A 57671-nucleotide genomic window follows, 5' to 3' on the forward strand; every position below is an offset into this window, starting at 1 on the left:
GCACCAGAAATCGATATTTATACCAATGTCCTGCATGAATATCCTAAAGTGTAGGATGCCCTTTAAGGGAGATGCCCTGCGGCAAGTTTGACGCGGTGCGTAGGATATCCGACGGATAGAGTATTACGCAAATTGGAGGGCGATAGAATCGCCGCGCCGGTCGTTGTAGGATGTCCAGGCGGAGCGGGGGCAGCGATGGCATACGATCAGGATAATCCAGATGACCGCCGTAGGGTCGTCAGGGGGGCTATTGCCAGCCAGCGTCTCGCAGGACTGCGCCTCTCTGATCAGGACGCCGGAGATTTTGACCGGTTCGCTTCCGGAGAGATCGATCTCCGGGAGCTCCGCTGTCGGATCACCAGGTCAGGCGAGGGGAGAACGGCAATGGAGGCCGCTCTACATGTCTTGAACGGTGTCGTCCCAGACGTGCCACCGGACGACGGAGATGAACTGCGAAAAGGATAAAGCCCCGCCGGAATGGCGGGGCTCTCAGTCGGTTGTCTCAGTCGTCGATCAGGCTGCCTGACGGTCCGGCCATGCCTCGATGCCCAGCCCGAAATGCTTGCAGATCAGGGTCCGCCACCGCAGCGTGTCCTGCTCATCGAGCAGCCCGGCATGTGCGAGCCTCTCGATCTCGGCCGGGTCGTCCTGGCCGCTCCCGGCCTCGCGACGTTCGGCGGCGATTGCCGCAGCGGCGCTTGCCCAAGCAAGGGGCAGCTCGTCGATGTCAACCTGCGTCACGCTGTTCTTTGTCATTGGGTGGCTCCTATTGATGGTGGATAATGTCGCCTTTTTGGCGCGCATCGCAGCGTGTCGATCGACCGAATACTCCCGCAGGCGTTCCTCGATCCTCGACACGAGGTATTCCGCAGCCGGATCCTGGGCGACATAGGACATCGTCCGCATTGCGCCGAATTCCCCTCTGCGGGGCTTGTGGGCCTTGCTCAGGAAATTCATCTCCTGCTCGAGGCGTGCCGCCAGTCTCCGCAGCTCCTCCGTCGCAGGATGACCTGCGGCAGAGGGGAGCATTTCGGACAGTTCCAGGGCGACATAGAGAGCGCATGCCTGGCAAAGCACCTCGCGGACGCTCCCGGCGGCGTTGCTGCTGGCGGGAGCGGCCGGGGTGGAGTTCATCGCAGTCATTTCAGGCCCTCCACGAACGTCTCGATCAACTCACCGTGCTCCTGGCTCAGCATCTCCGACGCCTGCAGCTGTGTCACGAATGCGGCTGCGATCCTGATCCTCCGCTCTGCGAGGATGTCGTCGGGGTGCCAGCTGTAAAACTCGTCGTTTGCACGGCGGTCGAAAATTTCACCACGCTCGGCGTCGTGATCTGCCTCCGCGCCGTCCAAATCGGACTGGACACCTGCCGGCAGCAGGCCCGCGGCTGCGTAGTCGCTCATGATGATGGGCGCGACGACCTGCAGCGTGACATGCATTTTCGCATCGCCGATGCACATGCTAGGGTCAGGACCCATTAATCGGCTTGCGGTCGCCTTGGCTGCGTGATTCACGCTCCCGAACTGATGGGGGCAATGATGAGCAATCTTTTCTGGCTGACCGACGAGCAGATGGAGCGTTTGAAGCCGTTCTTTCCGAGGAGTCATGGCAAGCCGCGGGTTGATGATCGTCGGGTCTTGAGCGGCATAATCTTCATCAATCGTAATGGGTTGAGATGGTGCGATGCGCCGCGTGAATATGGACCTCCGAAGACGCTCTACAACCGATGGAAGCGGTGGGGCGACATGGGAGTCTTCGCCAGGATGATGGAAGGACTGGCCTCCGAGGGTGCCGAGCAGAAGACCATCATGATCGATGCGACCTACCTGAAAGCGCACCGCACGGCTTCGAGCCTGCGGGCGAAAAAGGGGGCCCGACGACCAGCGCGGACGTTTGATTGGCAGAACGAAGGGCGGGCTCAATACCAAGCTACATGCCGTTACCGACGCCAAGGGACGGCCCCTGAAGTTCTTCATGACCGCGGGCCAAGTGAGTGACTACACCGGAGCCGCCGCCCTGCTGGGCAGCTTGCCCGCTGCCGAGTGGATGATCGCGGATCGCGGTTACGACGCCGACTGGTTCCGGGAAGCGTTGAAAGACAAGGGGATACGCCCTTGCATCCCGGGGCGGAAGTCGCGCGGCAAGGCGGTCCGCTACGACAAGCGGCGCTATCGCCGCCGCAACCGCATCGAGATCATGTTCGGTCGCCTGAAAGACTGGCGCAGGGTCGCAACCCGCTATGACAGATGCGCCAAGACCTTCCTGTCCGCTGTCGCACTCGCGGCAACCGTCATGTTCTGGCTTTGAAGATCAATGAGTCTGGACCCTAGGGTCAGGACTCACAACCAGAACATGACGGTTGCGGCGATGCAGATGGCGGAGAGGAAGAGCTCGCCGCATCTGTCATAGCGGGTCGCGATGCGGCGCCAGTCCTTGAGACGGGCAAAGAGGTTCTCGATCCGGTGGCGCTGCCTGTAGAGCTTGCGGTCGTGGCTGGCAGGGTTTCGGCGCCCACGCCGGGCCGGGATGCAAGCTGCGATCCCCCTGTCCTCAAGCGCCTGACGGAACCAGTCGGCGTCATAGCCTTTGTCGGCCAACAGCGTCCTGGCGGGAGGCAGATCACGCAGCAGGGCCAGCGCACCTTTGGCGTCGCTCATCTGTCCGGGTGACAGGAAGAAGGTCAGCGGCCGCCCCAGCCCGTCGCAGATCATATGCAGCTTCGAGTTCAGGCCGCCTTTGGTCCGCCCGATGGCCCGCGGCCGAGTCCCCCTTTTGAGAGGCTTGCCGCCGTCCGGTGAGCCTTGAGGTGCGTGCTGTCGATCATGATGACATCGCCATCCGGCCCCGGGCGTGCAAGCTCGACAAAGATCCGGGCAAACACACCCAGGCGCGACCAGCGTACGAACCGGTTGTAGAGCGTCTTCGGCGGCCCGTAGACGCCAGGAGCGTCCTTCCACTGCAGCCCATTCTTCTTGACGTAGATGATGCCGCTCAACACCCGCCGGTCATCCACGCGCGGCTTGCCTCGGGATCTCGGAAAGAACGGCCGCAACCGATCCATCTGCGCCTCGGTCAGCCAGAAGTGCTCGCTCATCTCATGCCCCCATCTTTGGGAGCTTGAATCATGTAGCCCGCGCAACCTCAAACAGGTTTATGGGTCCTGACCCTAGAACAAACCCTAAACAATCGTACATGGGAATCGGGGGTCCGGATGGAGATCGAGAAGTCGTATTTCACTCTGCCGGAGATCCTCGAGCGCTGGTCCATGTCCGAGGCGGACCTCATCTACCTGGCTGAGAACGACCAGCTGCGGCTGTCGATTCGGGTATTCAACCTGGCCGTCGAACGCGGCGACTATGATGAGACGCCGGAAAGGGAGCGATTCTCGGTGCCCTTCGAGATCGGCCCGTTCAACGGGCTCCTCGATCTCCACGCCCATGACGTCTTTCAGCTATTCCGGCATGGCGAGGTGAAGCTCAGCCGCTTTCGGTCGCACAAGGCGGACTATGCCTGCCTGACCGGGGCGCCGGAGCACATCAGCGTGCGCCAGCGCGATCTCTACGTTCGGCGTGAAGAGCGCGATCGCTTTGAAGCAGAAACGGGATTCGCTGGCGCGGCTGCCGGCCCGCGGCCCGGCGCCTTCCATGCCTCGGCCGACTACCAGGACGTCCGCTGCAACGGGCAGCACTTCCGACTGGGTGCGATCCAGGCGCAGGTCGTGCGCGCGCTGCACGAGGCAGCCGGGCGCGGCGAGCCCTGGCAGAGCGGCAAGGCGATCCTTGCTGCCGCGGGCTCGCGCAGCCTCAAGATGTCCGACGTCTTCAAGTCGAAGAAGAACTGGCGACTGCTGATCGAGTCGGACGGCCGCGGAGCCTATCGCCTGCGCGGCCTCTGAGCCCGCGTCATCCCTCCCGTCCGCGCGCGCTCTCGATCCCCCGGTGGGATGCGCTGGGGGATGAGAGGGGGATGGTGACCCCCCTCGGGGCCGTTCTCCCTTGGATTGAAAGGCTCCTGACGATCCCCCTCCGCATCCCACACCAATCCTGACGACATCCCCTCGTGGGATTTCGCATCGTGCTCCCGACAACCGACACCGGGAGAACACGATGCAGCAGAAGACCTGCCTCACGCAGAAAGAGCTCGCGCGGCGCTGGACGATCTCGCACCGCACGCTCGAGCGCTGGCGATGGGCCGGGGAAGGCCCCGCCTACATGAAACTCGGCGGCCGGGTGGTCTACCGGCTCGAGGACATCCTCGCCTTCGAGAAGGACCAGCTCACGCACACCGCCGACAGCGCGCGGGGGGCGGCATGATGGAGAGCCGGTCCGCCATCCACGGCAGCCGGGTGGTGTCGATCTTCGGCGCCGCCGGTCCCGCGCTCGACGAGGTAGGGCTGTCCGCCTGGATCGCGCAGGCCGACCCGGGCGAGGCGCTGGTCTATCACCGCGGGTTCCTTGCCGTCGACGCCACCGGGGCCGTCTCGAACCTCACGCCCGAGCGCCAGCGCACCCTGCGCGGTGTCGCGGCCGCCGCCTTGCGCGCCGCCGAGCAGCGGCTCGTCCACCTCGTGCAGGCGCGTCTCGGCCCCGACCACTTCGCCTACATCGCCGTCGCCCGGCCCAAGCCCGGTCCCGCCGGCGCCGCCCTCTCGATGCGCCTCCTCGAGGCCGCCTGACCCCATCCCCCATCACGGAGAAACCCATGCCGTTCCCTGAGAACACTCCCTCCATCGACGAGCTGATCAACTTGCCCGCAGGCGAGATCGCCCAGCTTCCTGTCGAGCTCCTGGCCGCGATGCAGCGCGAGATCGACGCCGCCGCAAAGCAGATGAAGGCTGTCACCGCGCGCTTTTCCACCGCGCTCGAGGTCCGCTACGCCACCCGCGCCGCCGAGGCCCGCCGCGCCTGCGGCAAGGACACCGGCACCGTCCGCCTCGCCGATGGCGATTTCACCGTGGTCGCCGATCTGCCGAAGCGCGTCGAATGGGACCAGGCCCAGCTCGCCGCCATGGTCGAGCGCATCCGCGCTGCCGGCGAAGATCCATCCGAATAGGTCGAGATCACTTTCAAGGTGCCCGAGCGCGCCTATGTCGCCTGGCCCGAGGCGATCCGCCAGGGCTTCGAGCCCGCCCGCACCGTGAAGACCGGTGCGCTGAAGATCGCGATCCTGCCGCAGGAGGACCGCGCGTGAGCCTCCCCATCATCACCGCCGATCAGCGGCTGGCCGAGACGCGGGGCGTCAAGGGCGTGATCTTCGGCCCGTCCGGGATCGGCAAGACCAGCCTGCTCTGGACGCTCGAAGCCTCGACCACGCTGTTCTTCGACCTCGAGGCGGGCGATCTCGCCATCGAGGGGCTCCATATCGACGTGGTTCGGCCGCGCACCTGGAAGGAGTGTCGCGATTTCGCGGTCTTCATCGGAGGCCCGAACCCGGCGCTCCGGCCCGAACAGCCCTACAGCCAGGCGCATTTCGACGAGGTGTGCGGTCGGTTCGGCGATCCGCGCGTCCTCGCGAAATACGACACCGTCTTCATCGACTCGATCACCGTGGCGGGGCGGCTCTGCTTCCAGTGGTGCCGGGGGCAGCCGGAGGCGCATTCGGAGAAGACCGGCAAGCCCGACGTGCGCGGCGCCTACGGGCTGCACGGGCGCGAGATGATCGGCTGGCTGACCCATCTCCAGCACACGCGCGGCAAGAACGTCTGGTTCGTCGGGATCCTCGACGAGAAGCTCGACGACTTCAATCGCAAGGTCTTCGTCCCGCAGATCGACGGCTCGAAGACCGGGCTCGAGCTGCCCGGCATCGTCGATCAGGTCATCACCATGGCCAGCATGCCGGACGAGCAGAACCGGCCGCAGCGCGCCTTCGTCTGCCAGACTCTGAACCCGTGGGGCTACCCGGCAAAGGACCGCTCCGGCCGCCTCGACCTGGTCGAAGAGCCCCATCTCGGCCGGCTGATGGAGAAGATCCGCGGGCCACTGATCCCGGCCGAACGGCGGCTGACCTATGCGCCGCCGCAGCTGCCCGCGCCGCCTGGCGCGCCAGCGCCCGACACCCAATCCGCTCCCACCAACTGAAAGGATCCGAGCCATGTCAGGCCTCTGGAACGACTTCAACGACGCGCAGTCCAACACCAACCTCATCCCGAAGGGAACACTCGCCAAGGTGCGGCTGACCATCCGCCCCGGCGGTTTCGACGACCCGTCGCAGGGCTGGACCGGTGGCTATGCCACCCGCGGCTCCACTGGCGCCGTCTATCTCAACGGCGAATTCACCGTGACCGAGGGCCAGTACGCCCGGCGCAAGATTTTCACGCTGATCGGGCTTTACAGCCCCAAGGGACCGGACTGGGCCAACATGGGCCGCAGCCTGATCCGCGGGATGCTGAACTCGGCGCGCGGGATCTCGGACAAGGACCAGTCCCCGCAGGCGCAGGCAGCGCGGCGGATCGGGGGCTTCGCCGATCTCGACGGGATCGAGTTCGTCGCCCGCATCGACGTCGGCAGCGACGCCATGGGCGAGGAAAAGAACGAGATCCGCGCCGCGGTCACGCCCGACCATCGCGACTACGCGCAGGTGATGGGGCTGGCGGCGCAGCACGGCTAGGCGACGACAGGCAGCCCCTGCAGGACGGCGCGCACCTCGCTGCGCTTCCAGCGGATCGTGCCGGCTGCGATGCGGCGCGGCTGCGGAGAGCTCGGATCGCTGCGCAGCCACCGGTCCACCGAGGCTTCGCTGACAGAAAGCATCTCGCAAAGCTCCGTCTTCTTCAGCAGCTGCAAGTCAGGCGGCGCGGCCGATGCCGCGCCGTCGGGGCTGTGGGTCATGGTATGGTCCTCTCGTATCCGTTGACATTGCTGACCAGCCGGCGCAGAGAGGACGTGTTCAGGATCCCTCGCGTGGCCGCCGCCTGGTAGCCGCGCGATTTCCCTGCGGCCAAGCATCAAGTTATACGCACCCCACGCAGGGCGCCATGCTGGGGGCGCCGAGTTGCCGCACGAACCTGTGGATAGCGGAACTCGGGCACGCTCACCGCCACCTCTCCCGATGCTGTCATCTCCCGCTCGAGACTTTCTGGGTTTGCGGCACGCACTAGGTTCTTTTTTTGCAAGCCCTTTCCACGCGCGGGATAAACAGGTCATGGTGCGCGCGCTGCCGGTTGGCGGGATAACGGGCGTCCCTCTTTGGCATGACATCGAAGCCCCGCCCTGGCATCCGCACGTCGTGCCTCAGCGCCGCCTCACCCTTGACCGGAGCGTCAGCCATCGTGCGGCCTCCGCTGCCTGATCCCAGGCGACACCTCCCGCTCAGGGAAAGCGCTCCACCTTGGCCAGCCACTGCGCCAGGTCGTCCCCTTCCATCAGGCCGACCTCCACCAGGGCGTCGGCCATGGCATCAAGGAGCACCCTGTCGCGGGCAAGGATGGTCCTCGCGCGTTCCTCAGCCGCCTCCAGTCGCTTCCGGACGCGGAGGGCATGGGTGGGGTTGGCGAGATACAGAGCGGGATCGGCGGCATGCCAAAGGGGTCCCTCCGCCCCCAGGCCCATCCGGGTGTCGATCTGCACGGCCAAGGGCACGATCGTCTGGCAGGAGCGCCACGAGGTCCGGGTTGTCGGCCGAGGCGGAATGAGTGACCCCCAGGAGGACGGAGAGGATGTCCCTGTCGAGGGGCGGCAGGACCCGAGCCTGCCGCAGGATCCGCTTCAGGTCGTCAGGCAGATCGTGGGGATGGGGCACCAGGATCAGCACGGCTCGGCTCTGGCCAAGCAGGGTCGTGATGCTGCCGTCCCGAACTGCGCGTCGTGCCATTCCCTGCCTCATGTCCGTCAGTTTGCCATCATCTCACTGTGCCCGCGCCACCTCGTTCAGGCCAGCAGCAGCGGCCTGCAATTTTATCTGCTCAAGCGGGTCTCCAGGCTTCGCCCGTTTTCAGCATGGCCTAGATCGCCCGCGCTATGCGATTGGCCAATGTGGCACATTGCTATGCCGGGAGCGGGAGCCATCCACTCCATCAATGGCGTTCACACGCTCCATCGTAAAAACGCTGAAGGCCGAACCAGTCTCGCGGCCCAACCGACGGCATCGGGCCGGAGATCACCCCCAGCCTTCGAACAGAGGGCCGCCCAACATGAGCGCCTGACCGGAATAGAACCGGGGCAGGTCAAGCCTGGCGATAACCCGACGCGATTCATGTCGACATCTTCATGAAGCTGCTGTTCGGGCATTGCGGCAGGTCCAGCCATGGAGGTGCCAGTGGTCCGAATGACGTTTGCGAGGCGGGTTGGTCGGGAGCCGACTTCGCCTGGTCGGCCTTGGTCGTCACCATCCCGGATCGGGTCCGGCCTTCTTGTCTCGCCCTCTTCAACAAAGCTCTTGTCGGGGGCGCTGACCTGCCCGAAACAGCCGGACGCCTTGCACCGCCCATCTCGCCATCGATTGCTGAGAGGAAGGGTGAGAGGTTGGACCACGACCCAAGCGGGGCTCGCTACGGCTGCTTCCTTCCGGACCTGACCGGGTTGGCGAGGCGCCTGCCCGCGCCAACCTCTCGCGGTCTAGATAGTCGGACCCCGCGCGCGATGCAACCGTCAAAGATGCAGGCGCAGCAACGCGAAATCCTCGTCGGTCGGACCCACATGCTCTAGCCGGAAGCCGCAGCGCAAGGCCACGTCCGGCAGCATCGACAGCCCACAAGGGCCGGTCGCGAACAGGGCGGACGTGCTGGGCATCGGCCGGAAACGCCATATCGGCCGCGCGCCGATCGAAAGCCGCCCGCGTTGCCGCAGGTAATCGCGGATCACGTCGCGGGTCTGCGGGCCGGGCGGCAGGACCAGGGGCTTGCCCGCCGTCAGCGGGGCGAACAGGCCGCAGGCGGCCAGGCGATAGGAGTTCGTGGCCAGAACGAAGCGGTCGCCGTCCTGGACCGGGCGGCCGCGCCAGAACAGCTCGCCGATGCGGCTGCCGCCGGCCGGGCCGCCATCGGGGCAATAAGCGGGGGGCGGGACAGGTCGATGGTCCATTGCACGTCCTGGATCACGTCGAACTGATAGGCCGGAAAGCCGGGATCGGTCAGCGGCTGGTCCGCCTCGCCCGGCCTGAGCCATTGGAACAGGCTTGCCGACCTCTCCAGCCAGTCGCGCAGGTCGGCACCCGTCACGGCCAGGGCGCAGATGCGGTTGGGGAAGGAATAGATGTCGGTCAGATGGCTCAGCCGCAGGCGTCCGGCTGCCACATCCGTGTAATGGCCGGGTCCGGCGCGTCCGCCCGCCCGGAAGGGCGCGGCGGCGGACAGGACCGGCCATGCGCCAAAGCGCGTCCGCTCCAGCGCCTTTCGCACGAACCAGCGCTGCGCCAGGTTCACCAGGCTCAGCGCCGGATCGTACCCTAGCAGGGCGAAATAGCTGCTGATCCGTTCGTTGCTGTGGCCGATGCGTCGGCGCAGATGCGACAGCGTCAGCCGATGGGCGGGCACCACCGTGCGCAGGACAGCCGGGGCGGCAGGCAGGTCGGGCCCGACCGCCTCGCACCGCGCGGCAAAGCTGCGAATCTGCCACCCGGTGTCGGGGTGCCGGACCAGCGACAGATCGATCACCCCCAGATGCGATCCGCAGAAACCGGGCATCACCGCCGGCTTGCCCGCCAATGTGCCGCCTGCCGCGTCGGCGCCGCCGCGGCTGGTTCCGGGCCCGGTTCCGGCAGCGGAGGGAAAGACCTCGTGCGTGTGGCCCGCGACCACCACATCGATGCCCCTCAGCGCCGCCAGGTCGCGGGCGACGTTTTCGGCGCCGGGGCCGGCGGCGCGGTCCGAGATGCCGCTATGGGCAAGGGCGATGACCAGATCGGCGCCGGCCGCGCGGATCCGGGGCACGATCCGGCGCGCGGTATCCAGAATGTCGTCGCAGGCCATCTGCCGCGACAGGTCGCCGTCCCAGGCGGTAGTCTGGGGGGCAGGAAACCCACCACGCCGATCCGCAGCGGCACCAGGCGCCCCGACTGGGCCTGGACGGTCCGTTCCAGGATGACGAAGCCCGGGAAGTCCGCCCGCCCTTTCAGCCGCAGATTGGCCGCCAGGAACGGGAACCGGGCCTGGCGCGCCGCCGATTGCAGCACCTCCAGCCCGAAGGCGAAGTCATGGTTGCCGATGGCCGCGGCGTCATAGCCCATCAGGTTCATCGCCGCGATCGCCGGATGAGGGCCTGTTCCGCCCCGTGCCGCCTGTTCGCCCAGGGGCGTCCCCTGCAGGAAATCGCCGTTGTCCAGCAGCAGCGTGTTCTGCACCGCCGCCCGGTGCCGGTCCACCAGCGAGGCGATCTGCGCCAGGCTGCCCCGGTCGCAGGATCTGCCCGCCAGATAGTCGTGAGGCAGCAGCTTCATGTGCATGTCGGTCGTGGCCAGGATGCGCAGGGCGAGGATCTCGGCCAGTCCGGCGGGCGGATCGCGCTGTCCGATCTCTTGCGGTGCGTCGCGCATCCCCGACCCTCAACCCCGGGCCGACGGCATCCGTGCCGGCCCCTCTGCGTGTCGCGTGATCGCAGCGTTTCAACCGCAGATTGTCAAGTGCAGAAGATGAATTGCCTTCACGCGACGTGCTGATAGTTGATAACCCGGAGGCCGAACCATCGGCCGGGGATCCCGTTCCCCATCGGCTGACAAGGCAAAGGATGCTTTTCGAATGGCTGAACAGAATGCCGCCCCTGGATCCCTCGCTGGGCGGGTCGCATCCCTGGCGGGGCGGGTCCGGCCGGCATGAAGTTCTCGACCAGGGTGGATACAGACAGATCGTCCGAGGATCTGTTCGCGGTGATCGGCGACTTTCCCCGTATCGAACGGGCCCTGATGGCGCGCGGGATTGCAGCGCAGCGCCTGGATCCCCTGCAGCAGCCCGGCCCCGGCGCGGGCTGGACGCTGGACTTCATGTGGCGGGACAGCCCGCGCCAGGTGTGGCTGGAGGTCACGCGCTTCGACCGGCCGTCGCACATCGTTCTGGAGGGTCATTCCGACCTGTTCAACCTGTCGATCGCCATGACGCTGGTCCCCCTCAGTCGGGCCAGGACCCGCCTTCTGTTCGAGACCGAGATCCGTCCCCGCACCATGCGTGCGCGCCTGCTGCTGCAGACGGCCCGGCTGGGCAAGGCGCAACTGGACCGCAAATACGATCAGCGGATCGCGGATTTCCTGAGCCATCTGCGCGCCGCCGCGTGACCCCGGACGGCACGCCGCGGCGGGCCCCGTGGCGCGTCAGGCCCGGCTTCGCTGCGCCTCGCGCAGGGGGTCGGCGGGATAGACGCCCAGGATGTTCAGCGACGAGGTGAAGTAGCGCAATTCGTCAAGCGCGCGCTGAAGGGCCGGATCCTCGGGGTGGCCTTCGACATCGGCATAGAACTGCGTCGCGGTGAAGACGCCATCGACCATGTAGCTTTCCAGCTTGGTCATGTTGACGCCGTTCGTCGCAGAATCCCCCCATCGCCTTGTAGAGCGCGGCGGGAATGTTGCGGACCCGGAAGACGAAGGTGGTCAGCATCCGGTCCGACCGGCGGCTGTGATCGGGCTGCCGCCCCATGATGAGGAAGCGCGTGGTGTTGTGGTGGTGATCCTCGATGTCCCGGGCCAGCACCTCGAGCCCGTGCAGTTCGGCCGCCAGTTCGCTGGCCAGAACGCCCTCGCCCGGCGTGCGCTCTTGCGCCAGTTCGGCGGCGGCACCGGCGCTGTCGGCGGCCGCCGAGGCGGTGATCCCATGCCGCGTCAGGAAGCCCCGCGCCTGCGGGATCAGCACCAGATGCGCGCGGACATGGCGCACGTCCTGCAACCGGCTGCCCGGCGGCGCCATCAGCGCGATGCGGACCCGCACGAAGGCCTCGTCGATGATGTGCAGGCCGGATTCGGGCAGCAGGTGGTGGATGTCGGCCACCCGGCCATAGGTCGAGTTTTCCACCGGCAGCATCGCCAGGTCGGCCTGGTGGCTGCGCACGGCCTCGATCACGTCCTCGAAGGTGCGGCAGGGAAGGGCCTCCATCCCGGGCCGCGCCGTGCGGCAGGCTTCGTGGCTGTAGGCGCCGGGTTCGCCCTGGAAGGCGATGCGGTTGGTCGTGGTCGTCATGGCCCGCTGTCCGAATTTTGAATGATCGTGGCGTCAACTATACCTTGATCCTTCAAAGCGAAAGCGGATACATACCCGTCGAATTGACGAGCTTACCAATGCGGGGATCGCACGCGATGTTCAACACCATGACCGTGACCAAGGCCGCCGGCGCGCTGATCGGCGCGCTGCTGTTCCTGATGCTGGCCAACTGGGCGGCGAGTTCGCTGTACCATGTCGGCTCTGCCAATTACGGCGAGGGTGAGGAAGTCGCGCAGGCTTACACCATCCCGGTCGAGGAAGCCGCGGGCGGCGAAGAAGCGGCCGAGGAGGAAATCGACTTTGCGGCGCTGCTGGCATCGGCCGACGTGGCCGCGGGCGAAAAGGACTTTGGCAAGTGCAAGGCCTGCCACAAGCTTGACGGCACCGATGGCGTTGGTCCCCATCTGAACGGCGTCGTGGGCCGCGACGTGGCGGCGGTCGCGGGCTTCAACTATTCCCCCGCCATGATCGAACATGCCGCCGAGGCACCGCAGTGGACGCCCGAGGCGTTGCAGGAATTCCTGGCCAATCCCAAAGGCGTCGTGCCCGGCACCAAGATGTCCTTTGCCGGCCTGAAGGATCCGCAGGACCGCGCCGACATCATCGCCTATCTGCAAACCCAGCAGTAACGGCCTTCGTCTTCGACCGAACCGGGGCGCATCGCGGAATGCGCCCTTTTTCGTGTGCGCCTGCTGCCTCGCCCTCACGAAATCGCGGCTTGATCGTGTCCCGCGCGCTGCCTAGCGTATGTCACAGATCCCCGACCGGAGTTTGCCGATGCGCCGCCTTGCCCTGATCGCCATGCTTGCCCTTGCCCCGGCATCCGCCGCCCTGTCGCAAGAGGCACCAGGGGCCGAGGGGGGCGAGAAAGTCATCAAGACCCACGCCATCGCCCTGTTCGGCGAACCCGCGCTGCCCGCCGATTTCCCGCATTACCGCTATGTGAACCCCGATGCGCCGAAGGGCGGGGAAATCTCGTTCGGCGCGGTCGGCGGGTTCGACAGCTTCAACCCTTTCACGCATCGCGGCCGGGCCATCGCGCTGTCGGTGATCCAGCTGGAACGGCTGATGGACAGCCCGGCGGACGAGCTGGGCGTCGATTACTGCCTGTTGTGCGAAACGCTGGAATATCCCGAAAGCAAGGACTGGGTGATCTTCAACCTGCGCCCCGAGGCGAAGTTCAGCGACGGCACGCCGCTGACCGCCCATGACGTTCTGTTCAGCTTTGAAACCTTGCGCGACAAGGGCTTGTCGTCCTTCCGCATGGCGATGCAGCAGATGGTCGCCAAGGCCGAGGTTCTGGACGACCACCGCATCAAGTTCACCTTTGCCGAGGGCTATCCCCGGCGCGACGTGATCTCGCAGATGGGCAGCCAGATCGTCTTTTCGAAGAAGGACTTCGAGGACAACGACCGCGACCTGGAGCAAAGCACGACCATCCCCTATGTCGGGTCCGGCCCCTACATGTTCGACCGGGCCGAGATGGGTCGCACGCTGGTCGTGAAGCGCGACCCCGACTATTGGGGCAAGGACCTGCCGATCAACCGGGGCCGCTTCAACTTCGACCGGATCCGCTACGAGATGTTCGGCGATTTCGACAGCGCCTTCGAGGCCTTCAAGGCCGGCGAATACACCTTCCGCAACGAGACATCCTCGATGCACTGGGCCACGCGCTACGACTTCCCGGCGCTGGCCTCCGGGGCGGTGGTCCGCGAGACCCTGCCGGACGGCCAGATCGCCAGCGGCGATGCCTGGGTCTTCAACCTGCGGCGCGAGAAGTTCCAGGACATCCGCGTGCGCGAGGCCATCGGGCTGATGTTCAACTTCGAATGGACCAACCAGACGCTGCTCTACGGGCTGGAGACGCGCGTCAATTCCTTCTGGGACAACAGCGAGTTCCGCGCCGACGGCCCGCCCACCCCCGAGGAGGTCGCGCTGCTGGAACCCGTCGCGGGCGATCTTCCCCCCGGCATCCTGACCGAGCCCGCCGTGGTCCAGCCCGTGTCCGGCGAACGCCAGCTTGACCGGCAGAACATGCGCCGCGCCGTGGCCCTGCTGGACGAGGCGGGCTGGACGGTGGGCAGCGACGGGATGCGCCGCAACGCGGACGGCGATGTTCTGACGATCGAGATCCTGAACGACGACGTGGGCAACGACCGCATCATCAACCCCTACATCCAGAACCTGCGCGCCATCGGCATCGACGCGGTGAACCGCCGCGTCGACAATGCCGAGATGCAGCTTCGCACCCGGTCCAAGGATTTCGACATCGTCGAGGATTCGCTGGGCCAGTCCTATGCCATCGGCGGCTATGCCGGCCAGGTCTTCGGATCCGAGGATGCGGACGACGTGTTCAACCCGATGGGCCTGGCGAACCCCGCCATCGACAGGCTGCTCGAACTGGGCCAGCAGGCCGAGACGCCCGAGGACAACATCGTGGCGATCCACGCGCTGGACCGCGCCCTGCGCAGCCTGCGCTTCTGGGTGCCGAAATGGTTCAAGGCCGAATACACGCTGGCCTATTACGACATGTACCGCCACCCCGAACAGATGCCGCCCTATGCGCTGGGCACGCTGGACTTCTGGTGGGCCGACACCGCCCGCGAGGCCGAGTTGAAGGCGGCCGGCGCGATCCGCTGAGGGCAGGGTTGATTTCCCGTCGATCCCGCCCGACAAGGGCGGGACAAGCAAAAGCGGGCCCCGCGAAGGCCCGGAAGGGGCAAGGGCAATCCGATGGGCGCCTATATCCTGCGGCGGCTGCTGCTGATCATCCCCACCCTGATCGGGATCATGGTGGTGAACTTCACCCTGACCCAGTTCGTGCCCGGCGGTCCCATCGAACAGATCGCGGCGCAGGTGCAGGGCTCGGGCGACGCCTTCAGCAACATATCCGGTGCGGGGGCCGGCGCCGACACCGGCGTGGTCGAGGGCTACGAGGGCGCGCGCGGCCTGCCGCCCGAATTCATCGCCCAGCTGGAAAAGGAGTTCGGCTTCGACAAGCCGCCCGTGGAACGCTTCCTGACGATGATGGGCAATTACCTGACCTTCGATTTCGGGACGTCCTGGTTCCGGTCGATCAGCGTCATCGACCTGGTGGTGGAAAAGATGCCGGTGTCGATCACGCTGGGCCTGTGGTCCACGCTGCTGGCCTATCTCATCTCGATCCCGCTGGGCATCCGCAAGGCCACGCGGGACGGGACGCGCTTCGACACCTGGACCTCGGCCGTCATCATCATGGCCTATGCGATCCCCGCCTTCCTGTTCGCGGTGCTGCTGATGGTGCTGTTCGCGGGCGGCAGCTACTGGCAGATCTTCCCGCTGCGCGGCCTGACCAGCGACAACTTCGCGGACCTGTCGCTGTGGGGCAAGATCAAGGACTATGCCTGGCACGCCACGCTGCCCGTGATCGCCTCGACCATTTCCAGCTTCGCCACGCTGACGCTGCTGACCAAGAACAGCTTCCTGGACGAGATCAACAAGCAATACGTGATGACCGCCCGCGCCAAGGGGCTGACGGAACGCCGGGTGCTTTACGGCCACGTCTTCCGCAACGCCATGCTGATCGTCATCGCGGGCTTTCCCGCCGTCTTCCTGGGCGTGTTCTTCGGCGCCTCCATCCTGATCGAGACGGTGTTTTCGCTGGACGGCCTTGGCCGGCTTGGCTTCGAGGCCGCGGTGCAGCGCGACTATCCGGTGATCTTCGGCACGCTTTATGTCTTTGGCCTGCTGAGCCTGGTCGTGGGGATCCTGTCGGACATGATGTATGTCTTCGTCGATCCCCGCATCGACTTCGAATCGAGGGCCGGCTGATGGCGCTGTCGGAACTCAACCGCCGCCGCTGGCGCAGTTTTCGCCGCAACGGCCGGGCCTTCTGGTCGCTGGTGATCTTCTCGGTCCTGTTCGTGACCGCGATGTTCGCCGAGATCGTGGCCAACGACAAACCCATCGTCGCCAGCTATCGCGGCGAACTTTATTTCCCCGCCTACAACTTCTATCCCGAAACCGCCTTCGGCGGCGACTTCGGGACCGAGGCGATCTATACCGATCCCGCCGTGCAATGCCTGATCGTCACCGGCGGCCGGCAGGAATGCTGGGACACGCCCGAGGACCTGATCGCCGCCGTGGACGCCGGCACCAGCGACATCCCCGAAAACGAGCAGGGCTGGATGATCTGGCCGCCGATCCCGTTTCACTATTCGACCATCAACAACGTCGGCAGCGCCCCCAGCCCGCCGGACGGCACGCACTGGCTTGGCACCGACGACACCGCCCGCGACGTGCTGGCGCGGGTGATCTATGGGTTCCGCATCTCGATCCTGTTCACGCTGATCGTGACGGTGGTGGCCTCGGTCGTTGGCATCGCGGCGGGGGCGATCCAGGGCTATTTCGGCGGGCGGACCGACCTGGTCTTTCAGCGCGTGCTGGAGATCTGGGCCTCCACGCCGTCGCTTTACGTCATCATCATCCTGTTCGCGATCCTGGGGCGCAGCTTCTGGCTGCTGGTCTTCGTCACCATCCTGTTCGGCTGGCCGGCGCTGGTCGGCGTGGTGCGGGCCGAATTCCTGCGGGCGCGGAACTTCGAATACGTCCGCGCCGCCCGCGCCCTTGGCGTGTCCGACCGCACCATCATGTTCCGCCACATCCTGCCCAACGCGATGGTCGCCACCCTGACCATGCTGCCCTTCGTCGTCACAGGCACCATCAGCGGCCTGGCGGCGCTGGACTATCTGGGCTACGGGCTGCCCGCCTCGGCGCCGTCGCTGGGGGAGCTGGCGCTGCAGGCCAAGCAGAACCTGCAGGCGCCCTGGCTGGCCTTCACCGCGTTCTTCACCTTCGCCATCATGCTGTCGCTTCTGGTCTTCGTCTTCGAAGGCGTGCGCGATGCCTTCGACCCCGAAAGACCTTCAAATGACCGAGCCCGTTCTGGCGGTCCAGGACCTGCGCATCAGCTTCCGCCAGGAGGGCCGGGTGGTGCCCGCCGTCAAGGGCGTCAGCTTCCAGATCGGCAGGGGCGAAACCGTGGCGCTGGTGGGCGAGATCGGGGTCGGGCAAGTCGGTCACGGCGCTGTCCACCGTGCGTCTGCTGGGCGAATCGGCGATCATCGAGGGGTCAGTGAAATATGCCGGACGCGAGATGGTCGATGCGCCCGAAAAGGTGCTGCGCGACATCCGGGGCGACGACATCAGCTTCATCTTCCAGGAACCGATGACCTCGCTGAACCCGCTGCACACGCTGGAAAAGCAGCTGGGCGAAAGCCTGGCGCTGCACCAGGGGCTGACGGGGGCCCGCGCCCGGGCGCGCATCGTCGAGCTGCTGACGCGCGTCGGGATCCGCGACCCCGAGAGCCGTCTGGCGGATTATCCGCACCAGTTGTCGGGCGGGCAGCGCCAGCGGGTGATGATCGCGATGGCGCTAGCCAACGGGCCAGAGCTTCTGATCGCGGACGAGCCGACGACGGCCCTGGACGTGACGATCCAGGCGCAGATCCTGGACCTGCTGGCGGAACTGAAGGCTGCCGAGGGCCTGTCGCTGCTGTTCATCAGCCACGACCTTGGCATCGTGCGCCGCATCGCCGACCGGGTCTGCGTGATGAAGGACGGCGAGATCGTCGAGCAGGGGCCCGTGGCCGACCTGTTCGCCAACCCCCGCCACGACTATACCCGCAAGCTGCTGGCGGCCGAACCCCGGGGTCTGGCCGATCCGGTGGCCGCCGATGCCCCGGTCATGGTCGAGACGCGGGATCTGAAGGTCTGGTTTCCGGTCCAGCGGGGCCTGCTGCGCCGGACGGTCGGCTACGTCAAGGCCGTGAACGGCGCCAGCCTGACCGTCAGGGCAGGCGAGACGCTGGGCGTCGTGGGCGAATCCGGCTCGGGCAAGACGACGCTGGCACTGGCGATCATGCGGCTGATCGGCAGCGACGGGCCGATCCTGTTTCTGGGCCAGGACATCGCGGCCTGGCAGTCGCGCCAGTTGCGCCGGTTGCGCCGCGACATGCAGATCGTGTTCCAGGATCCCTTCGGCAGCCTGTCCCCGCGCATGACGGTGGAACAGATCATCGCCGAGGGCCTGGGCGTCCACGGGGTCGAGAAGGGCGCCGACCGCCGCCGGATGGTGGCCGAGATCATGGCCGAGGTCGGCCTGAACCCCGACACCATGCACCGCTATCCGCACGAGTTCTCGGGCGGGCAGCGCCAGCGCATCGCCATCGCCCGCGCGATGATCCTGCGGCCCAAGGTGGTGGTGCTGGACGAACCGACCAGCGCGCTGGACATGACGGTGCAGGTGCAGATCGTCCAGCTTCTGCGCGGCCTGCAGCGGAAATACGGTCTCGCCTTCCTGTTCATCAGCCACGACTTGCGGGTGGTGCGCGCAATGTCGCACAAGATCATGGTCATGCGCGCGGGCGAGGTGGTGGAACAGGGCAGCACCGCCGAGATCTTCGACAACCCCCGGCAGGACTACACCCGCGCGCTGCTGGCGGCGGCGTTCCGCGACCACCACCGATGAAGATCCTGTTCGTCCACCAGAACTTTCCCGGCCAGTTCCTTCATCTTGCCCCGGCGCTTGCGGCGCGGGGCCATCAGGTGCTGGCCCTGACGGACGAGAAGAACCAGCGGCCCAGCCCGGTCCCGACCGTCCGCTACAAGACGCCCGATCCCGTCCAAGCGCAGGGCCTTGGCCGCAGCTACGCGGGCCATGCGGAACGCGGCTATCTGGCGGCGCGGGGCGCGCGCGCGCTGCGGGACCGCCACGGCTTTGTCCCCGACGTCGTCATCGGCCATTCCGGCTGGGGCGAGACGCTGTTCCTGCGCGAGATCTGGCCGCAGGCAAGGCTGCTGGTCTATGCCGAACTGATGTATCGCACCCGCGGCCACGACGTGGGCTTCGATCCCGAACTGCAGCAGGACAGCGACGAATCGCGGATCATGACCGTGGCGCGCAGCGCCCACCTGATCCAGGGCATCGTCCAGGCCGATGCCGCCATCGCCCCCACCCGCTATCAGGCGGACAGCTTCCCGCCCGAACTGCGCCCCAAGATCGCCGTCGTCCACGACGGCATCGACACCGACCGCGTCCGTCCCGACGCGGGCGCGACGCTGGCGCTGCCGGACGGACCCGGCCTGCGCGCGGGGGACGAGGTCCTGTCCTATGTCAGCCGCTCGCTGGAACCCTATCGCGGCTTCCACATCTTCATGCGTGCCCTGCCTGCGGTTCTGGCCGCCCGTCCCCAGGCGCAGGTCGTCATCGTCGGCGCCGAGGGCACGAGCTATGGCAACGCCCCCCGCGACGGCGGCACCTGGAAGGCCCGGATGCTGGCCGAACTGGGCGACCGCCTGGACCTGTCGCGCCTGCATTTCCCGGGCCGGCTTGCCTATGAGGACTACCTGTCGCTGATCCGGGTCGCGCGGGTCCATTGCTATCTGACCTATCCCTTCGTGCTGTCCTGGTCCCTGACCGAGGCGATGGCGGCGGGCGGCTATGTCGTCGCCTCGGACACCGAACCCGTGCGCGAACTGATCCGCGACGGCGAAAACGGCCGGCTGGTGCCGTTCTTCGACGTGCCGGCCCTGTCGGACGCGCTGATCCGCGGCCTGGCGGGCGATCCCGATGCGGACCGGCTGCGCAGAGCGGCGCGGCAGACCATCCTCGACGGCTATGACCTGCACCGCCACAGCCTGCCCCGGCAGATCGCCTGGGTGGAAAGCCACGCCCCGATGGGCTAGATCCGGCCGACAGATCCAACGAGGCGCCCATGGTCGAGATCCGGCTGACGAACACCCGCACCCGCAGGAAAGAGGTTTTCCAGCCCCTGGACCGCCGCAACCTGCGCCTCTACCTATGCGGACCGACCGTCTATGACCGCGCGCATCTGGGCAATTCCCGGCCGGTGCTGGTCTTCGACGTGCTGGTGCGGCTGCTGCGCCACGTCTATGGCGCCGATCACGTCACCTATGTGCGCAACTTCACCGACGTGGACGACAAGATCAACGCCCGCGCCGCCGCCACCGGCCGCAGCATCCGCGAGATCACCGACGAGACCATCGCCTGGTATCACGACGACATGGACGCCCTGGGCGCGGCCCGTCCCGACCATGAACCGCGCGCCACAAAATACATACCGCAGATGGTGGCGATGATCGAAACGCTGGTGGCGCGCGGCCATGCCTATGCGGCCGAAGGGCATGTGCTGTTCGACGTGCGGTCCTTTCCGGCCTATGGCCGCCTGTCGGGCCGGTCGGTCGATGACATGATCGCCGGCGCGCGGGTCGAGGTGGCGCCCTTCAAGCGCGACGCGATGGATTTCGTGCTGTGGAAGCCCTCGGCCGCCGACCAGCCCGGTTGGGACAGCCCCTGGGGCCGGGGCCGCCCCGGCTGGCACATCGAATGTTCCGCCATGTCCGAGGCGCTGCTGGGCCCCAGCTTCGACATCCATGGCGGCGGCATCGACCTGCAGTTCCCCCACCACGAGAACGAGATCGCGCAAAGCTGCTGCGCCCACCCCGAGGCATCCTTCGCCAATATCTGGCTGCACAACGAGATGCTGCAGGTCGAGGGCAGGAAGATGTCCAAGTCCCTGGGCAATTTCTTCACCGTCCGCGATCTGCTGGACCAGGGCGTGCCCGGAGAGGTGATCCGCTTCGTGATGCTGTCCACGCACTACCGCAAGCCGATGGACTGGACGCAAGCCAAGGCGAAAGAAGCCGAGCGTCATCTTGAAGACTGGTTCTTCGCTCTGGTTCAAGCCGGTTACAGCAGAAGCATGGTACAGACGCTGAAGAACGGGGGTGCTTGGCGACCTCTTGATGCTGTTGTCGATGCCCTTGCGAACGATCTGAACACGCCGGGGGCGATTGCTGCCTTGCATGATTTCAGGCTTGGCGGGTCGGCTGTTCAGAGCGCCCAATTCGCGGCGTCGTTGGAGATGCTGGGACTTGTGCCCGATTGGAACGAGATTGGCAGCTTTGCCAGGGTGGGGGTCGGTTCTGTTGGTGAACACCCTGCACGGGACCGGGTGGCTGCGTTGCTGCTGGATCGGCAAGAGGCGAAGCGGCGAAAGGATTTCCGGACAGCCGATGAAATCAGGAACCTTCTCGTGAAGGCAGGAGTAGAAATCAGGGACACACCCGGAGGCGGGTCAGATTTCAATCTTCTGCCTAACTTCAATGAGGCGATGTTGAATGACTTTGGGCGCCACTGACTTCCCCAAGGGCGGTAGGGGTGCATGACCCTTGACGCCTGCACCGCGCTGGTCCGGTCGGAAGATCCCGACCGCTTCGGTGCGGTCCTGGTCGCCGAACCGCGGGACCGGCCCGCGCTGATGACGCTTTACGCGCTGAACCTCGAGATCGCCCGGGCGCCCTTCCAGTCGAGCGAACCTCTGCTGGCCGAGATGCGGCTGCAATGGTGGGTGGATCGACTGGCCGACATGGGCGCCGGCAAGCCCCTCCGCTGCACGACGTGCTGACGCCGCTGTGGGACGCCTGGGGCAGCGGGGCCGGGGCTTTGGCGCCCTTGGCCGAGGCGCGTCGCCGCGACTGCTTCCGCGAGCCCTTTGCGACGCCCGAGGAGGTGGCGGACTATGTCGCCGGGACCAGCGGGCGGCTGATGACGCTGGCCGCCGCGCGCCTGGGCGCGGACGCGCGGGGGCAGGCGGTCGCTGCGGACCAGGGCCTTGGCGCCGGGCTGGTTGCCTGGCTGCGCGCGCTGCCCCTGCTGCAGCCCCTGGGCCTTGGTCTGGCCGGGTCCGATCCCGCCAAGGCCGCCCGGCTTGCGCGGCTGGCGCAAGAGGCGTTCGGACGTGCCGCGGCCTCGCGCAGGCTGCTGCCCAAACGGGCTGCGGCGGCGCTCTATCCCGGGGCGGGCGTGGGGCCGCTGCTGGATGCGGTCCTGAGAAGCAAGGCGAACATCTTCCAGGAAGCCATTGTTGCAACGCCATTTCAGCGGCGGGCGTCCTTGGCGCGCCTGGCGCTGACCGGGCGGTGGTGGCGATAAGGCCGGTTGCGAGGGCAGCCGCATAAACCCTCTTTTCACCCTTTCCCCGATATGAAAGGAATTGAGACGACGGCGCGGCGGGAAGGATCGGATGGCCAAGGGACTGGATGCACAGGCCAAGCAGGGCTATGCCCTGATCGCGCCGCCGTTCCTCTATGCGCTGCTGGTCCTGGCCGCGCCGCTGCTGACCATCCTCGCCTACAGCTTCCTGACTGACGGCTACCTGACGGTCGTGCGCGAATTCACCTGGGGCAACTATGTCCAGGTCTGGACCGACCCGATCGTGCGCACGGTGATGCTGCGGTCGCTGGCCGTGTCGGCGCTGGTGACGCTGGTCACGGTGCTGCTGGCCTTTCCGGTGGCCTATTACGTCAGCTTCATGGTCCGCCCGGAACGGAAATCGCTGTGGCTGTTCCTCATCACCATTCCGTTCTGGACCAGCTATCTGATCCGGGTGTTCCTGTGGAAGGTGATCCTGGGCTATAACGGCGTCATCAATTCCAGCCTGACCGGGCTTGGCATCATCGACGAGCCGCTGACCTTCATCCTCTACAACGTCAATTCCATCGTCATCACCCTGGCCCATGCCTATGCGCCCTTCGCGATCCTGCCGATCTTCGTGGCGTTGGAAAAGATCGACCGGTCGCTGCTGGAAGCCGGGCGGGATCTGGGCGAAAGCCGGGCGATGACCTTCTGGCGGGTGACGCTGCCGCTGGCGATGCCGGGCGTGCTGGCGGCCGTGCTGATCGTCTTCATCCCGACCATCGGCGATTACGTCACGCCCGAACTGATCGGCGGCGGCAAGATCCCGATGATCGCCAACCTGATCCAGGTGCAGATGCTGGCGCTGGACAACCGGCCGCTGGGATCGGCACTGGCGGTGTCGGCGATGGCCATCGTCGCCCTGGTCAGCGTGGTCTTCCTGCTCATCAACCGCCGCTTCCTCGGGGGGCGGTCGTGAGGGGGCAGGGGCGCGGCCTGCAGGCCTATGCGCTGCTTTATCTGCTGTTTCTGTACGCGCCGATCATCCTGCTGCCGCTGTTCGCCTTCAATTCCGGCACGATCATCGCCTTCCCCTTGCAGGGCTTCACCACCGAATGGTTCGCGCAGATGTGGGCCAATGCCACGCTGCGCACGGCGCTGACCAATTCGCTGATCATCGCCGTGTCGGCTTCGATCCTGGCGACCTGCCTGGGGATTTTCGCGGCCCGCGCCTCGACCCGCTTCGCGTTTCCGGGCAAGGGCGGCATGATGGGCTTCATCCTGCTGCCGATGGTGCTGCCCGAAATCATCGTCGCGATGTCGCTGCTGGTGGTGCTGCTGGGATCGGGGGTAGAACTGTCGATCCTGACGGTGATCCTGGGCCATGTGCTGATCTGCATGCCCTATGCCATCGCGATCCTGTCCACGGCCTTTTCCAGCCTGGACCGCTCGCTCGAGGAAGCCGCCTACGACCTGGGCGAGACGCGGTGGAGCGCGTTCCGCCTGGTCACGCTGCCCCTGGTGATGCCGGGCATCATCAGTTCGCTGCTGATTTCCTTCACCATCAGCCTGGACGAATTCATCATCGCCTTCTTCCTGGCCGGCAACCAGCCGACGCTGCCCACCTATATCTTCAGCCAGCTTCGCTTTCCCAAGCAGATCCCGATGATCATGGCGCTGGGCACCGTCCTTGTGGCGCTGTCGATCGTGCTTCTGACGCTGGGCGAATACTTCCGCCGCCGCGGCAACGCCCGGCTGGGCGGCAATCCGACCGGAGGGTTCCTGTGACCGACGACCGCAAGCCGATGATCGAATGTCGCGGCGTCCACAAGCATTACGGCGATTATCACGCGCTGCGCGGCATCGACCTGACCATCCGCGCGGGCGAGTTCTTCTCGCTTTTGGGACCGTCAGGCTGCGGCAAGACGACGCTGCTGCGCACCATCGCCGGGTTCGAGGATATCTCCGAAGGGGCCATCCTGATCGACCAGAAGCGCATGGACGAGGTTCCGGCCAACAAGCGCCCCACCAACATGGTGTTCCAGTCCTATGCCATCTTCCCGCATCTGACGGTCGCGCAGAACGTGGCCTTCGGGCTGCGCCGCGACCCGCGCGGCAAGGCGGAAAAGGCCGCCCTGGTCGAGGATGCCCTTGCGATGGTGGGCCTGCGCGGCTTCGGCAACCGCGCCGCCCACGCCCTGTCGGGCGGCCAGCGGCAGCGGGTGGCGCTGGCCCGGGCGCTGATCCTCAAGCCCAAGGTGCTGCTGCTGGACGAGCCGCTGTCCGCGCTGGACCGCAAGATGCGCGAGCAGATGCAGGTCGAGCTGATCAAGCTGCAGCGCCAGGTCGGCATCACCTTCGTCCTGGTGACGCACGACCAGGAAGAGGCCCTGGTCATGTCCGACCGCATCGCCGTCATGTTCGAGGGCGAGATCGCCCAGCTTGACGGGCCCGAGGCGCTCTATGCCCGGCCCGCCAACCGCCGCGTCGCGGATTTCATCGGCGTGATGAACTTCCTGCCTGCCCGCATCCTGGGCGAGGCGGGCGGCACGGTGACGGTCGAGGCTCCGGGCCTGGGGGTGGTCGAACTGCCCCCCGCGCAGGTCAGCCGGGCCGAGCCGGACGACGAGGGGCCGACCATCGGCTTCCGGCCCGAAACCATGACCCTGGTGGGGCCGAACCAGACCCACAGCCAGCCGCGAGAGACCGACGCCACCATCGACGAGGTCGTGTATTACGGCGACATGACCTATTACGACCTGCGGCTGGACGGGCCGGGGGCGGCGGACGGCAAGGCGCGGCCGGTGCGGATTTCCATGCGCAACGTCTTCGGCCGCGACGTGCAGGAGGTCGGGACGCGCACGCGGCTGGCCTGGTCTCCCGGATCGCTGGTCCTGTTCCGCTGACGCTTGCGAAACCCCGGCCGCTTGCCTAGAAGGCGCGCTGACTTGGCACAAAGGGGCGCGGCATGGGCTTTCGCATGGGAATCGTCGGCTTGCCGAACGTGGGCAAATCGACGCTGTTCAACGCGCTGACACGGACCGCCGCCGCCCAGGCCGCGAACTTCCCCTTCTGCACGATCGAGCCGAACGTCGGCGACGTGGCGGTGCCCGATCCGCGCCTGGACACCCTGGCCGCGATCGCCGGCAGCAAGCAGATCATCCCGACCCGCATCACCTTCGTGGACATCGCCGGCCTGGTGAAGGGCGCCAGCAAGGGCGAAGGCCTGGGCAACCAGTTCCTGGCCAACATCCGCGAGGTGGACGCCATCGCCCATGTCCTGCGCTGCTTCGAGGATGGCGACGTGACCCATGTCGAGGGCCGCGTCGATCCCATCGCCGATGCCGAGATCATCGAGACCGAGCTGATGATCGCCGACCTGGAATCGGTCGAGCGCCGGCTGGCCAACATCGCCCGCAAGCTGAAGGGTGGCGACAAGGATGCCCAGGCCCAGGAAAGGCTGCTGAAAGCCGCGCAGGCCGCGCTGGAAGCCGGCCGGCCCGCCCGCACCGTGCAGGTGGCCGAGGAGGATCGCAAGGCCTGGGCCATGCTGCAACTGCTGACCGCCAAGCCGGTGCTGTTCGTCTGCAACGTCGAGGAGGACAAGGCCGCCACCGGCAACGCGCAGTCCGACCGCGTGGCGCAGATGGCGGCCGAACAGGGCGCGGGCCATGTCGTCATCTCGGCCCGGATCGAGGAGGAGATCAGCCAGCTTCCCGCCGACGAGGCCGCCATGTTTTTGGAGGAAATGGGCCTGCACGAGGCCGGGCTGGACCGCCTGATCCGCGAGGCCTACAAGCTGCTGGGCCTGGACACCTATTTCACCGTCGGCCCCAAGGAGGCGCGGGCCTGGACCATCCACCGCGGCACGCTGGCCCCGCAGGCGGCGGGCGTCATCCACGGCGACTTCGAACGCGGCTTCATCCGCGCCGAGACCATCTCTTATCATGACTATGTCGCCTGCAAGGGCGAGGCGGGCGCCCGCGAGGCGGGCAAGTTCCGGGTCGAGGGCAAGACCTATCAGGTCAAGGATGGCGACGTGCTGCACTTCCTGTTCAACGCCTGAGGCCATCAGCCCGGCCAGACAAGGAACGCTGCCGCCACCGCCAGCAGGATGGCGATGATCCCGAGGGGCCGGCGCCACCGCGGGGGCCGCTCCAGGGGATCGACCGACAGGGGCGCCACCCCGTGCCCCAGTCGTTCGCGGATGCGTTGGCGGGCACGGGCCGGGGCCATGACCGGCGTGAGGTCATCGGCCAGGCGGGCAAGCCGTTCCTGCCATTGCGCAAGCTGCGCCGGATCGGCGTCCGTCCCGGGCCGCAGTCCCAGCGCCTGTTCGGCTGCCGCAAGGCCGCCGGCGTTCCGGGCCTCATCGCCCGCCAGCCGTTCCAGCCCCGCCTGCAGGACCCGGCGCGCCTCCTCGGCTGACAGGCCGTGGCGCCGGCCGAGCCCGTCGTAATCCAGCCCTTCCAGATAGGCGCCTTGCAGCAGATCCGTCCCCTGCGCCCCGGCCCCTTCGGCCGGAACGGGGTTCGCCAGCCGGGCACGCCGTTCCATTGCCCGCTCCCGCGCCTGGGTGATGATCCAGGCCATCGGCGACAGCCCGCTTCCGGGCTGGCTTTTGGCGTCGTTCCAGATGGCGATATAGGCCTGCTCCAACGCCTCCTCGGCCTCGTGGCGGTCCTTCAGGATGGACAGGCACAGCGCGTTCAGCCGCGCCGAACTGGTCTCGTACAGCGCGTCGAACGCAGGACGGTCGCCCTGGATGATCCTGGCGATCAGGCTGTCGGGCAGGGCGCGGCGCGCATCCGGCAAGCGTTTTCCCTTGATGGTTGCACGGCCAGCTTAGCAGCAGTGCCGTCTCCGTCAACGCAAGGCCGGCTTGCACGCGGCGGACTTATGCGCGATCAAGGCGGGCGATGCGAGGAAAGGGCCTGTCATGCTGGACACGAACATCAAACCCACCGAAGAGATCGACCTGCGCGAGGTGTTCGGTCTGGACAGCGACATGAAGGTGAAGGGTTTTGCCGAACGGACCGACCGAGTGCCCGACATCGACAGCACCTACAAGTTCGACCCCGACACCACATTGGCGATTCTGGCGGGCTTCGCCTATAACCGGCGGGTGATGATCCAGGGCTATCACGGCACCGGCAAGTCCACCCACATCGAACAGGTGGCGGCGCGCCTGAACTGGCCCTGCGTGCGGGTGAACCTGGACAGCCATGTCAGCCGCATCGACCTGATCGGCAAGGACGCGATCAAGCTGGTCGAGGGCAAGCAGGTCACGGTGTTTCACGAAGGCATCCTGCCCTGGGCCTTGCGCAACCCCACGGCCATCGTCTTCGACGAATACGACGCGGGCCGGGCGGACGTGATGTTCGTGATCCAGCGGGTGCTGGAAACCGACGGCAAGCTGACGCTTCTGGACCAGAACGAGGTCATCACCCCCCATCCCTGCTTCCGGCTGTTCGCGACGGCCAACACGGTGGGCCTGGGCGACACGACGGGGCTGTATCACGGCACCCAGCAGATCAACCAAGGCCAGATGGACCGCTGGTCGCTGGTCGCGACGCTGAACTATCTGTCCCACGACGCGGAAACGGCGATCGTGCTGGCCAAGAACCCCACCTACAACACCGAGAAGGGCCGCAGGATCATCAGCCAGATGGTGACTCTGGCCGACCTGACGCGCACCGCCTTCATGCAGGGCGACCTGTCCACCGTCATGTCACCGCGCACCGTCATCGCCTGGGCGCAGAACGCGCGCATCTTCGGCAACAACATCGGCTACGCCTTCCGGCTGACCTTCCTCAACAAGTGCGACGAGCTGGAGCGTCAGACCGTAGCCGAGTTCTATCAGCGCCTGTTCGACGAGGAACTGCCCGAAAGCGCCGCAGCGCGCGCCAGGTAATCGCGGCGCCCGGAAGTAAGGAAGGCGGGCCGCTGACCGCGGCCCGCCCGTCTGTCACGCGCCGACTTCCTCGGCGACCGGATAATCGACATAGCCCCCGGGCCCACCGCCGTAGAAGGTCGAGGGATCGGGCTGGTTCAGCGGCAGGTTCCGGGCAAGGCGGTGAGGCAGGTCGGGGGTGGCGATGAAGTCCCTGCCAAAGGACACCGCATCGGCGCGCCCGGACTGCACCAGGTCGATGGCGCTGTCGCGGGTCAGTCCTTCGTTGGCGATCACCACGCCCCCGAAGGCGGCCTTGATGTCGTCCAGCAGGCTGTCGGGACCCAGATGTTCGCGCAGGAACAGGAAGGCCAGGCCGCGCTGCTTCATCTCGCGCGCGACATGGGTGAACAGCGCCTTGGGATCGCTGTCGCCCATGCTGTGGCTGTCGCCCCGGGGCGCAAGGTGCAGGCCGACCCGGTCCGCGCCCCAGACGCCGATGACGGCATCCGCGATCTCGTTCAGGAAGCGGACGCGGTTTTCGATGGACCCGCCGTAGCGGTCGGTGCGGCGGTTGCTGGCGTCCTGAAGGAACTGGTCGATCAGATAGCCGTTCGCGCCGTGGATCTCGACCCCGTCGAAGCCGGCCCGCTTGGCGTTTTCCGCGCCCTTGCGATAGGCCTCGACGATGCCCGGGATTTCTTCTGTCTCAAGGGCCCGGGGCGTCTCGTAGGGCTTCTTGGGGCGGACCAGGCTGACATGGCCTTCAGGCCGGATCGCGCTGGGGGCGACGGGCAACTCGCCGTCCAGGAAGATCGGGTCCGAGATGCGGCCGACATGCCACAGCTGCAGGAAGATCAGCCCGCCCGCGTCGTGGACGGCCTTCGTCACCTGCTTCCAGCCTTCGACCTGCTCCTCGCTCCAGATGCCCGGCGTGTCGGCATAGCCGACGCCCATCGGCGTGACGCTGGTGGCCTCGGACAGGATCAGCCCGGCCGTGGCGCGCTGGGCATAATACTGGGCCATCATCGCGTTCGGCACACGTTCCGCACCTGCCCGGCTGCGGGTCAGGGGCGCCATGACGATCCGGTTGCGAAGGGTCAGGGGGCCGATGCGGAGGGGGTCGAAAAGTGTTGGCATGGGAATATCCTTCTGTTCTTGCGTATGATGCAACTGTGTATCCACGGCGCCCGTGTCAACATGCGGCGCGTGCATGTCGGCCTTGGCCTGCACGCCGCGCCCGGCTAGAACCCGAAGAGCTTCCCCGAGGATCCCATGGACACAGCCGACCGCATCGCCCGCACCATCGCCGCCGATATCGGCGCGGCGCCTGCCCAGGTCGCGGCTGCCGCCGCCCTGCTGGATGGCGGGGCAACCGTGCCCTTCGTTGCGCGCTATCGCAAGGAGGCGACCGGCGGGCTGGACGACACGCAGTTGCGCAGGCTGGCCGAACGGCTGGCCTATCTGCGCGACCTCGAGGCGCGGCGGGCGGCCATCCTGAACGCGATCCGGGACCAGGGCAGGCTGACCGACGACCTGTCCCGCGCCATCGCCGCGGCCGGGACGAAGGCCGCGCTCGAGGACATCTACCTGCCCTTCAAGCCCAGACGCCGCACCAAGGCGATGATCGCGCGCGAGAACGGGCTGGAGCCGCTGCTGCGCGCGATCCAGGCCGACCGCGCGGCTGATCCCGCGGCGCTTGCGGCGGGCTATATGTCCGATGCCGTCCCGGATGTGAAGGCCGCGCTTGACGGCGCGCGGGACATCCTGGCCGAGGAATTGTCCGAGAACGCATCCCTGCTGGGCCATCTTCGCGACTTCATGCGGGCCGAGGCCTTCGTCGCGGCCAGGCTGATCGCGGGCAAGGAACAGGCGGGCGCCAAGTTCAGCGACTATTTCGACCACCGGGAAAAGTGGTCGGCGATCCCTTCGCATCGCGCGCTTGCGATCCTGCGCGCCGCCAAGGAGGAGATCGTCACCATTGACATCGCCCCCGACCCCGACACCGGCGCGCAGCGCGCCGAAGGCATCGTGGCGCAGGCCATCGGCATCCGCGGCAACGGCCTGGGCGACCGATGGCTGCGGCAGGTGGCGGGCTGGACCTGGCGGGTCAGGCTGTCGAACACGATGTATATCGACCTGATGACCGAATTGCGCAGGCGCGCCCATGACGAGGCGATCCGCGTCTTCGGCCGCAACCTGCGCGACCTGCTGCTGGCCGCCCCGGCGGGGGCGCGGGTGACGATGGGCATGGATCCGGGCATCCGCACCGGCTGCAAGATCGCCGTCGTGGACGCCACGGGCAAGCTGCTGGACACCGCCACCATCTTTCCCTTCCAGCCGAAGAACGACCTGCGCGGGGCCGAAGCCGCGCTGCTGGCGCTGATCGCGAGGCACGGCATCGACCTGATCGCCATCGGCAACGGCACCGCCAGCCGGGAAACCGAACGGCTGGTGGCGGATGTGCTGAAGCGCCTGCCTGCGGGCGTAAAGGCGCCGACCAAGGTGATCGTGTCCGAGGCGGGGGCGTCCGTCTATTCCGCCTCGGAACTGGCGGCGCAAGAGTTTCCGCAGCTGGACGTGTCGCTGCGGGGCGCGGTGTCGATCGCCCGCCGGCTGCAGGATCCGCTGGCCGAACTGGTCAAGGTGCCGCCCGAATCCATCGGCGTCGGCCAGTATCAGCACGACGTGGATCAACGCCAGCTTGCCTCGACGCTGAAGGCGGTGGTCGAGGATGCGGTGAACGCGGTGGGCGTGGACCTCAATACCGCGTCCGCGCCGCTGCTGGCCCATGTCGCGGGGCTTGGGCCTTCGCTGGCGCGCAGCATCGTGGCCTGGCGCGACGAGAACGGCGCCTTCCCGTCCCGTTCGGACCTGAAGAAGGTCGCGGGTCTTGGCCCCCGCGCCTTCGAGCAATGCGCGGGCTTCCTGCGCATCCGCGACGGCCGCGAACCGCTGGACGCCTCGGCCGTCCATCCCGAGGCCTACGGCGTCGCCCGCAGGATCGTGGCCGCCTGCGGCCGCGACATCCGCGCGATCATGGGCGACGGGACCGCCCTGAAGGCGGTCCGCGCCGAGCAGTTCGTCGACGGGCGCTTCGGCCTTCCCACTATCCGCGACATCCTGTCGGAACTGGAAAAGCCCGGCCGCGACCCGCGCCCCGGCTTCGTCACCGCCAGCTTTGCCGACGGGGTGGAGGACATCACCGACCTGCGCCCCGGCATGGCCCTTGAAGGCACCGTCACCAATGTCGCCGCCTTCGGCGCCTTCGTGGATGTCGGCGTGCATCAGGACGGCCTGGTTCATGTCAGCCAGCTTGCCAACCGCTTCGTCCGGGATCCGAACGAGGTGGTGAAGGTCGGCGACGTGGTCCGCGTCCGCGTGACCGAGGTGGACCTGCCCCGCAAGCGGATCGGGCTGACGATGCGGACCGACGACGGCGCCGCAAGGCCGGCGCAGGCTTCGCGGCAGGCATCGCCCGCCCCGCGCGCCCCGGCCCCCGCGCGCAAGCCCGACAGCCGCGGCGGGCTGGGCGATGCCCTGGCCGAGGCGCTGCGGCGGAAGTAGGCCTGCCGGATGCGCCGGGTGCCGGGGGCGCCGGGGCCGCGGGCGCTTGACGGGGACCGGCACGGCGGACTACAGCCGAAATGAACGGTCGTTCAATAAGCCGGAGGAGGGGTTCGGGATGTTCACGCGGGGGATGGAGTTCGATCTGGGTGAGGACGTGAACGCGCTGCGCGACATGGTCCATCGCTGGGCGCAGGACCGCATCAAGCCCATCGCCGCCGAGGTTGACCGCACGAACGCCTTTCCCAACGAATTGTGGACGGAGATGGGCGATCTCGGCCTGCTGGGCATCACCGTCCCCGAAGAGTTCGGCGGCACCGGCATGGGTTATCTGGCCCATGTCATCGCGGTCGAGGAGATCGCCCGGGCCTCGGCCAGCGTCAGCCTGTCCTATGGCGCGCATTCCAACCTGTGCGTGAACCAGATCCGGCTGAACGGCTCCGACGAACAGCGCTGCAGGTATCTGCCCGACCTGTGTTCGGGCAAGGCGGTGGGGGCCCTTGCCATGTCCGAGGAAGGCGCAGGCAGCGATGTCGTCGGCATGAAGCTGCGCGCGGACAAGAAGAACGACCGCTATGTGCTGAACGGCAGCAAGTACTGGATCACCAACGCGCCCGACGCGCAGACCCTTGTGGTCTATGCCAAGACCGACCCCGAGGCGGGCTCCAGGGGCATCACCGCCTTCATCGTCGAACGCGGCATGGCAGGGTTTTCCACCAGCCCGCACTTCGACAAGCTGGGGATGCGCGGCTCGAACACCGGGGAACTGATCTTCGAGAACTGCGAGGTTCCGTTCGAGAATGTCCTGGGCGAGGAAGGCCGCGGCGTCCGCGTGCTGATGTCGGGGCTGGATTATGAACGCCTGGTCCTGTCGGGCATCGGCACCGGGATCCTGGCCGCTTGCCTGGACGAGGTGATGCCCTATGTGCGCGACCGCAGGCAGTTCGGCCAGCCCATCGGGTCGTTCCAGCTGATGCAGGCCAAGATCGCCGACATGTATGTGGCCCTGAACACCGCCCGCGCCTATGTCTACGAGGTCGCCAAGGCCTGCGACGCCGGCAAGGTGACGCGGCAGGACGCGGCGGGCGCGGTGCTTTACGCCAGCGAACAGGCGATGGTGCAGGCCCATCAGGCCGTGCAGGCGCTTGGCGGCGCGGGCTTCCTGAACGACAGCACCGTAAGCCGGCTGTTCCGCGACGCCAAGCTGATGGAGATCGGCGCCGGCACCAGCGAGATCCGCCGGATGCTGATCGGCCGCGAATTGCTGAGCCTGGCGTGATGCGCGCCGCCCAGGCCCCGGCGCGGTGGGCCGCACCTTGCGGAATGCCTGCCGGTCGCGGCTTGACGGCCTTGCCCGGCACCGAACATGATCTGGATCAACCGTCTGTGATGACAAGTCCGGCCGCTGTCCCGTGCGGCCAGTCCCTTGGGAAAGCCTGCCCGTGAAACTGACATCCTCTGTCCTGACGACATCCGACACCTTCCGCGCCAACCGCGAGGCGCATCTGGCGCTGATCGAGACCGCGCGCCAGGCCGCCCTTGCCGCCGCCGCCGGAGGGGGCCCCAAGGCGATGGAGCGTCACACCGGCCGCGGCAAGATGCCGCCGCGCGAAAGGGTGGCCAACCTGCTGGACCCCGGCAGCCCCTTCCTGGAAGTCGGCGCGACTGCCGCGCACGGGATGTATGACGGCGCGGCCCCCGGCGCGGGGGTGATCGCGGGCATCGGCCGTGTCCATGGCCAGGACGTGATGGTGGTGGCGAACGACGCCACCGTGAAGGGCGGCACCTACTATCCCCTGTCGGTCAAGAAGCACCTGCGCGCCCAAGAGATCGCCGAACAGTGCCATCTGCCCTGCGTCTATCTGGTCGATTCGGGTGGGGCGAACCTGCCCAACCAGGACGAGGTCTTCCCCGACCGCGACCACTTCGGGCGCATCTTCTTCAACCAGGCGCAGATGAGCGCCAAGGGCATCCCGCAGATCGCCGTGGTGATGGGATCCTGCACGGCGGGCGGCGCCTATGTGCCTGCCATGTCCGACGTGACGATCATCGTGCGCAACCAGGGGACCATCTTCCTTGCCGGGCCTCCTCTGGTGAGGGCCGCGACCGGCGAGGTGGTCACCGCCGAGGATCTGGGCGGCGGCGACGTGCATACCCGCCTGTCCGGCGTGGCCGATTACCTGGCCGAGGATGACGCCCACGCCCTTGCCATGGCCCGGCGCGCCATCGGCAACCTGAACCGCCGGATGCCCGAAAGCGTGGTCTGGCAGTCGCCCGAAGCCCCGGCCTTCGACCCCGAGGAGATCCTGGGCGTCGTTCCCGCCGACCTGCGCACCCCCTATGACATCCGCGAGGTGATCGCCCGCGTCGTGGACGGCTCGCGCTTCGACGAGTTCAAGGCCCGCTTCGGGGAAACGCTGGTCACCGGGTTCGCCCATGTGGAAGGCTGCCCCGTGGGCATCGTCGCCAACAACGGCGTGCTGTTTTCCGAGGCGGCGCAGAAGGGGGCGCATTTCATCGAACTCTGCTCGCAGCGCGCCATCCCGCTGGTCTTCCTGCAGAACATCACCGGCTTCATGGTCGGGCGTAAATACGAGAACGAAGGCATCGCCCGGCATGGCGCCAAGATGGTGATGGCGGTGGCGACCACCAGCGTCCCCAAGATCACCATGCTGGTCGGCGGCAGCTTCGGCGCCGGCAACTACGGCATGGCGGGCCGCGCCTACAGCCCGCGCTTCCTGTGGACCTGGCCCAATTCGCGCATCGCCGTGATGGGCGGCGAACAGGCGGCGGGCGTGCTGGCCACCGTCCGGCGCGAGGGGATCGAACGCGCCGGCGGCACCTGGTCGCCCGAGGAGGAAGCCGAGTTCAAGCGCCCCACGATCGAGATGTTCGACCGCCAGTCCCACCCGCTCTATGCCTCGGCCCGGCTCTGGGACGACGGCATCGTGGACCCGCGCAAGACCCGCGAGGTCCTGGCGCTGTCGCTGCGCGCCAGCCTCAATGCGCCCATCGAACCGACGCGCTTCGGCGTGTTTCGCATGTAGGACCGGCACCGTGACGCTGTCATCCTGGTTCACACATCCCGCGGGGATCCGGGCGCGCCAGGCCCCCGGCCTGGCCCCCACACGCAGGTTCCGACATGTTCCAGAAAATCCTGATCGCCAACCGGGGCGAGATCGCCTGCCGCGTCATCGACACCGCCCGCAAGCTGGGCGTGCGCACCGTGGCGGTGTTTTCCGACGCCGACCGCGCCGCCCGCCACGTCGCCCTTGCCGACGAGGCGGTGCATATCGGCGGCCCCGCGCCCCGCGACAGCTATCTGCGCGGCGATGCGATCATCCGCGCCGCGCAGGCTACCGGCGCGCAGGCGATCCATCCGGGCTATGGCTTCCTGTCGGAAAACCCCGATTTCGTGGACGCGGTGACGGCGGCGGGGCTGGTCTTCATCGGGCCGTCCGCCGACGCGATCCGGGCGATGGGGCTGAAGGACGCCGCCAAGGCGCTGATGGCTGAAGCCGGGGTGCCGGTGGTCCCTGGCTATCACGGCGAAGACCAGGATCCCGCGCATCTGAAGGAACAGGCGGACAGGATCGGCTATCCGGTGCTGATCAAGGCGGTGGCCGGCGGCGGCGGCAAGGGGATGCGCCTTGTCGAACGCCCCGCCGATTTCGCCGCCGCGCTGCAGTCCGCCCAAGGCGAGGCCGCGACCGCCTTCGGCAACCCCGCCGTCCTGATCGAGAAATACATCCAGCGGCCCCGACACATCGAGGTTCAGGTCTTTGGCGACGGCACCAGGGCCGTGCATCTGTTCGAACGCGACTGTTCGCTGCAGCGCCGCCACCAGAAGGTGATCGAGGAAGCCCCCGCCCCCGGCATGACCCCCGAGATGCGCGAGGCGATGGGCGCCGCCGCCGTCCGCGCGGCCGAGGCCATCGGCTATGCCGGCGCGGGCACCATCGAATTCATCGTCGATGCCAGCAACGGCCTGCGCCCCGACGGCTTCTGGTTCATGGAGATGAACACCCGCCTTCAGGTCGAACATCCGGTGACCGAGGCGATCACCGGCGTCGATCTGGTGGAATGGCAGCTTCGCGTGGCCAGCGGCGAACCCTTGCCCGCGCGCCAGCAGGATCTGTCGATCCACGGCCACGCCTTCGAGGCGCGACTTTACGCCGAGGACGTGCCCTCGGGCTTCCTGCCCGCCACCGGCCGGCTGGCGCATCTGCGCTTTGCCGACAACGCCCGCAACGAAACCGGGGTCCGCCAGGGCGACATGATCAGCCCCTGGTATGACCCGATGATCGCCAAGGTCATCACCTGGGGCAAGACCCGCGCCATCGCCTTGCGCGCCCTGGAGGCCGCCCTTGTCGATACCGAGGTCGCGGGCACCGTCACCAACATCGACTTCCTGATCGCCCTGGCCCGCCACGAGGGATTCCGCAGGGAGAGGTCGATACCGGCCTGATCGCCCGTGATCTGGATGCGCTGGTGGCGGCGTCCGAGCCCCAGCCCGCCGCCCGTGCCCTGGCCGTGATCGGCCTGGCCGGTATGGCCGATCCCCGCGTCAAGGGCGGCGTGACCCTGTGGCAGCCGCTGCGCCGCACGATCGCCTGGCAGGACGGGCAGGCGCAGCTCGAGGTTCTGGGCCCGGGGGCGGCGCGCGTCACCCTGGACGGCGTGCCGCACGAGATCCGCTGGCAGGGCGACCGCTGGTGGGTGGACGGCAGTCTCTGCCGCCACCGCATCACCGCCCATGACGGCGGCATCAGCGTCTTCGGGTCCGGAAGCCTGCATCTGGCGCCGCTGGACCCGCTGGACCGGCAGGCCGACGCGGGGGCAGGGGCGGCGCTGACGCTGTCGCCGATGCCGGGGCAGGTGAAGGCGGTCGATGTCGTCGCGGGCCAGGCCGTGCAGGCGGGCGACCGGCTCTGCGTGCTGGAGGCGATGAAGATGGAACACAGCCTGACCGCCGCCCGCGACGGCGTGGTGGCCGAGGTTCTTGCCAAGGCCGGCGACCAGGTGGAAGCCGGTGCCCCGTTGATCCGGCTGGAGGATGCCGATGCCTGAACCTACCCCCACCGACGCGACGCCCCCGGCATCCGGCGGCCCCGTCAGCGGCGACAGCGACGCGATCGTCCTGTGGCATATCCCGCTGTCGCGCTCGATGCGCATCCTGTGGTTGCTGAATGAGCTGGACCTGCCCTTCCGCCTGCGGGTGCTGGACCTGCACGGCAAGGACATGCGCGGGGCCGAATACGCCGCCATCCATCCCGCCGGGCGGGTGCCGGCCTTGCAGATCGACGGCAGCGTGATCCACGAATCGGGGGCCATGGTCGAATACCTGTGCGAGACGCGCGGCCCGCATCTGTGGCGCGCGCCCGGCGAGGCGGGGCGCCTGGGCTGGCTCGACTGGCTGCATTTCGCCGAAACCATCGCCCAGCACATCGCCAACCTGACGCAAAGCCACCTGATGCTGCGCGATCCCTCGACCCGGTCGGTGACGGTGATGAAGCTGGAGACGGCGCGTCTGGCGCGGGCCTTGCGTCTGGTCGAACAGACGGTCGACCATCAGGACTGGCTGATGGCGGGCGGCTTTTCGGGGGTGGACTGCACCGTGGGCTGGTCGGTCTGGACGGCGGGCCGCTTCGTGCGCCTGACGCCTGCCTTGCAGGCCTATGCGGACCGCTGCCGCGCCCGCCCCGCCTTCGCCCGGGCGCTTCCGCAGGACGGCGAACGGACCCTCTATGAACGCGACTTCTACGAGCTTCCCGATGCCTGATGCTGTCGAAATCTTCGAGATGGGCCCGCGCGACGGGCTTCAGAACGAAAAGCGGCTGATCCCCGCCGCCGACAAGATCGCGCTGGTGGATCTGCTGTCGCGGGCAGGGTTCCGCCGCATCGAGGTGACCAGCTTCGTGTCTCCGAAATGGGTTCCGCAGATGGCCGACGCGGCCGAGGTGATGGCCGGGATCGCCCGGGCGCCCGGCGTCCGATATGCGGTGCTGACGCCGAACATGAAGGGATTCGAGGCCGCCCGCGCCGCCCGCGCCGACGAGGTCGCGATCTTCGTCAGCGCCTCGGAGGGGTTCAGCCATGCGAACCTGAACGCGACCATCGCCGAAAGCCTTGATCGGGTGGCGCCGGTCGCGCAGGCCGCGCAGGCCCAGGGCATCCCGGTGCGCGGCTATGTCAGCGTGGTGACGGACTGTCCCTTCGACGGCCCGACGCCCCCCGCCAGCGTCGCCCGGGTTGCGGCGGCGCTGCGCGACATGGGCTGCTACGAGATCAGCCTGGGCGACACCATCGGCCAGGGCCGCCCCGAGACCATCGACGCCATGCTGGCAGCCGTGCTGCAGGAACTGCCCGCCGACCGGCTGGCCGGGCATTATCACGACACGGCGGGACGCGCGCTGGACAATATCGACGCCAGCCTGGCGCGCGGGCTGCGGGTCTTCGACGCGGCCGTGGGGGGCTGGGCGGTTGCCCCTATGCCCCCGGCGCCGCGGGCAACGTCGCGACCGAAAAGGTCGCGGCCCATCTGGCGGCGCAGGGCTACGGGCACGGGCTGGACATGGCGATCGTCGAAAAGGCCGCAGCCTTCGCGCGGGGCCTGCGCGGGATGGCCGCGTCCTGAGAGGGTCTGCGCCGATCGCGCAGCCGCTGGCGGGCGCGGTCCGCATCCGGTAAGGCTGACCCTGGACAGCAAGGGCGGCAGACATGGAAATCAGGATACTCGACCCGCGGATCCGCGAATGGGGTCTGCCCGGTTACCAGACGCAGGGATCGGCGGCGATCGACCTGCTGGCCTGTCTTGACGCCGCCATCGAGATCGTCCCGCAGGCGCCGCCGGTGCTGATCAGCGCAGGGATCGCCCTGTGCTTCGACGATTTCTCGGTCGCGGGCCTGATAGTTCCCCGGTCGGGGCAGGGCCACGGGCGCGGGCTGGTCCTGGGCAATTCCACCGGGCTGATCGACCCGGACTATACGGGCGAGATCCTCATCAGCACCTGGAACCGCAACCCCCGGGGACCGACCCCATCGCGGTCCGGCCAGGGGAACGGATCGCGCAGATGATCTTCGTGCCGGTGGTCCGGCCCGCCTTCGCCATCGTCGACAGCTTCAGCCGCACCACCGCGCGGGCGGCGGGCGGGTTCGGCTCGACCGGGGCGTAAGGGCGATGCTGGGGTTCTGGCTGCTGATCTGCCTTGCCGTGGCCGGATGGCTCTGGGGCCTGCCGCGCCGCTGGCTGCTGGTGCTGCTGGCGGCGGCCTGGGGCGTGATCGAACTGTCGCACCTGATCGCCCCCCGGCTGGGGGCAGTCTTTGGCGGATCGGCGCGCGGCTGGCTGGTCGCGGGCGGGCTTGCGGGTCTGGTTCTGGCCTATCGCGAGGGCCTGGGCTGGCTGCGGGCGCGCGCCGTCCCCGCCCCGCAAGCGGCGACCCTCCAGCCGCCCGTGGCCGATGCCGAACTGGACCGTTATGCCCGCCACCTGGTCCTGCGCGAGATCGGCGGCCCCGGCCAGATGCGCCTGCGCGAGGCGCGGGTGCTGGTGGTCGGCGCGGGCGGCCTGGGCGCGCCCGTCTGCCTGTATCTGGCGGCGGCGGGGGTGGGCCGGATCACCCTGGCGGATGATGACGGCGTCAGCCTTTCGAACCTGCAGCGGCAGGTGATCTTTCGCAGCGACCAGCAGGGCCAGCCCAAGGCGCAGGCGGCGGCGCAGGCCATGCAGGCGCTGAATCCCCTGATCCAGGTGACGCCCCTGCCGCGCCGCGTCACCGACGCCGATGCGGACCTGATCGGCCAGCACGACCTGGTGCTGGACGGCACCGACAGCTTCGCGGCGCGGCAGGCGATCAACCGCGCCTGCGTCGCCGCGGGCGTGCCGCTGATCGCTGGCTCGATCGCGCAATGGGAAGGGCAGGTCACGCTTTACGATCCCGCGCGCGGCGGCCCCTGCCTGGCCTGCCTGTTCCCCACCGCCCCGGCCCCCGGCTTGGCCCCGCCCTGCGCCGAGGCCGGCGTCGTCGGCCCGCTGCCGGGGGTGGTCGGCAGCCTGATGGCGCTCGAGGCGATCAAGCATCTGACGGGGGCGGGGCAGGGGTTGCGCGGACGAATGATGATTTTCGACGGGCTCTACGGCGAAAGCCGGATGATCGCCACGGCGCGCCGGACGGATTGCCCGGTCTGCGGATCGGCTCTGGAAGGCCAGCCGCAAGCCATCTAGCGTCGTCCCGATCTAGGAGGCCCCATGAATCCCGAACTGACCCGCTGGACCGGCCCCGAGGGGCTGCCGCGATTCGACCTGATCGACGATGCCGACATCGCCCCGGCGTTCGACCGCGAGCTGGCCGCGGCCGAGGCTGCCTTCGAGGCCATCGCCGCCAACCCCGACGCGCCGACCTTTGCCAACACCGTGGCCGCGATGGAGACCGCCGAGCAGGGGCTGGACCGCCTTCTGTCGGTCTTCTACACGCTGGCCAGCGTCGATTCGAACCCCGCCCGAGAAGCGCTGCAGCGCGACTTTGCCCCCCGCCTTGCGGCCTATAACAGCCGGACGGGAATGGATCCGCGACTTTATGCGCGGGTCAGGGCCGTGGCTGCGACGGCCGACAGCCTGCCGCCCGAGGATCGGCGCATCACCGAACTGGCGCTGCGCGGGCTGACGCGCTCTGGCGCCGGGCTGGAGGGCGAGGCGCGCGAGCGTATGGCCGCGATCCGCGCCCGCCTCGCGGTCCTGACCACGCAGTTTTCCCAGAACGTGCTGGCGGACGAACGCGACTTCGTCCTTCCGGTGCCCGGCAACCGGCTGGCGGGGCTGCCCGACTGGCTGATCCGCGCCATGCGGGCGGCGGCGAAGGCGCGGGGGATGGAAGGCCAGATCGTCACCCTGTCGCGGTCGCTGATCGTGCCGTTCCTGGAACATGCCGGCGACCGGGCGCTGCGCGAACTGGCCTTCAAGGCCTGGGCCGCGCGCGGGTCGGGGCAGGGCGCGGGCGGAGAGGCCACGAACAACCTGCCGCTGGTCGCCGAGATCCTGGCCCTGCGGCACGAACGCGCCCGGCTGCTGGGCTATGCCGACTTCGCGGCCTACAAGCTTGAACCGGAGATGGCCGGGACGGCCGACCAGGTCGCGCAGCTGCTGGAACAGGTCTGGAAGCCCGCCCGCCTTCGCGTGGCCGAGGACGAGGCCCGGCTGACCGCCATGCTGCGCGACGACGGCGTGAACGGCCCGCTGGAACCCTGGGACTGGCGGCTTTACGCCGAACGCCTGCGGCGGCGGGACCACGACTTCGACGCCGGCCAGGTCAAGCCCTACCTGACGCTTGATGCGATGCTGGGCGCCATGATGGATGTCGCGTACCGCCTGTTCCGGCTGGAGTTCGAGCCGATCGACGCGCCGCTGTGGTCGCCCGATGCCCGCGCCTGGCGGATCACCCGCGAGGGGCGGCTGATGGCGGTCTTCGTCGGCGACTATTTCGCGCGGCCCTCGAAACGGTCGGGGGCATGGTGTTCCTCGCTGCAGGTCCAGCACCGGATCGGCGCGGGGCAGCGCCCCATCGTGGTGAACGTGTGCAACTTCACCCCGCCCGAAGAACCCGGCGCGCCGGCCTTCCTATCCTGGGACGATGCCCACACGCTGTTCCACGAATTCGGCCACGCGACGCATCACATCCTGTCGGATGTCGCCTGGCCCTCGATTTCCGGAACGGCGGTGGCGCAGGATTTCGTGGAACTGCCCAGCCAGCTTTACGAACACTGGCTGGAACAGCCGGCCATTCTGGACGCCCATGCCCGCCATTACCGGACGGGCGAACCGCTGCCCGCCGACCTGCGCGACCGGCTGCTGGCGGCGGACAAGGCGGACGCGGGCTTCGCCACGACGGAATACCTGGAAAGCGCGCTTGTGGATCTGGCCTTCCACCGGGGCCAGCCGCCGGCCGACGCGATGGCCGAACAGGCCCGCGTGCTGGCGGGGCTGGATGCGCCGGCGGCCATCCCCATGCGCCATGCCACGCCGCATTTCAGCCATGTCTTCAGCGGCGACAGCTATGCCAGCGGCTATTACAGCTACATGTGGTCCGAGGTGATGGACGCCGACGCCTTCGCAGCCTTCCAGGAAACCGGGGACATCTTCGACCCGGCGACGGCGCGGCGGCTGGAGGAAACGATCCTGTCGCGGGGCGGATCGGCGCCCGCGGACCAGTTGTGGCTGGCCTTCCGCCAGCGGATGCCGGGGGTCGATGCGCTGCTGCGGGGACGGGGGCTGGCCTAGGCTTCGGGCCGGCGACGGCCGTCGCCGCGTCAGCGCCGCCCGGTCCCCAGGGCCGGGGGATCTCAGTCGCGCACCTCGTCGGGATCGACGCCCCAGATCGCGGTCTTGGGAACCCAGCCGCGCTGTCCGGCGCCGGAAATGCGGCACCAGTCCGGATTGCATTCGCCTAGCCGCACGATCGCGCCCATCTCGGCCCGCGCGACGATGTCAGCGTCGGGATGGGGGCGGCTGCGCAGTTCCACCATGTCCTGCGTGACCAGGGCCGTGCGAACGCCCGACAGAAGCGCGTAATGCACCCACCCCCCGGCCCCGTCCTTGTCCTCGACCCTGCGCCAGTGGCCGAACTCGGCGACCACGCGCAGCGGCATTCCCGCATGGCGGAACACCCAGTCGATGCGGTGCGACAGGCTGGGGCCGCGCCGGGCGTTGCCTTCGGATCCCTTGAGGCTGACATAGCGCGGGACGGGCAGGTTGGTCACGGCGCCCCGCGTCGTGCCGCCCTCGTCCTGGGTCCGGACGGCGGGCGCATCCGCCGCCCCCGGCACCCCCTCGACCTGGGCAAGGGCCAGGCTTGCCGATGCCGCCAGGATTGCCGCCCCGCACCTTGAAAGCGTCCGTATTCTCATGCCTTGTCCGTTCCTGCCGACCGCCGGTGCGGCGGCCCCTTTCCTCATGCGCCCGGTGCCGCCAGGCGGTCCCGATGGGGTCTTGTGTGTGCCCCGTATCGCGGGCAGTTTGCCAAAGGCGGCCCTGCTTTGGAAGGCCGCCCCGACACGACATCGAGAAAGTGAGGCCCCGATGCACAGCCCGCAACCTTCGCGCCAGAAACTGCGCGTCGTCGTGACGCGGCGCCTGCCCGAGGCGGTCGAGACGCGCATGACGGAACTGTTCGACGTGGTCCTGCGCGACGCCGACACCCGCATGTCGCGCGACGACCTGGCGGCGGCGATGCGCGGGGCGGACGTGCTGGTGCCCACCGTCACCGACCATATCGACGCCGCCATGCTGGCCCAGGCGGGCGAGCGGCTGAAGTTGATCGCCAATTACGGCGCGGGCGTCGATCACATCGACGTCCATTCCGCCCGGCAGCGCGGCGTCCTGGTGACGAACACCCCCGGCGTCGTGACCGAGGACACCGCCGACATGGTCATGGCCCTGATCCTTGGCGTCACCCGCCGCATCCCCGAGGGCATGGCCGAAATGCAGGCGGGCCGCTGGGGCGGATGGGCGCCGACCGCGCATCTGGGCGGGCGCGTTGGCGGGCGACGCCTGGGCATCCTGGGCATGGGCCGGATCGGGCAGGCGGTGGCACGGCGCGCGATGGCCTTCGGGATGCAGGTCCACTATCACAACCGCCGCCGCCTTCGCCCCGAGATCGAGCAGGAGTTGCAGGCCACCTATTGGGAAAGCCTGGACCAGATGCTGGCGCGCATGGACATCATCAGCGTGAACGCGCCGCACACCCCTTCGACCTTCCACCTGCTGAACGCGCGGCGGCTGAAGCTGCTGAAGCCCAGCGCCGTCGTCGTCAACACCTCGCGCGGCGAGGTGATTGACGAGAACGCCCTGACCCGGATGCTGCGCGCCGGAGAGATCGCGGGCGCGGGCCTGGACGTGTTCGAACACGGCCATGAGATCAACCCCCGCCTGCGCGAACTGCCGAACGTGGTGCTGCTGCCCCACATGGGATCGGCCACGGTCGAGGGACGGGCCGAGATGGGTGAAAAGGTCATCATCAACATCAAGACCTTCGCGGACGGGCACCGCCCGCCCGATCTGGTGGTCCCGGGCATGTTGTAAGGGATCGCGTTCCAGGGGATCCGGGGCACCGCCCCCGTTCCCTTGTCCCGGTGCTTCACAGCCCGGATGTTTCGGACAGCGACGACAGGACGGACGGCATGGGCAGGACGGGCCTCGTGGGCATCAAGGCGCGGTGGGCGGTGTCGGCCCTGTTCTTCGCCAACGGGCTGGTGGTCGGAAGCTGGGCGCCCAAGCTGCCGGCGATGATGGCGCGGCTGGGGATCCAGGAAACCGTGGCCGGTCTGCTGGTGCTTGCGCTTGGCATCGGCTCGGTCTGCCTGATGCCGGTCTTCGGCGCCCTGGTGGCGCGGCGGGGATCGGCCTGGGCGGTCAAGCGGGCGGCCGTGCTGTTCGCGCCCAGCCTTGTCTGGATCTCGCTGGCGCCGACGGTCTGGGCGGTGGCGCTGGCGGTGCTGGTCTTCGGCGCGCTGATCGGCGGGATGGACGTGGCGATGAACGCCAATGCCGTCGCCGTCGAACGGGCGCGCCGCCGGGCGATCATGTCGTCCTGCCACGGGTTCTGGTCGCTGGGCGGGCTGGCCGGGGCCGCGGCCGGGGGCGCCGCGATCCAGATTCTGGGGGAAACCGGCCACGCGGTGCTGGTGACGCTGATCGTGGCCGCGATCCTGGCCGCGGCCTTCCCGCTGGTCCTGCGCGACAGCCCGCAGGCCGAACACCGGCACCAGCCGCTGCGGCTGCCGCGCACGCCCTTGCCCTATCTGCTGGGTGTCATGGCGCTGGCCTGCATGATCCCAGAAGGCGCGATCCTGGACTGGGCGGCCGTCTATCTGCAACGAGAGATGGGCGCCTCGCTGGCCGTTGCCGGCTGGGGCTTTGCCGCCTGCGCCGGCACCATGGCCGCGATGCGCTTTCTGGGCGACGAGATCCGGCGCCGGGCCGGGGCGGTCAGGACGCTGCGGATCAGCGCGCTGATCGCGATGGCGGGGCTTGCGCTTGCGGGTCTGGCGGGCACGCCGGTCGGCGCGCTGGCAGGCTTCGGGCTGGCCGGCATCGGCATCGCGAACATGGTGCCGATCGCCTTTTCGGCGGCAGGCAACGTGCCCGGGCTGGCGCAGGGCGTGGGCCTGTCGGTGGTGACGACGATGGGCTATTCCGGCATCCTGCTGGCCCCCGGCAGCATCGGCTTTCTGGCCGAACGGACCAGCTTTTCGGTGATCTATCTGGGCCTGTCCCTTCTGCTGCTGGTGCCGCTGTTCCTGTCGCCGCTGGCGCGCACCGCCGACTTCGACGGCGCGGCCTGAGGCGGGATGCGGCGCCTTCAGGCGGCGGCCCGCCGGGGCAGGGCCGTGATCGGGCCTGCCTAGCGGTAGAGGTGCTCCTCGGCCGGGAAGCTGCGGTCGCGGACGGCGGCGGCATAGGCGGCGATGGCATCACCGGCGTCCTTGCCCAGTTCCGCGAAGCGGCGCACGAAGCGGGGCACCCGGCCGGTCAGGCCCAGCATGTCGTCCAGCACCAGGATCTGCCCATCGCAGCGGGCCGAGGCGCCGATGCCGATGGTGGGGATGGCGACGGCGTCGGTGATGCGGTCGGCCAGCCCTTCGACCACGCCTTCCACCACCACCGAGAAGGCTCCGGCGGCGGCCACGTCGATGGCGTCCTGCAGATGGGTGGGCCAGCTTCCGCTTTCCCGCCCCTGGGTCTTGAAGCCGCCCAGGGTGTGGGTTGCCTGCGGGGTCAGCCCGACATGGCCCATCACCGGGATGCCGCGTTCGGTCAGGAAGGCGATGGTCGGGGCCATGCGGCTGCCGCCTTCCAGCTTGACCCCGCCGCATCCGGTTTCCGCCATGATGCGCGCGGCGTTGCGGAAGGCCTGCTGCGGGCTTTCCTCGTAGCTGCCGAAGGGCATGTCGATCACCACCATCGCCTGCCGGCTGCCGCGCATCACCGCCTGGCCGTGCAGGATCATCATCTCGATCGTGACGCCGATGGTCGAGGGCAGGCCATGCACCACCATGCCCAGGCTGTCGCCCACCAGGATCACCTCGGCATGGGCATCGACCAGGGCCGCCATCGGCGCCGTATAGGCGGTCAGCGCGACGATGGGGGTGCGCCCCTTCTGCGCGGCGATCTGGGGTGCGGTGATGCGTCTGACGGGGGCGTGGGCGGACATGGTTCAGCCTTTCGGATGGGCGACACGCTGGTCGATCAGCAGCACGTCGCCGAAGCGGACGGCCAGCAGGATCACGACCGGTCGCCGGATCAGGGATACGCGGGACAGATCCGCCGCGTCGCGGATGTCGATGGACCGGATATGGGCCAGAGGCTCGGCCCCGATGATGCGCCGCAGTTCGGCGCGGACGGCGGCCGGGCCCGCGCCCTCGGCCACCATGCCTTCCGCCCGGTCAAGCGCACGCGACAGCACCGGGGCCGCGGCGCGTTCGGCGGGCGACAGGCGGCGGTTGCGCGACGACATGGCCAGGCCGTCAGCCTCGCGCATGGTGGGGACGGGCAGGATCGACACGGGAATGTCCAGGTCCGCCACCATCTGCCGGATCACGGCAAGCTGCTGGTAATCCTTTTCGCCGAAGGCCGCGGCATCGGGCCGGACGATGTTGAACAGCTTCGTCACCACCGTCGCCACCCCCGGAAGTGGCCCGGGCGCAACCGGCCCATCAGCACCCGGGACAGGCCCGACACCTCGACCACGGTCTGCGCGCCGGGGCGATAGATGTCGGCGACGGTGGGCAGGAACACCGCGTCGCAGCCCGCCTGCCGCAGCAGCGCCGTGTCGTTTTCCTCGTCCCGGGGATAGCTGGCCAGATCCTCGTTCGGGCCGAACTGCGTGGGATTGACGAAGATCGAGGTCACCACCTGGCCGCCGCCCTGCGCGTCTAGCCAGTCGCGCGCCCGCGCCACAAGCGACAGGTGCCCGGGATGCAGCGCGCCCATCGTCGGCACAAGGGCCACCCGTCCGGCCCCTTCCCGCCACAGGCGCATCGCCTGCTTGTCGCGGCAAATCTGCATCGGTTCCCCCCGGACCCCCTGGTGGCGCGCACCCTAGCGGAACGCCGGGGCTTCGCACAAGTGCTGCGATGCAGCATGTCGCTTTTCGCCCGTTTAGGTCGGGCCCATCGGACCGGCGCGCGGCGGGCATGGCAGTAACGGATCAGCAGCAGATCACGGAGTCGCGCGGATGAAGTCGCATGTGAAGGTTCTTGTCGTCGGAGGCGGCGCTGTCGGCTGCGGCATCGCGCTGCATCTGGCCCGGGCCGGGTGGGACACCATGCTGGTGGAACGGGACGAGCTGACGGCCGGATCCACCTGGCACGCGGCGGGCCTGCTGCCGCTGTTCAACATGGGCTACGCGACCACCCATATCCATGACTACTCGGTCAGGCTCTATGCCGACCTGGAGGCGCAGACCGGCCTGAACGCAGGCTTCACCCGCTGCGGCAACCTGCGCATGGCGCAGACCGAGGCGCGGATGGACGAATACATGCTCTACTCCGCGACGGCGGAAACCGCGGGGATCGAACACGAGTTCCTGACCCCCCGGCAGATCAGGGACCGCTGGCCGCTGGTCCGGACCGAGGATCTGCGCGGCGCGCTGTTCCATCCCACCGACGGCTACATCAACCCCGCCGACGTGACGCAGGCCATGGCCAAGGGCGCCCGCATGGCTGGCGCCACGATCGAGCGCAAGATCCAGGTCAACGGCTACCGATGGACCGGCAGCGAATGGATCGTCGCCTGCGAGAAGCTGGCCGAACGGGGTGGCAACCTGGTAGGCTCGGGCGAGGTCTTCGAGATCCGCGCCGAACATGTCGTGACCGCGACCGGCAACCACGCGCAGCGCACCGCGCGCCTGCTGGGCATCAGGATCCCGGCGATCCCGGTGGAACACCAGTATATCGTCACCGAACCCGACCCGGCCCTTGTGGCCTGGCGCGCCGAGGGCAACCCCGAACATCCGGTCCTGCGCGACGCCGACGCGAAATGGTACGTGCGCGAGGAACGCGGGGGCTGGATCCTTGGCCCCTACGAACGCAACGCCCCGGCGCGGTTCCTGTATGACGTGCCCGACAGCTTCCGCGCCGACCTGTTCCCGCTGGATCTGGGCCGGATCGAGCAGGAATACCTGTCGATGATCCACCGCATCCCCAGTTCGGAAACGGTGGGCCTCAAGGACGACTTCAACGGCCCGATCTGCTATACTCCCGACGGCAACCCGCTGGTCGGTCCGGCGCCCGGCCTGCGCAACATGTGGCTGGCCGAGGGCTTTTCCTTCGGCATCACCGCGGCCGGCGGCATCGGCCATTACCTGACGCAGATGATGGTCGAGGGCGAGGCCGAGATCGACATGGCCTCGCTGGACCCGCGCCGGTTCGGCGGCTGGATGACCACCGAATACGCCGCCCGCAAGAACGAGGAAGCCTACGAACACGTCTTCATCCTGCACCACCCGGACGAGGAACGCGAAGCCTGCCGCCCGCTGCGCACCTCGCCCGCCTATGACCGGCAGAAGGCGCGCGGCGCCCAGTTCGGGCAGGTGAACGGCTGGGAAAGGCCCAACTACTATGGCCCCGCCGGCTTCGACGACCACGCGAGCCGCAGTTTCCGGCGCGGCGGCTGGTGGGACTATGCCAAGGCCGAGGCAGAGGCGGTCCGGGGCGCCGCGGGCCTGATCGACGCGACGGCCTTCGCCAAGCACAGGGTCACGGGGCCGGGTGCGACCGCCTTCCTGGACTGGCTAACCACCAACAAGCTGCCCCGGGTCCGCCGCATCAACCTGACCTATGCGCTGACCGAGGCGGGCACGACGCGGACCGAATACACCATCGTCCGCCTGGCCGAGAGCGACTATTACCTCGTCTCGGCCGGGGCGTGGGCGGCCTATGATGGCGACCACCTGGTGAAATCCGCCCAGGACTTCATGGCCGCGGGCGGGGATTACGTCAGCATCCAGGACGTCACGACCCAATGGGGCGTCTTTGCCTTGGCGGGGCCCGCGTCGCGCGACATCCTAGCGAAACTGATCCGCGACGCGCAGCCGGAAACGGCGCTGTCCAACAAGCGGTTCCCCTGGCTTTCCGCCCAGCGGATCGAACTTGGCATGGTCCCCGTCAACGCCATCCGCGTGGCCTATACGGGCGAGCTGGGCTGGGAACTGCACCACCCGATCGAGATGCAGAATCACCTGTTCGACCGCCTGATCGAGGCCGGCGAGCCCCTTGGCATGAAGCTGGTCGGCGCCCGGGCGCAGAACTGGCTGCGGCAGGAAAAGTCCTATCGCGCCTTCGGCAGCGAACTGGGCCGCGACGCCACCCCGCTGGAGGCCGGGCTGGACCGCTTCGTGGACCTGTCCAAGGATTTCCGGGGCAAGGCGGCGATGCAGGACAAGGGCATCCGGTCCCTGTGCGTCACGCTGCTGATCGACGGGCCGCGGGACGCGGACCCCTGGGGCCGCGAAGGGATCTTTCTGGACGGCGAGAAGGTCGGCCGCCTGACCTCGGGGGGATATTCGGTGGCCTTCGGCAGGCAGATCGGCATAGGCTATGTCCGCCCCGACCTGGCCCGCCCGGGCACGCGGCTGAAGGTCCGCATGTTCCGCGAACTGTGGGATGCCGAAGTGACAGAAGACAGCCCCTATGACCCGCAGAACGCCCGGATCCGCGTGGACGGTTGACCCCGGCCGCGCATCACCGCCGGTGCCGCCAGCGGCCCCGGCCGTCCGCTTGACAGCGCAGGGCCTGCAGCAGAAGGTATGGCGTCCAGTGGTTCAACGGCACAGTCGAGCGGCTGTTCCGATGTGTCCTGCGGTGCGTGGTTCTGGACCTTCGCTCGCGCTCTGGCCTGTAGACCGTGCCCGTTTTCATGGCTCCAGGCCAGAGCTTCTCATCCTCTCATAGCACGATTTGCAGGATATGCAACCACAAGAAGATCCTGCTGCGATGCGGGGGCGCAGGATGCAAACAAAAAGGCCGAACCCGAAGGTTCGGCCTTTTCTGTCTGGAGCGGGCGATGAGATTCGAACTCACGACCCTAACCTTGGCAAGGTTATGCTCTACCCCTGAGCTACGCCCGCATCCTTGACCTTCGGCGCCGCGTGGTGGCGTCCGCCTTCGGTGAGGGGTGATTTATGGGACACTGCCGGGCGGCGCAAGAGGAAAAATCGCCGATGCGGGGGAAAAATCCTCCGGCCACGCCCGCAGGACAAGCCCGCTGCCGCCTGACGAATGGCGGTCGGCCCTATGCCGCATCTGCGGCAGGGGCAGGCGCACCGGGCGGGCGGGGGCCGGCCCGCGGCGGCAGGGCGGCGGGCCTATTCGGCCGCACGCACCCGGGCCGGCTTCAGCATCGGCGCCAGATAGCGGCCGGTATGGCTGTCGGGGACCGCCGCCACATCCTCGGGCGTGCCGACCGCGACGATCCGCCCGCCGCCGTCGCCGCCTTCGGGGCCGATGTCGATGATCCAGTCGGCAGTCTTGATGACATCCAGGTTGTGTTCGATGACGACGACGGTGTTCCCCTCGTCCACTAGGTGATGCAGCACCTCGAGCAGCTTGCGGACATCCTCGAAATGCAGGCCGGTGGTGGGCTCGTCCAGGATGTACAGGGTCTTGCCGGTCGATTGCCGAGCCAGTTCCTTGGCCAGCTTGACCCGCTGCGCCTCGCCCCCCGAGAGGGTGGTCGCCTGCTGGCCCACCTTGATATAGCCAAGGCCCACCTGCATCAGGGCGTCCATCTTGGAACGGATGGCAGGCACCGCCTTGAAGAACTCCTGCCCCTCCTCGATGGTCATGTCCAGCACGTCGGCGATGGACTTGCCCTTGAACTGCACCTCCAGCGTCTCGCGGTTGTAACGCTTGCCCTTGCAGGTCTCGCAGGTGACGTAGACATCGGGCAGGAAGTGCATCTCGATCTTGATGACGCCGTCGCCCTGGCAGGCCTCGCAGCGTCCGCCCTTGACGTTGAAGCTGAAGCGGCCGGGCTTGTAGCCGCGCGCCTTGGATTCGGGCAGGCCCGCATACCAGTCGCGGATGGGCGTATAGGCGCCGGTATAGGTGGCGGGGTTCGACCGCGGGGTGCGGCCGATGGGCCGCTGGTCGATGTCGATGACCTTGTCCAGATGCTCCAGCCCGGTGATCGTCTCGCAGGGCGCGGGCGTCTGGCGGGCGCCGTTCAGCCGCAGGCTGGCGGTCTTGAACAGCGTCTCGATGGTCAGGGTGGACTTGCCGCCGCCGGAAACGCCCGTCACGCAGACGAACTTGCCCAGCGGAAACTCGGCCGTGACGTTCTTGAGGTTGTTGCCGCTGGCCTTCACGACCTTCACGACCTTGCCGTTGCCCTTGCGGCGTCCCTCGCCCACGGGGATCTCGCGCGCGCCGGACAGGTACTGGCCCGTCAGGCTGTCGGGATCGGCGGCGATCTGGTCGGGGGTGCCGTGGCTGACCACGGTGCCGCCGTGGACGCCGGCACCGGGCCCCATGTCGAAGACATAGTCCGCATGGCGGATCGCGTCCTCGTCATGTTCGACGACGATCACCGAATTGCCCTGGTCGCGCAGCCCCTTCAGCGTGTCCAGCAGGCGGTCGTTGTCGCGCTGATGCAGGCCGATCGACGGTTCGTCCAGCACGTAGAGAACCCCCGTCAGCCCCGACCCGATCTGGCTGGCCAGCCGGATCCGCTGGCTTTCGCCGCCCGACAGCGTGCCCGCCGCGCGCGACAGCGTCAGGTAGTCCAGCCCCACATTCACCAGGAATCCCAGCCGTTCGCGGATTTCCTTGAAGATGGCGACCGCGATCTCGTTCTTCTGGCGCGACAGGTGACGGGGCGCGTCCTCGACCCAGGCAAGCGCCTCGCGGATGGACAGTTCGACCACCTCGCCGATGTGGTTGCCGGCGATCTTCACGGCCAGGGCCTCGGGCTTGAGGCGATAGCCGTGGCAGGCGCCGCAGGGGCGGTTGTTCTGGTAACGCTCGAACTCCTCGCGCACCCAGGCGCTGTCGGATTCGCGCAGCCGGCGCTCCATGTTGGGGATCACGCCTTCGAAGACGCGGCGCACGTTGTAGACCCGGCCGGCGTCGTCGAAACGGAACTCGATCTCTTCCTTGCCCGACCCGTGCAGGAACATGCGGCGCACGTCCTCGGGCAGGGTCTTCCAGGGGGTTTTCTTGTCAAAGCCGTAATGCTTGGCAAGCGCGTTGATGGTCTGGGTCAGGTAGGCGGACTTGGACTTGGCCCAGGGGGCGATAGCGCCCTTGTCCACGGACAAGGCGGCGTCGGGCACGATCAGGCGTTCGTCGAAGAACAGTTCCGCCCCCAGCCCGTCGCAGACCGGGCAGGCGCCCATCGGCGCGTTGAAGCTGAACAGCCGCGGCTCGATGTCGGGGATGGTGAAGCCGCTGACCGGGCAGGCGAAGTTCTCGCTGAAGGTGGTCCGGTGGGGTTCGTCTTCGGCGGTCTCGACGATGGCGATGCCGTCGGCCAGATCCAGCGCGGTGCGCAGCGAATCGGCCAGGCGGGTTTCCAGCCCCGGCCGCACCACGATGCGGTCCACGACCACGTCGATGTCGTGGCGGAACTTCTTGTCCAGGACGGGCGGTTCGTCCAGCTCGTGGAACTGGCCGTTCACCTTGACCCGCTGGAAGCCCTGCTTGCGAAGCTCTAGGAATTCCTTGCGGTATTCGCCCTTGCGGTCGCGGACGATGGGGGCCAGCAGATAGGCGCGCGTTCCTTCCGGCATCTCCATGATCCGGTCCACCATGTCCTGGACCTGCTGCGCCTCGATCGGCAGGCCGGTGGCGGGGGAATAGGGTGTCCCCGCGCGCGCGAACAGCAGCCGCAGATAGTCGTAGATCTCGGTGACCGTGCCGACCGTCGAACGGGGGTTCTTCGAGGTGGTCTTCTGTTCGATGCTGATGGCGGGCGACAGGCCGGTGATGTGGTCCACGTCGGGCTTGCCCATCATGTCCAGGAACTGCCGGGCATAGGCCGACAGGCTTTCGACATAGCGGCGCTGCCCTTCGGCATAGATCGTGTCGAAGGCCAGCGACGACTTGCCCGAGCCCGACAGGCCGGTGATGACCACCAGCTTGTCGCGCGGGATGTCCATGTCCACGCCCTTGAGGTTGTGTTCACGCGCGCCGCGTATCTCGATGAACTTCTGTTCCATGACGTGCCCCCGCCGACCAAGCGCATCAGATAGGGACGCGGTTCCAAAAAGCAACCGCTAACTGGGAACATCCCGCGAACAGACGGCGCGTAAACCTTTCGCTGCAGCGACGCTTGCGCTGCGGCGCGGCATCGCTAGTCTCTCGCGCAACGCCGAAGGGGGCGCGCGCATGTTTCAGAAGATTCTGGTCGCCAACCGTGGGGAAATCGCGATCCGCGTGATGCGGGCCGCGAACGAGCTGGGCAAGAGGACGGTCGCCGTCTATGCCGAGGAAGACAAGCTGAGCCTGCACCGCTTCAAGGCGGACGAGGCCTACCGGATCGGCGAGGGGCTGGGGCCGGTCGCGGCCTACCTGTCCATCCCCGAGATCATCCGGGTGGCGCGCGAAAGCGGCGCGGACGCGATCCATCCGGGCTATGGCCTTCTGTCGGAAAACCCGGATTTCGTGGATGCCTGCGTGGCGGCCGGGATCACCTTCATCGGCCCGCGCGCGGACACCATGCGCGCGCTGGGCGACAAGGCCTCGGCCCGGCGCGTGGCCATGGGGGCCGGCGTGCCGGTGATCCCCGCGACCGAGGTTCTGGGCGAGGATCTGGAGGCCATCCGGGCCGAGGCGGCCGAGATCGGCTATCCGCTGATGCTGAAGGCAAGCTGGGGCGGGGGCGGGCGGGGGATGCGGCCGATCAACGGCCCCGAGGAGTTGGCCGACAAGGTCCGCGAGGGCCGGCGCGAGGCCGAGGCCGCCTTCGGCAATGGCGAGGGCTATCTGGAAAAGATGATCCTGCGCGCCCGGCACGTCGAGGTGCAGCTTCTGGGCGACAACCATGGCGGGTTGTATCACCTGTTTGAACGCGACTGCACCGTGCAGCGCCGCAACCAGAAGGTCGTGGAACGCGCCCCCGCGCCCTACCTGACCCCCGAACAGCGCGCCGAGGTCTGCGAACTGGCGCTGAAGATCGGCCGCGCCGTCGGCTATCAGAACGCCGGCACCGTCGAGTTCCTGATGGACATGGACAGCCAGCGTTTCTACTTCATCGAGGTGAACCCCCGCGTCCAGGTCGAACACACCGTGACCGAGGAGGTCACCGGCATCGACATCGTCCAGTCGCAGATCCGCATCGCCGAGGGCGCCACCCTGGCCGAGGCGACGGGCGTGCCCAGCCAGGACCAGGTCACGCTGTCCGGCCACGCGCTGCAATGCCGCGTGACGACCGAGGATCCGCTGAACAACTTTATCCCCGATTACGGCCGCATCACCGCCTATCGCAGCGCCACCGGCAACGGCATCCGCCTGGACGGCGGCACCGCCTATTCCGGGGGCGTCATTACGCGATACTACGATCTCGCTGCTGGTCAAGGTCACGGCCTGGGCGCAGACGCCCGAACAGGCGATCCGGCGCATGGACCGCGCGCTGCGCGAGTTCCGGGTGCGCGGCGTCTCGACCAACATCGACTTCGTCATCAACCTGCTGAAGCACCCGACCTTTCTGGACAATACCTATACCACCAAGTTCATCGACACGACGGCCGAACTGTTCCACTTCGACAAGCGCCAGGACCGGGCCACGCGGATCCTGACCTATCTGGCCGACATCAGCGTGAACGGGCACCCGGAAACGGCGGGCCGTGCCATGCCGCCCGCGCAGGCCCGCCCGCCGGTGCCGCCCGCCCCCAAGGCGGAACCCGCCCCGGGCACGCGCCAACTGCTGGAGGAGAAGGGCGCGCAGGCCGTGGCCGACTGGATGGCCGCGCAGTCGCGCCTTCTGATGACCGACACCACCATGCGCGACGGCCACCAGTCGCTGCTGGCCACCCGGATGCGGTCCATCGACATGATCCGCGTGGCGCCCTCCTATGCCGCCAACCTGCCGCAATTGTTCAGCGTCGAGTGCTGGGGCGGGGCAACCTTTGACGTGGCCTACCGCTTCCTGCAGGAATGCCCCTGGCAGCGGTTGCGCGACATCCGCGAGCGGATGCCCAACCTGATGACGCAGATGCTGCTGCGGGCCTCGAACGGGGTGGGCTATACCAACTATCCCGACAATGTCGTGCAGTCCTTCGTGGCCCAGGCCGCCCGGTCGGGGGTCGATCTGTTCCGCGTCTTCGACAGCCTCAACTGGGTCGAGAACATGCGCGTCGCCATGGACGCGGTGATCGACAGCGGCAAGATCTGCGAAGGCACCGTCTGCTATACCGGCGACATGCTGGACCCGGACCGGTCCAAGTATGACCTGGCCTATTACGTCAGGACCGCGACCGAACTGCGCGAGGCGGGCGCCCATCTGCTGGGCCTGAAGGACATGGCGGGCCTGCTGAAGCCCGCCGCCGCGCGGATCCTGATCAAGGCGCTGAAGGACGAGGTGGGGCTGCCGGTGCATTTCCACACCCACGACACCTCGGGCCTTGCAGGGGCGACGATCCTGGCCGCGGCGGAAGCGGGCGTGGATGCGGTCGATGCGGCGATGGATGCCTTTTCCGGCGGCACCTCGCAGCCCTGCATGGGCTCGATCGTCGCGGCGCTGAAGGGCAGCGACCGCGACACGGGCCTGGATCTGGCCGCGATCCGACAGATCAGCAACTATTGGGAACGCGTGCGCGAAAACTACGCGGCCTTCGAGAGCGGGCTGCAGTCGCCTGCCTCCGAGGTCTATCTGCACGAGATGCCGGGCGGGCAGTTCACCAACCTCAAGGCGCAGGCGCGATCCATGGGGCTCGAGGATCGCTGGCACGAGGTCGCCCAGGCCTATGCCGACGTGAACCGGATGTTCGGCGACATCGTCAAGGTCACGCCGTCGTCCAAGGTGGTGGGTGACATGGCGCTGATGATGGTGGCCCAGGGGCTGACGCCCGCGCAGGTCCTGGATCCGGCGGTCGAGGTCAGCTTTCCCGACAGCGTCGTGGACATGATGAAGGGCAACCTGGGCCAGCCCCCCGGCGGCTGGCCCGAGGCGATCCAGAGGAAGGTCCTGAAGGGCGAGGCGCCGATCACCGACCGCCCCGGCGCGCATCTGCCGCCCGTGGACATCGAGGCCACGCGCGCGAAGCTGTCCGAGGATCTGGGCGCCGAGATCGACGACGAGGATCTGAACGGCTACCTGATGTATCCCAAGGTCTTCACCGACTATCGCGCCCGGCACGAGATTTATGGCCCGGTCCGCACCCTGCCCACACGCAACTTCTTCTACGGCATGGAGCCGGGCGACGAGATCAGCGTCGAGATCGACCCCGGCAAGACGCTCGAGGTGCGCCTGCTGACGCTGGGCGAGACGGACGAGAAGGGCGAGGTCAAGGTGTTCTTCGAACTGAACGGCCAGCCCCGCCAGGTCCGCGTGCCGAACCGCAAGGCCACTGCGGCACAGGCCGCGCGTCCCAAGGCCGATCCCGCGAATGCGGGCCATGTGGGTGCGCCGATGCCGGGCGTCGTGGCCTCGGTCGCGGCGGCGGCGGGGGCAAAGATCCGCCAGGGCGACCTGCTCTTGACCATCGAGGCGATGAAGATGGAAACCGGCCTGCACGCCGACCGCGACGGGGTGGTGAAAGCCATCCACGTCCGCCCAGGCGAGCAGATCGACGCCAAGGACCTGCTGGTGGAAATCGAGTGACCGCCGGCCGCCGTCCTTACAGCAGGGCCGCGGCCAGCAGCACCCAGACCGTCAGCGCCGCCCCGGCGGCCAGGGCGTAGGGCCCGTTCCAGCCCGCCCCCGCGTGGCGGGCCTCGACCCCGCCCAACCTGCCCACCAGCAGGACCGAGGCGGTGAAGGGCGAGGTGTTGCCGCTGATCGCCCAGCCGCCGGTGAGGGCAATCACCATCGCGGCCGGATCGACGCCCAGTTCCGCAGGCGTGGGCAGAAGCGGCACCAGCAGCGACACCGCCAGGATCGGGTTCATGCCGATCTGGCCGGTCAGCGGGATGATCCAGATCAGCGCCGCCAGGATCAGCGGCGGCGGCAGCGCCGAAAGGTCGGGTCCATGCGCCTGCATGATCGGCACCAGCAGCCAGGATCCCAGGCTGCCGATGAAGCCCGCCATGAACAGCAGGATGATCTCTCCGCTATAGCCCGCCAGGTCGCGCGTGGCGAACTGGCCGGTCCGGGCGACCAGCGTGGCCGCGCGACCGCCGGGCATCGGCGGCAGGATCAGCGTCCAGGCGACCGCCACCAGCGGAACCACGGTCATGACGGCGCCCGTCACCGCGACCCCGGTCGCCAGGTGCAGCAGGAAGACCCCGCCCACGACGATCGCCAGCAGGACCAGCAGCGGGCGCAGGCGGCGCAGCCAGTCGTCGGCCTGCGGCGCGCGAGGCGGCGGGGCGGCCGAAAGCCGCGGCTTGAAGACCGTGTCCAGCAGCCAGCCGATGCCGATCATCAGGGCGGCACTGACAAGGCTGACGCCGGCCGCTGCGGCCCAGGTTGCGCCTTCGACCACCGACAGCGTCACGGCCATCGACAGCGCCATCGGCGACCAGCACAGCGTCGAGGCGAAGCCCCGCTGGATCGCCACCAGCATCCGCCGCAGCCGGTGGCGGCGCAGTTCCTGATTTTCCTCCCCAGCCGTGCTTTCGGCGGCCAGCGATCCCAGCAGCGAGATCGAGCCGTAAAGAAGGATCAGCCCGAACAGGTGGCCGCCGACCGTCAGCGCAAGATAGCGCCGCCCCGGCGGCTGACGGGCCAGGAAGCGCCCGCAGTCGAGGATGTCCCGCGATCCCACCGCGGCGCTGCGCAGGGCCGACAGGGCGGTGAACAGGGCGATGATGAAGCCGCCCCGCGTCAGGGCGGTCAGCAGTGCCTCGGACCAGTCGGGCCGGGTCGCCGCGGCCCAGGCGGCCAGAACCAGACCCAGGGCGACGAAGGCCAGGCGCGACAGGCGCGCGGTCAGCGCGAACATGCCAAGGGCGCCGACCAGCAGCAG

Annotated in this window: 46 protein-coding genes, 2 tRNA genes, 1 other RNA gene and 8 pseudogenes (2 of these 57 cut by a window edge); 38 read left to right on the plus strand and 19 right to left on the minus strand. The window is 68.0% G+C overall.

Annotated elements, in window-relative coordinates; translation table 11 throughout:
• Positions 1 to 6, plus strand: a tRNA-Thr gene (locus ACZ1HC_RS10580) (it extends 69 nt beyond the left edge of the window).
• A 189-nt stretch (positions 7 to 195) separates the two neighbouring features.
• Positions 196 to 465, plus strand: coding sequence for an antitoxin VbhA family protein (locus tag ACZ1HC_RS10585; protein WP_472699947.1), 270 nt, complete (start codon positions 196 to 198; stop codon positions 463 to 465).
• A 48-nt stretch (positions 466 to 513) separates the two neighbouring features.
• On the opposite strand, the gene ACZ1HC_RS10590 is transcribed toward ACZ1HC_RS10585, so the two are convergent.
• Together ACZ1HC_RS10590 and ACZ1HC_RS10595 are read right to left on the minus strand one after the other, a co-directional pair.
• On the minus strand, positions 514 to 1143 hold the full coding sequence (locus tag ACZ1HC_RS10590; protein ID WP_472699948.1) for a hypothetical protein: 630 nt from the start codon (positions 1141 to 1143) through the stop codon (positions 514 to 516).
• On the minus strand, positions 1140 to 1460 hold the full coding sequence (locus tag ACZ1HC_RS10595) for a hypothetical protein (protein WP_472699949.1): 321 nt from the start codon (positions 1458 to 1460) through the stop codon (positions 1140 to 1142). The genes ACZ1HC_RS10590 and ACZ1HC_RS10595 overlap by 4 nt, the downstream gene beginning before the upstream one ends.
• A gap of 78 nt (positions 1461 to 1538) precedes the next feature.
• Between ACZ1HC_RS10595 and ACZ1HC_RS10600 the strand changes: the two genes are divergently transcribed.
• Positions 1539 to 2307, plus strand: a protein-coding gene (locus tag ACZ1HC_RS10600) for an IS5 family transposase (protein ID WP_472698742.1) whose coding sequence is annotated in 2 segments (ribosomal slippage) — positions 1539 to 1876 and positions 1875 to 2307 — 771 coding nt in all. Because the reading frame shifts where the segments join, the coding sequence is not laid out codon by codon here.
• Between the two features lie 32 nt (positions 2308 to 2339).
• Here the strand turns inward: ACZ1HC_RS10600 and ACZ1HC_RS10605 are convergent.
• Both ACZ1HC_RS10605 and ACZ1HC_RS10610 read right to left on the minus strand, forming a co-directional pair.
• Complete coding sequence (locus ACZ1HC_RS10605; RefSeq protein ID WP_298948992.1) at positions 2340 to 2957, minus strand: IS5 family transposase; 618 nt, start codon at positions 2955 to 2957, stop codon at positions 2340 to 2342.
• Positions 2924 to 3094: pseudogene (locus ACZ1HC_RS10610) on the minus strand (transposase); the annotation flags it as partial. The gene ACZ1HC_RS10605 and the pseudogene ACZ1HC_RS10610, both read right to left, overlap by 34 nt.
• Before the next feature lie 117 nt (positions 3095 to 3211).
• On the opposite strand from ACZ1HC_RS10610, the gene ACZ1HC_RS10615 reads away from it, so the two are divergent.
• The 6 genes from ACZ1HC_RS10615 (at position 3212) to ACZ1HC_RS10640 (ending at position 6606) form a co-directional block, all read left to right on the plus strand.
• A complete protein-coding gene (locus tag ACZ1HC_RS10615; RefSeq protein WP_472699950.1) occupies positions 3212 to 3895 on the plus strand; it encodes a hypothetical protein in 684 nt (227 codons plus the stop codon).
• A 211-nt stretch (positions 3896 to 4106) separates the two neighbouring features.
• A complete protein-coding gene (locus ACZ1HC_RS10620) occupies positions 4107 to 4313 on the plus strand; it encodes a helix-turn-helix transcriptional regulator (RefSeq protein ID WP_007425318.1) in 207 nt (68 codons plus the stop codon).
• On the plus strand, positions 4313 to 4675 hold the full coding sequence (locus ACZ1HC_RS10625; protein ID WP_472699951.1) for a hypothetical protein: 363 nt from the start codon (positions 4313 to 4315) through the stop codon (positions 4673 to 4675). The genes ACZ1HC_RS10620 and ACZ1HC_RS10625 overlap by 1 nt, the downstream gene beginning before the upstream one ends.
• A 26-nt stretch (positions 4676 to 4701) precedes the next feature.
• Positions 4702 to 5052, plus strand: coding sequence for a hypothetical protein (locus ACZ1HC_RS10630; RefSeq protein WP_472699952.1), 351 nt, complete (start codon positions 4702 to 4704; stop codon positions 5050 to 5052).
• A gap of 134 nt (positions 5053 to 5186) precedes the next feature.
• Positions 5187 to 6077 carry an ATP-binding protein gene (locus ACZ1HC_RS10635; protein WP_472699953.1) on the plus strand — a complete coding sequence of 297 codons (891 nt, stop codon included), beginning with the start codon at positions 5187 to 5189 and terminating at the stop codon, positions 6075 to 6077.
• A 13-nt stretch (positions 6078 to 6090) separates the two neighbouring features.
• Entirely contained in the window at positions 6091 to 6606 is a 516-nt protein-coding gene (locus tag ACZ1HC_RS10640; protein WP_472699954.1) for a hypothetical protein, read from the plus strand.
• Here the strand turns inward: ACZ1HC_RS10640 and ACZ1HC_RS10645 are convergent.
• The 6 genes from ACZ1HC_RS10645 to ACZ1HC_RS10670 form a co-directional block, all read right to left on the minus strand.
• The gene (locus tag ACZ1HC_RS10645; protein WP_472699955.1) at positions 6603 to 6827 is read right to left on the minus strand and encodes a helix-turn-helix transcriptional regulator; all 225 of its coding nucleotides are present in this window, start codon (positions 6825 to 6827) and stop codon (positions 6603 to 6605) included. The two genes, ACZ1HC_RS10640 and ACZ1HC_RS10645, sit on opposite strands and share 4 nt — an antisense overlap.
• Positions 6828 to 7307: 480 nt before the next feature.
• Entirely contained in the window at positions 7308 to 7571 is a 264-nt protein-coding gene (locus tag ACZ1HC_RS10650) for a hypothetical protein (RefSeq protein WP_472699956.1), read from the minus strand.
• An 879-nt stretch (positions 7572 to 8450) separates the two neighbouring features.
• Positions 8451 to 8547, minus strand: an RNA gene (gene ffs, locus ACZ1HC_RS10655) — signal recognition particle sRNA small type.
• Between the two features lie 38 nt (positions 8548 to 8585).
• Positions 8586 to 8798 (minus strand): hypothetical protein, encoded by a 213-nt coding sequence (locus tag ACZ1HC_RS10660; RefSeq protein WP_472699957.1) that lies wholly within the window; start codon positions 8796 to 8798, stop codon positions 8586 to 8588.
• 47 nt (positions 8799 to 8845) lie between these two features.
• On the minus strand, positions 8846 to 9865 hold the full coding sequence (locus tag ACZ1HC_RS10665) for a 5'-nucleotidase C-terminal domain-containing protein (protein WP_472699958.1): 1020 nt from the start codon (positions 9863 to 9865) through the stop codon (positions 8846 to 8848).
• The gene (locus ACZ1HC_RS10670; protein ID WP_472699959.1) at positions 9748 to 10467 is read right to left on the minus strand and encodes a metallophosphoesterase; all 720 of its coding nucleotides are present in this window, start codon (positions 10465 to 10467) and stop codon (positions 9748 to 9750) included. The genes ACZ1HC_RS10665 and ACZ1HC_RS10670 overlap by 118 nt, the downstream gene beginning before the upstream one ends.
• A gap of 294 nt (positions 10468 to 10761) precedes the next feature.
• Between ACZ1HC_RS10670 and ACZ1HC_RS10675 the strand changes: the two genes are divergently transcribed.
• Positions 10762 to 11199 (plus strand): hypothetical protein, encoded by a 438-nt coding sequence (locus ACZ1HC_RS10675; protein ID WP_472699960.1) that lies wholly within the window; start codon positions 10762 to 10764, stop codon positions 11197 to 11199.
• A gap of 36 nt (positions 11200 to 11235) precedes the next feature.
• Here the strand turns inward: ACZ1HC_RS10675 and ACZ1HC_RS10680 are convergent.
• A pseudogene (locus tag ACZ1HC_RS10680) lies at positions 11236 to 12094 on the minus strand (prephenate dehydratase).
• Between the two features lie 116 nt (positions 12095 to 12210).
• Here ACZ1HC_RS10680 and ACZ1HC_RS10685 point away from each other — a divergent pair.
• The 13 genes and pseudogenes from ACZ1HC_RS10685 (at position 12211) to ychF (ending at position 26157) form a co-directional block, all read left to right on the plus strand.
• Positions 12211 to 12744, plus strand: a complete 534-nt coding sequence (locus tag ACZ1HC_RS10685) for a c-type cytochrome (RefSeq protein ID WP_472700824.1) — start codon at positions 12211 to 12213, stop codon at positions 12742 to 12744.
• A gap of 148 nt (positions 12745 to 12892) precedes the next feature.
• Positions 12893 to 14755, plus strand: a complete 1863-nt coding sequence (locus ACZ1HC_RS10690; protein ID WP_472699961.1) for an extracellular solute-binding protein — start codon at positions 12893 to 12895, stop codon at positions 14753 to 14755.
• Between the two features lie 93 nt (positions 14756 to 14848).
• Complete coding sequence (locus ACZ1HC_RS10695) at positions 14849 to 15925, plus strand: microcin C ABC transporter permease YejB (RefSeq protein ID WP_472699962.1); 1077 nt, start codon at positions 14849 to 14851, stop codon at positions 15923 to 15925.
• A pseudogene (locus ACZ1HC_RS10700) lies at positions 15925 to 17016 on the plus strand (ABC transporter permease); the annotation flags it as partial. The gene ACZ1HC_RS10695 and the pseudogene ACZ1HC_RS10700, both read left to right, overlap by 1 nt.
• 7 nt (positions 17017 to 17023) lie before the next feature.
• A pseudogene (locus tag ACZ1HC_RS10705) lies at positions 17024 to 18623 on the plus strand (ABC transporter ATP-binding protein).
• Positions 18620 to 19840, plus strand: a complete 1221-nt coding sequence (locus ACZ1HC_RS10710) for a glycosyltransferase (RefSeq protein WP_472700825.1) — start codon at positions 18620 to 18622, stop codon at positions 19838 to 19840. Before ACZ1HC_RS10705 ends, ACZ1HC_RS10710 begins: the two are co-directional and overlap by 4 nt.
• Before the next feature lie 29 nt (positions 19841 to 19869).
• Positions 19870 to 21315, plus strand: a complete 1446-nt coding sequence (gene cysS / locus ACZ1HC_RS10715; protein WP_472699963.1) for a cysteine--tRNA ligase — start codon at positions 19870 to 19872, stop codon at positions 21313 to 21315.
• Between the two features lie 24 nt (positions 21316 to 21339).
• A complete protein-coding gene (locus tag ACZ1HC_RS10720; protein ID WP_472699964.1) occupies positions 21340 to 21582 on the plus strand; it encodes a squalene/phytoene synthase family protein in 243 nt (80 codons plus the stop codon).
• Positions 21576 to 22109, plus strand: coding sequence for a hypothetical protein (locus ACZ1HC_RS10725; RefSeq protein ID WP_472699965.1), 534 nt, complete (start codon positions 21576 to 21578; stop codon positions 22107 to 22109). Before ACZ1HC_RS10720 ends, ACZ1HC_RS10725 begins: the two co-directional genes overlap by 7 nt.
• Before the next feature lie 91 nt (positions 22110 to 22200).
• Positions 22201 to 23070 carry an ABC transporter permease gene (locus ACZ1HC_RS10730; protein WP_472699966.1) on the plus strand — a complete coding sequence of 290 codons (870 nt, stop codon included), beginning with the start codon at positions 22201 to 22203 and terminating at the stop codon, positions 23068 to 23070.
• A complete protein-coding gene (locus ACZ1HC_RS10735; RefSeq protein WP_472699967.1) occupies positions 23067 to 23879 on the plus strand; it encodes an ABC transporter permease in 813 nt (270 codons plus the stop codon). Before ACZ1HC_RS10730 ends, ACZ1HC_RS10735 begins: the two co-directional genes overlap by 4 nt.
• Positions 23876 to 24997: an ABC transporter ATP-binding protein gene (locus ACZ1HC_RS10740; protein WP_472699968.1), complete on the plus strand. Its 1122-nt coding sequence runs from the start codon at positions 23876 to 23878 to the stop codon at positions 24995 to 24997. The genes ACZ1HC_RS10735 and ACZ1HC_RS10740 overlap by 4 nt, the downstream gene beginning before the upstream one ends.
• Positions 24998 to 25059: 62 nt before the next feature.
• On the plus strand, positions 25060 to 26157 hold the full coding sequence (ychF, locus tag ACZ1HC_RS10745) for a redox-regulated ATPase YchF (protein ID WP_472699969.1): 1098 nt from the start codon (positions 25060 to 25062) through the stop codon (positions 26155 to 26157).
• 5 nt (positions 26158 to 26162) lie between these two features.
• Here the strand turns inward: ychF and ACZ1HC_RS10750 are convergent, their stop codons facing one another.
• On the minus strand, positions 26163 to 26906 hold the full coding sequence (locus ACZ1HC_RS10750; protein ID WP_472699970.1) for a hypothetical protein: 744 nt from the start codon (positions 26904 to 26906) through the stop codon (positions 26163 to 26165).
• Between the two features lie 124 nt (positions 26907 to 27030).
• Here ACZ1HC_RS10750 and cobS point away from each other — a divergent pair, with 124 nt between their 5' ends.
• A complete protein-coding gene (gene cobS, locus ACZ1HC_RS10755; protein WP_472699971.1) occupies positions 27031 to 28005 on the plus strand; it encodes a cobaltochelatase subunit CobS in 975 nt (324 codons plus the stop codon).
• Positions 28006 to 28059: 54 nt separating this feature from the next.
• Here the strand turns inward: cobS and ACZ1HC_RS10760 are convergent, their stop codons facing one another.
• A complete protein-coding gene (locus ACZ1HC_RS10760; protein ID WP_472699972.1) occupies positions 28060 to 29124 on the minus strand; it encodes an alkene reductase in 1065 nt (354 codons plus the stop codon).
• Positions 29125 to 29259: 135 nt separating this feature from the next.
• Between ACZ1HC_RS10760 and ACZ1HC_RS10765 the strand changes: the two genes are divergently transcribed.
• From ACZ1HC_RS10765 to ACZ1HC_RS10810, 10 genes and pseudogenes are all read left to right on the plus strand, one after another.
• The gene (locus tag ACZ1HC_RS10765; RefSeq protein WP_472699973.1) at positions 29260 to 31551 is read left to right on the plus strand and encodes a Tex family protein; all 2292 of its coding nucleotides are present in this window, start codon (positions 29260 to 29262) and stop codon (positions 31549 to 31551) included.
• Between the two features lie 118 nt (positions 31552 to 31669).
• The gene (locus ACZ1HC_RS10770) at positions 31670 to 32830 is read left to right on the plus strand and encodes an isovaleryl-CoA dehydrogenase (RefSeq protein ID WP_472699974.1); all 1161 of its coding nucleotides are present in this window, start codon (positions 31670 to 31672) and stop codon (positions 32828 to 32830) included.
• 163 nt (positions 32831 to 32993) lie between these two features.
• Positions 32994 to 34598, plus strand: coding sequence for a carboxyl transferase domain-containing protein (locus ACZ1HC_RS10775; RefSeq protein ID WP_472699975.1), 1605 nt, complete (start codon positions 32994 to 32996; stop codon positions 34596 to 34598).
• 95 nt (positions 34599 to 34693) lie between these two features.
• Positions 34694 to 36621: pseudogene (locus ACZ1HC_RS10780) on the plus strand (acetyl/propionyl/methylcrotonyl-CoA carboxylase subunit alpha).
• Entirely contained in the window at positions 36614 to 37333 is a 720-nt protein-coding gene (locus ACZ1HC_RS10785) for a glutathione S-transferase family protein (protein ID WP_472699976.1), read from the plus strand. The pseudogene ACZ1HC_RS10780 and the gene ACZ1HC_RS10785 overlap by 8 nt, the downstream one beginning before the upstream one ends.
• Positions 37326 to 38188 (plus strand): annotated as a pseudogene (locus ACZ1HC_RS10790) (hydroxymethylglutaryl-CoA lyase). The gene ACZ1HC_RS10785 and the pseudogene ACZ1HC_RS10790 overlap by 8 nt, the downstream one beginning before the upstream one ends.
• A gap of 83 nt (positions 38189 to 38271) precedes the next feature.
• Entirely contained in the window at positions 38272 to 38628 is a 357-nt protein-coding gene (locus ACZ1HC_RS10795) for a dCTP deaminase/dUTPase family protein (RefSeq protein WP_472699977.1), read from the plus strand.
• A complete protein-coding gene (locus ACZ1HC_RS10800) occupies positions 38625 to 38726 on the plus strand; it encodes a hypothetical protein (protein ID WP_472699978.1) in 102 nt (33 codons plus the stop codon). Before ACZ1HC_RS10795 ends, ACZ1HC_RS10800 begins: the two co-directional genes overlap by 4 nt.
• Positions 38727 to 38731: 5 nt before the next feature.
• Positions 38732 to 39778: a HesA/MoeB/ThiF family protein gene (locus ACZ1HC_RS10805; RefSeq protein WP_472699979.1), complete on the plus strand. Its 1047-nt coding sequence runs from the start codon at positions 38732 to 38734 to the stop codon at positions 39776 to 39778.
• Between the two features lie 24 nt (positions 39779 to 39802).
• Positions 39803 to 41827: a M3 family metallopeptidase gene (locus ACZ1HC_RS10810; protein ID WP_472699980.1), complete on the plus strand. Its 2025-nt coding sequence runs from the start codon at positions 39803 to 39805 to the stop codon at positions 41825 to 41827.
• A 62-nt stretch (positions 41828 to 41889) separates the two neighbouring features.
• Here the strand turns inward: ACZ1HC_RS10810 and ACZ1HC_RS10815 are convergent, their stop codons facing one another.
• A complete protein-coding gene (locus ACZ1HC_RS10815; RefSeq protein WP_472699981.1) occupies positions 41890 to 42453 on the minus strand; it encodes an SH3 domain-containing protein in 564 nt (187 codons plus the stop codon).
• Between the two features lie 172 nt (positions 42454 to 42625).
• Here ACZ1HC_RS10815 and ACZ1HC_RS10820 point away from each other — a divergent pair, with 172 nt between their 5' ends.
• Both ACZ1HC_RS10820 and ACZ1HC_RS10825 read left to right on the plus strand, forming a co-directional pair.
• On the plus strand, positions 42626 to 43627 hold the full coding sequence (locus ACZ1HC_RS10820) for a 2-hydroxyacid dehydrogenase (protein ID WP_472699982.1): 1002 nt from the start codon (positions 42626 to 42628) through the stop codon (positions 43625 to 43627).
• Between the two features lie 98 nt (positions 43628 to 43725).
• The gene (locus ACZ1HC_RS10825; RefSeq protein ID WP_472699983.1) at positions 43726 to 44889 is read left to right on the plus strand and encodes an MFS transporter; all 1164 of its coding nucleotides are present in this window, start codon (positions 43726 to 43728) and stop codon (positions 44887 to 44889) included.
• A gap of 59 nt (positions 44890 to 44948) precedes the next feature.
• Here ACZ1HC_RS10825 and panB read toward each other — a convergent pair whose 3' ends face one another.
• Positions 44949 to 45758, minus strand: coding sequence for a 3-methyl-2-oxobutanoate hydroxymethyltransferase (panB, locus tag ACZ1HC_RS10830; protein WP_472699984.1), 810 nt, complete (start codon positions 45756 to 45758; stop codon positions 44949 to 44951).
• A 3-nt stretch (positions 45759 to 45761) separates the two neighbouring features.
• Positions 45762 to 46612: pseudogene (gene panC / locus ACZ1HC_RS10835) on the minus strand (pantoate--beta-alanine ligase).
• 169 nt (positions 46613 to 46781) lie between these two features.
• On the opposite strand from panC, the gene ACZ1HC_RS10840 reads away from it, so the two are divergent.
• Positions 46782 to 49274, plus strand: a complete 2493-nt coding sequence (locus tag ACZ1HC_RS10840; protein WP_472699985.1) for a GcvT family protein — start codon at positions 46782 to 46784, stop codon at positions 49272 to 49274.
• A 324-nt stretch (positions 49275 to 49598) separates the two neighbouring features.
• Here the strand turns inward: ACZ1HC_RS10840 and ACZ1HC_RS10845 are convergent.
• A tRNA-Gly gene (locus ACZ1HC_RS10845) sits at positions 49599 to 49673 on the minus strand.
• 237 nt (positions 49674 to 49910) lie between these two features.
• Entirely contained in the window at positions 49911 to 52763 is a 2853-nt protein-coding gene (gene uvrA, locus ACZ1HC_RS10850) for an excinuclease ABC subunit UvrA (protein WP_472699986.1), read from the minus strand.
• Positions 52764 to 52932: 169 nt separating this feature from the next.
• Here uvrA and pyc point away from each other — a divergent pair.
• Positions 52933 to 56365: pseudogene (pyc, locus tag ACZ1HC_RS10855) on the plus strand (pyruvate carboxylase).
• Positions 56366 to 56381: 16 nt separating this feature from the next.
• Here the strand turns inward: pyc and ACZ1HC_RS10860 are convergent.
• A protein-coding gene (locus ACZ1HC_RS10860) for a hypothetical protein (RefSeq protein WP_472699987.1) crosses the window boundary here: on the minus strand, positions 56382 to 57671 show its 3' portion. It continues 108 nt past the right edge of the window; the window shows 1290 of its 1398 coding nt (coding positions 109-1398); its start codon lies beyond the right edge, outside the window; the stop codon is at positions 56382 to 56384.

Source organism: Paracoccus sp. BR5-17, from assembly GCF_055693925.1.

Excerpts from the sequence above, each read along its gene's own strand:
- ACZ1HC_RS10585 (WP_472699947.1), top strand. The coding sequence starts at position 196 with ATGGCATACGATCAGGATAATCCAGATGACCGCCGTAGGGTCGTCAGG.
- ACZ1HC_RS10590 (WP_472699948.1), bottom strand. The coding sequence starts at position 1,143 with ATGACTGCGATGAACTCCACCCCGGCCGCTCCCGCCAGCAGCAACGCC.
- ACZ1HC_RS10595 (WP_472699949.1), bottom strand. The coding sequence starts at position 1,460 with ATGTGCATCGGCGATGCGAAAATGCATGTCACGCTGCAGGTCGTCGCG.
- ACZ1HC_RS10615 (WP_472699950.1), top strand. The coding sequence starts at position 3,212 with ATGGAGATCGAGAAGTCGTATTTCACTCTGCCGGAGATCCTCGAGCGC.
- ACZ1HC_RS10620 (WP_007425318.1), top strand. The coding sequence starts at position 4,107 with ATGCAGCAGAAGACCTGCCTCACGCAGAAAGAGCTCGCGCGGCGCTGG.
- ACZ1HC_RS10625 (WP_472699951.1), top strand. The coding sequence starts at position 4,313 with ATGGAGAGCCGGTCCGCCATCCACGGCAGCCGGGTGGTGTCGATCTTC.
- ACZ1HC_RS10630 (WP_472699952.1), top strand. The coding sequence starts at position 4,702 with ATGCCGTTCCCTGAGAACACTCCCTCCATCGACGAGCTGATCAACTTG.
- ACZ1HC_RS10640 (WP_472699954.1), top strand. The coding sequence starts at position 6,091 with ATGTCAGGCCTCTGGAACGACTTCAACGACGCGCAGTCCAACACCAAC.
- ACZ1HC_RS10645 (WP_472699955.1), bottom strand. The coding sequence starts at position 6,827 with ATGACCCACAGCCCCGACGGCGCGGCATCGGCCGCGCCGCCTGACTTG.
- ACZ1HC_RS10670 (WP_472699959.1), bottom strand. The coding sequence starts at position 10,467 with ATGCGCGACGCACCGCAAGAGATCGGACAGCGCGATCCGCCCGCCGGA.
- ACZ1HC_RS10685 (WP_472700824.1), top strand. The coding sequence starts at position 12,211 with ATGTTCAACACCATGACCGTGACCAAGGCCGCCGGCGCGCTGATCGGC.
- ACZ1HC_RS10690 (WP_472699961.1), top strand. The coding sequence starts at position 12,893 with ATGCGCCGCCTTGCCCTGATCGCCATGCTTGCCCTTGCCCCGGCATCC.
- ACZ1HC_RS10695 (WP_472699962.1), top strand. The coding sequence starts at position 14,849 with ATGGGCGCCTATATCCTGCGGCGGCTGCTGCTGATCATCCCCACCCTG.
- ACZ1HC_RS10710 (WP_472700825.1), top strand. The coding sequence starts at position 18,620 with ATGAAGATCCTGTTCGTCCACCAGAACTTTCCCGGCCAGTTCCTTCAT.
- cysS (WP_472699963.1), top strand. The coding sequence starts at position 19,870 with ATGGTCGAGATCCGGCTGACGAACACCCGCACCCGCAGGAAAGAGGTT.
- ACZ1HC_RS10720 (WP_472699964.1), top strand. The coding sequence starts at position 21,340 with ATGACCCTTGACGCCTGCACCGCGCTGGTCCGGTCGGAAGATCCCGAC.
- ACZ1HC_RS10730 (WP_472699966.1), top strand. The coding sequence starts at position 22,201 with ATGGCCAAGGGACTGGATGCACAGGCCAAGCAGGGCTATGCCCTGATC.
- ychF (WP_472699969.1), top strand. The coding sequence starts at position 25,060 with ATGGGCTTTCGCATGGGAATCGTCGGCTTGCCGAACGTGGGCAAATCG.
- cobS (WP_472699971.1), top strand. The coding sequence starts at position 27,031 with ATGCTGGACACGAACATCAAACCCACCGAAGAGATCGACCTGCGCGAG.
- ACZ1HC_RS10760 (WP_472699972.1), bottom strand. The coding sequence starts at position 29,124 with ATGCCAACACTTTTCGACCCCCTCCGCATCGGCCCCCTGACCCTTCGC.
- ACZ1HC_RS10765 (WP_472699973.1), top strand. The coding sequence starts at position 29,260 with ATGGACACAGCCGACCGCATCGCCCGCACCATCGCCGCCGATATCGGC.
- ACZ1HC_RS10770 (WP_472699974.1), top strand. The coding sequence starts at position 31,670 with ATGTTCACGCGGGGGATGGAGTTCGATCTGGGTGAGGACGTGAACGCG.
- ACZ1HC_RS10785 (WP_472699976.1), top strand. The coding sequence starts at position 36,614 with ATGCCTGAACCTACCCCCACCGACGCGACGCCCCCGGCATCCGGCGGC.
- ACZ1HC_RS10795 (WP_472699977.1), top strand. The coding sequence starts at position 38,272 with ATGGAAATCAGGATACTCGACCCGCGGATCCGCGAATGGGGTCTGCCC.
- ACZ1HC_RS10800 (WP_472699978.1), top strand. The coding sequence starts at position 38,625 with ATGATCTTCGTGCCGGTGGTCCGGCCCGCCTTCGCCATCGTCGACAGC.
- ACZ1HC_RS10805 (WP_472699979.1), top strand. The coding sequence starts at position 38,732 with ATGCTGGGGTTCTGGCTGCTGATCTGCCTTGCCGTGGCCGGATGGCTC.
- ACZ1HC_RS10810 (WP_472699980.1), top strand. The coding sequence starts at position 39,803 with ATGAATCCCGAACTGACCCGCTGGACCGGCCCCGAGGGGCTGCCGCGA.
- ACZ1HC_RS10815 (WP_472699981.1), bottom strand. The coding sequence starts at position 42,453 with ATGAGAATACGGACGCTTTCAAGGTGCGGGGCGGCAATCCTGGCGGCA.
- ACZ1HC_RS10820 (WP_472699982.1), top strand. The coding sequence starts at position 42,626 with ATGCACAGCCCGCAACCTTCGCGCCAGAAACTGCGCGTCGTCGTGACG.
- ACZ1HC_RS10825 (WP_472699983.1), top strand. The coding sequence starts at position 43,726 with ATGGGCAGGACGGGCCTCGTGGGCATCAAGGCGCGGTGGGCGGTGTCG.
- panB (WP_472699984.1), bottom strand. The coding sequence starts at position 45,758 with ATGTCCGCCCACGCCCCCGTCAGACGCATCACCGCACCCCAGATCGCC.
- ACZ1HC_RS10840 (WP_472699985.1), top strand. The coding sequence starts at position 46,782 with ATGAAGTCGCATGTGAAGGTTCTTGTCGTCGGAGGCGGCGCTGTCGGC.
- uvrA (WP_472699986.1), bottom strand. The coding sequence starts at position 52,763 with ATGGAACAGAAGTTCATCGAGATACGCGGCGCGCGTGAACACAACCTC.